Annotated in this window: 51 protein-coding genes, 2 tRNA genes and 1 other annotated feature (1 of these 54 running past the window's edge); of the genes, 34 read left to right on the forward strand and 19 right to left on the reverse strand. The window is 38.6% G+C overall.

All coding sequences use genetic code 11. The features are described 5' to 3' along the window. Positions 1–135: 135 nt before the first annotated feature. From HMPREF9096_RS03455 to rnd, 5 genes are read left to right on the forward strand one after another with little or no spacing between them, the layout of a single operon-like run. Positions 136–2,058, forward strand: coding sequence for an ATP-dependent DNA helicase (locus HMPREF9096_RS03455; protein ID WP_009766675.1), 1,923 nt, complete (start codon positions 136–138; stop codon positions 2,056–2,058). 12 nt (positions 2,059–2,070) lie between these two features. Beyond that, positions 2,071–2,781 carry a tRNA (adenosine(37)-N6)-threonylcarbamoyltransferase complex dimerization subunit type 1 TsaB gene (gene tsaB, locus HMPREF9096_RS03450; RefSeq protein ID WP_009766676.1) on the forward strand — a complete coding sequence of 237 codons (711 nt, stop codon included), beginning with the start codon at positions 2,071–2,073 and terminating at the stop codon, positions 2,779–2,781. Between the two features lie 24 nt (positions 2,782–2,805). Continuing rightward, positions 2,806–3,357: a Slp family lipoprotein gene (locus tag HMPREF9096_RS03445; protein WP_009766677.1), complete on the forward strand. Its 552-nt coding sequence runs from the start codon at positions 2,806–2,808 to the stop codon at positions 3,355–3,357. A gap of 42 nt (positions 3,358–3,399) precedes the next feature. Continuing rightward, complete coding sequence (gene fadD, locus HMPREF9096_RS03440; protein ID WP_009766678.1) at positions 3,400–5,088, forward strand: long-chain-fatty-acid--CoA ligase FadD; 1,689 nt, start codon at positions 3,400–3,402, stop codon at positions 5,086–5,088. Between the two features lie 55 nt (positions 5,089–5,143). Next, positions 5,144–6,292, forward strand: coding sequence for a ribonuclease D (gene rnd / locus HMPREF9096_RS03435; RefSeq protein ID WP_009766679.1), 1,149 nt, complete (start codon positions 5,144–5,146; stop codon positions 6,290–6,292). A gap of 43 nt (positions 6,293–6,335) precedes the next feature. Here rnd and ychF read toward each other — a convergent pair whose 3' ends face one another. Continuing rightward, entirely contained in the window at positions 6,336–7,427 is a 1,092-nt protein-coding gene (ychF, locus tag HMPREF9096_RS03430; RefSeq protein WP_009766680.1) for a redox-regulated ATPase YchF, read from the reverse strand. A 48-nt stretch (positions 7,428–7,475) separates the two neighbouring features. Continuing rightward, positions 7,476–8,060: an aminoacyl-tRNA hydrolase gene (gene pth, locus HMPREF9096_RS03425; RefSeq protein WP_009766681.1), complete on the reverse strand. Its 585-nt coding sequence runs from the start codon at positions 8,058–8,060 to the stop codon at positions 7,476–7,478. A 151-nt stretch (positions 8,061–8,211) separates the two neighbouring features. Here pth and HMPREF9096_RS09520 point away from each other — a divergent pair, with 151 nt between their 5' ends. Next, entirely contained in the window at positions 8,212–8,415 is a 204-nt protein-coding gene (locus HMPREF9096_RS09520; RefSeq protein ID WP_367379034.1) for a hypothetical protein, read from the forward strand. A 450-nt stretch (positions 8,416–8,865) separates the two neighbouring features. Here the strand turns inward: HMPREF9096_RS09520 and HMPREF9096_RS03420 are convergent, their stop codons facing one another. Further along, entirely contained in the window at positions 8,866–9,282 is a 417-nt protein-coding gene (locus HMPREF9096_RS03420; RefSeq protein ID WP_009766683.1) for an EamA family transporter, read from the reverse strand. 88 nt (positions 9,283–9,370) lie between these two features. Here HMPREF9096_RS03420 and HMPREF9096_RS03415 point away from each other — a divergent pair, with 88 nt between their 5' ends. The 5 genes from HMPREF9096_RS03415 (at position 9,371) to cpdA (ending at position 13,879) form a co-directional block, all read left to right on the forward strand. After that, positions 9,371–9,679, forward strand: coding sequence for an RnfH family protein (locus HMPREF9096_RS03415; protein WP_009766684.1), 309 nt, complete (start codon positions 9,371–9,373; stop codon positions 9,677–9,679). 2 nt (positions 9,680–9,681) lie between these two features. Beyond that, complete coding sequence (locus tag HMPREF9096_RS03410; protein WP_009766685.1) at positions 9,682–10,896, forward strand: cupin domain-containing protein; 1,215 nt, start codon at positions 9,682–9,684, stop codon at positions 10,894–10,896. A 1-nt stretch (position 10,897) separates the two neighbouring features. After that, a complete protein-coding gene (gene xseA / locus HMPREF9096_RS03405; protein ID WP_009766686.1) occupies positions 10,898–12,217 on the forward strand; it encodes an exodeoxyribonuclease VII large subunit in 1,320 nt (439 codons plus the stop codon). A gap of 195 nt (positions 12,218–12,412) precedes the next feature. Further along, the gene (gene nudF / locus HMPREF9096_RS03400; RefSeq protein ID WP_032803501.1) at positions 12,413–13,045 is read left to right on the forward strand and encodes an ADP-ribose diphosphatase; all 633 of its coding nucleotides are present in this window, start codon (positions 12,413–12,415) and stop codon (positions 13,043–13,045) included. Between the two features lie 9 nt (positions 13,046–13,054). Then, positions 13,055–13,879, forward strand: coding sequence for a 3',5'-cyclic-AMP phosphodiesterase (gene cpdA / locus HMPREF9096_RS03395; protein WP_009766688.1), 825 nt, complete (start codon positions 13,055–13,057; stop codon positions 13,877–13,879). 91 nt (positions 13,880–13,970) lie between these two features. On the opposite strand, the gene purM is transcribed toward cpdA, so the two are convergent. Beyond that, positions 13,971–15,008 carry a phosphoribosylformylglycinamidine cyclo-ligase gene (purM, locus tag HMPREF9096_RS03390; protein ID WP_009766689.1) on the reverse strand — a complete coding sequence of 346 codons (1,038 nt, stop codon included), beginning with the start codon at positions 15,006–15,008 and terminating at the stop codon, positions 13,971–13,973. Positions 15,009–15,147: 139 nt separating this feature from the next. Beyond that, entirely contained in the window at positions 15,148–15,435 is a 288-nt protein-coding gene (locus HMPREF9096_RS03385) for a YfcZ/YiiS family protein (protein ID WP_009766690.1), read from the reverse strand. Between the two features lie 207 nt (positions 15,436–15,642). On the opposite strand from HMPREF9096_RS03385, the gene HMPREF9096_RS03380 reads away from it, so the two are divergent. From HMPREF9096_RS03380 to mutH, 3 genes are all read left to right on the forward strand, one after another. After that, positions 15,643–17,022, forward strand: coding sequence for an outer membrane protein transport protein (locus tag HMPREF9096_RS03380; RefSeq protein ID WP_032803502.1), 1,380 nt, complete (start codon positions 15,643–15,645; stop codon positions 17,020–17,022). A gap of 74 nt (positions 17,023–17,096) precedes the next feature. After that, entirely contained in the window at positions 17,097–17,636 is a 540-nt protein-coding gene (locus HMPREF9096_RS03375) for a methylated-DNA--[protein]-cysteine S-methyltransferase (RefSeq protein WP_009766692.1), read from the forward strand. Further along, positions 17,633–18,304 carry a DNA mismatch repair endonuclease MutH gene (gene mutH, locus HMPREF9096_RS03370; protein ID WP_009766693.1) on the forward strand — a complete coding sequence of 224 codons (672 nt, stop codon included), beginning with the start codon at positions 17,633–17,635 and terminating at the stop codon, positions 18,302–18,304. Before HMPREF9096_RS03375 ends, mutH begins: the two co-directional genes overlap by 4 nt. A gap of 7 nt (positions 18,305–18,311) precedes the next feature. Here the strand turns inward: mutH and tilS are convergent, their stop codons facing one another. From tilS to znuC, 5 genes are all read right to left on the reverse strand, one after another. After that, a complete protein-coding gene (gene tilS / locus HMPREF9096_RS03365; RefSeq protein WP_009766694.1) occupies positions 18,312–19,604 on the reverse strand; it encodes a tRNA lysidine(34) synthetase TilS in 1,293 nt (430 codons plus the stop codon). Next, on the reverse strand, positions 19,604–20,470 hold the full coding sequence (gene pdxY / locus HMPREF9096_RS03360) for a pyridoxal kinase (protein ID WP_005630043.1): 867 nt from the start codon (positions 20,468–20,470) through the stop codon (positions 19,604–19,606). The genes tilS and pdxY overlap by 1 nt, the downstream gene beginning before the upstream one ends. A gap of 73 nt (positions 20,471–20,543) precedes the next feature. Beyond that, entirely contained in the window at positions 20,544–21,491 is a 948-nt protein-coding gene (gene accA, locus HMPREF9096_RS03355; RefSeq protein ID WP_009766695.1) for an acetyl-CoA carboxylase carboxyl transferase subunit alpha, read from the reverse strand. An 88-nt stretch (positions 21,492–21,579) separates the two neighbouring features. Next, positions 21,580–22,365, reverse strand: a complete 786-nt coding sequence (znuB, locus tag HMPREF9096_RS03350; protein ID WP_009766696.1) for a zinc ABC transporter permease subunit ZnuB — start codon at positions 22,363–22,365, stop codon at positions 21,580–21,582. Beyond that, entirely contained in the window at positions 22,365–23,171 is an 807-nt protein-coding gene (gene znuC / locus HMPREF9096_RS03345; protein WP_009766697.1) for a zinc ABC transporter ATP-binding protein ZnuC, read from the reverse strand. The genes znuB and znuC overlap by 1 nt, the downstream gene beginning before the upstream one ends. A gap of 177 nt (positions 23,172–23,348) precedes the next feature. Here znuC and mepM point away from each other — a divergent pair, with 177 nt between their 5' ends. Then, positions 23,349–24,818, forward strand: coding sequence for a murein DD-endopeptidase MepM (gene mepM, locus HMPREF9096_RS03340; RefSeq protein WP_009766698.1), 1,470 nt, complete (start codon positions 23,349–23,351; stop codon positions 24,816–24,818). A gap of 120 nt (positions 24,819–24,938) precedes the next feature. Continuing rightward, positions 24,939–25,895: a sigma-54-dependent transcriptional regulator gene (locus HMPREF9096_RS03335; RefSeq protein ID WP_009766699.1), complete on the forward strand. Its 957-nt coding sequence runs from the start codon at positions 24,939–24,941 to the stop codon at positions 25,893–25,895. Positions 25,896–25,906: 11 nt separating this feature from the next. Here HMPREF9096_RS03335 and hflX read toward each other — a convergent pair whose 3' ends face one another. The 3 genes from hflX to rluC all read right to left on the reverse strand — a co-directional run bounded on the left by hflX (position 25,907) and on the right by rluC (position 28,618). Beyond that, positions 25,907–27,268, reverse strand: coding sequence for a ribosome rescue GTPase HflX (gene hflX, locus HMPREF9096_RS03330; RefSeq protein ID WP_009766700.1), 1,362 nt, complete (start codon positions 27,266–27,268; stop codon positions 25,907–25,909). A gap of 14 nt (positions 27,269–27,282) precedes the next feature. Beyond that, positions 27,283–27,558: an RNA chaperone Hfq gene (gene hfq, locus HMPREF9096_RS03325; RefSeq protein WP_005641641.1), complete on the reverse strand. Its 276-nt coding sequence runs from the start codon at positions 27,556–27,558 to the stop codon at positions 27,283–27,285. Between the two features lie 91 nt (positions 27,559–27,649). Continuing rightward, on the reverse strand, positions 27,650–28,618 hold the full coding sequence (gene rluC / locus HMPREF9096_RS03320) for a 23S rRNA pseudouridine(955/2504/2580) synthase RluC (RefSeq protein WP_009766701.1): 969 nt from the start codon (positions 28,616–28,618) through the stop codon (positions 27,650–27,652). A gap of 411 nt (positions 28,619–29,029) precedes the next feature. Here rluC and rne point away from each other — a divergent pair, with 411 nt between their 5' ends. Continuing rightward, entirely contained in the window at positions 29,030–31,843 is a 2,814-nt protein-coding gene (gene rne / locus HMPREF9096_RS03315) for a ribonuclease E (RefSeq protein WP_009766702.1), read from the forward strand. Between the two features lie 152 nt (positions 31,844–31,995). After that, a tRNA-Ser gene (locus HMPREF9096_RS03310) sits at positions 31,996–32,085 on the forward strand. 52 nt (positions 32,086–32,137) lie between these two features. Here the strand turns inward: HMPREF9096_RS03310 and priC are convergent. The 5 genes from priC to cmoA all read right to left on the reverse strand — a co-directional run bounded on the left by priC (position 32,138) and on the right by cmoA (position 36,401). Further along, a complete protein-coding gene (priC, locus tag HMPREF9096_RS03305; protein WP_009766703.1) occupies positions 32,138–32,725 on the reverse strand; it encodes a primosomal replication protein PriC in 588 nt (195 codons plus the stop codon). 32 nt (positions 32,726–32,757) lie between these two features. Then, entirely contained in the window at positions 32,758–34,110 is a 1,353-nt protein-coding gene (locus HMPREF9096_RS03300; RefSeq protein ID WP_009766704.1) for a Na+/H+ antiporter family protein, read from the reverse strand. 106 nt (positions 34,111–34,216) lie between these two features. Continuing rightward, positions 34,217–34,338, reverse strand: a sequence feature (His leader region). Between the two features lie 94 nt (positions 34,339–34,432). Next, entirely contained in the window at positions 34,433–35,122 is a 690-nt protein-coding gene (rnt, locus tag HMPREF9096_RS03295) for a ribonuclease T (protein WP_009766705.1), read from the reverse strand. Between the two features lie 73 nt (positions 35,123–35,195). Continuing rightward, complete coding sequence (gloA, locus tag HMPREF9096_RS03290) at positions 35,196–35,603, reverse strand: lactoylglutathione lyase (protein ID WP_032803505.1); 408 nt, start codon at positions 35,601–35,603, stop codon at positions 35,196–35,198. Positions 35,604–35,678: 75 nt separating this feature from the next. Next, positions 35,679–36,401, reverse strand: coding sequence for a carboxy-S-adenosyl-L-methionine synthase CmoA (cmoA, locus tag HMPREF9096_RS03285; RefSeq protein WP_009766707.1), 723 nt, complete (start codon positions 36,399–36,401; stop codon positions 35,679–35,681). A gap of 197 nt (positions 36,402–36,598) precedes the next feature. On the opposite strand from cmoA, the gene aspS reads away from it, so the two are divergent. The 6 genes from aspS (at position 36,599) to ruvB (ending at position 41,924) form a co-directional block, all read left to right on the forward strand. Further along, complete coding sequence (gene aspS, locus HMPREF9096_RS03280) at positions 36,599–38,365, forward strand: aspartate--tRNA ligase (protein ID WP_009766708.1); 1,767 nt, start codon at positions 36,599–36,601, stop codon at positions 38,363–38,365. Positions 38,366–38,386: 21 nt separating this feature from the next. Then, complete coding sequence (gene nudB / locus HMPREF9096_RS03275; protein WP_032803508.1) at positions 38,387–38,860, forward strand: dihydroneopterin triphosphate diphosphatase; 474 nt, start codon at positions 38,387–38,389, stop codon at positions 38,858–38,860. Positions 38,861–38,872: 12 nt separating this feature from the next. Beyond that, positions 38,873–39,613: a YebC/PmpR family DNA-binding transcriptional regulator gene (locus HMPREF9096_RS03270; RefSeq protein WP_009766710.1), complete on the forward strand. Its 741-nt coding sequence runs from the start codon at positions 38,873–38,875 to the stop codon at positions 39,611–39,613. A gap of 46 nt (positions 39,614–39,659) precedes the next feature. Further along, on the forward strand, positions 39,660–40,232 hold the full coding sequence (gene ruvC / locus HMPREF9096_RS03265; RefSeq protein WP_005637406.1) for a crossover junction endodeoxyribonuclease RuvC: 573 nt from the start codon (positions 39,660–39,662) through the stop codon (positions 40,230–40,232). 62 nt (positions 40,233–40,294) lie between these two features. After that, positions 40,295–40,909 (forward strand): Holliday junction branch migration protein RuvA, encoded by a 615-nt coding sequence (gene ruvA, locus HMPREF9096_RS03260; protein WP_009766711.1) that lies wholly within the window; start codon positions 40,295–40,297, stop codon positions 40,907–40,909. A gap of 7 nt (positions 40,910–40,916) precedes the next feature. Next, a complete protein-coding gene (ruvB, locus tag HMPREF9096_RS03255; protein WP_009766712.1) occupies positions 40,917–41,924 on the forward strand; it encodes a Holliday junction branch migration DNA helicase RuvB in 1,008 nt (335 codons plus the stop codon). Between the two features lie 51 nt (positions 41,925–41,975). On the opposite strand, the gene HMPREF9096_RS03250 is transcribed toward ruvB, so the two are convergent. Further along, entirely contained in the window at positions 41,976–42,260 is a 285-nt protein-coding gene (locus HMPREF9096_RS03250; RefSeq protein WP_005637411.1) for a DUF5339 domain-containing protein, read from the reverse strand. Positions 42,261–42,712: 452 nt separating this feature from the next. On the opposite strand from HMPREF9096_RS03250, the gene HMPREF9096_RS03245 reads away from it, so the two are divergent. From HMPREF9096_RS03245 to HMPREF9096_RS0108805, 10 genes are all read left to right on the forward strand, one after another. Next, the gene (locus HMPREF9096_RS03245; protein WP_009766713.1) at positions 42,713–44,278 is read left to right on the forward strand and encodes a cytochrome ubiquinol oxidase subunit I; all 1,566 of its coding nucleotides are present in this window, start codon (positions 42,713–42,715) and stop codon (positions 44,276–44,278) included. A gap of 14 nt (positions 44,279–44,292) precedes the next feature. Next, positions 44,293–45,429, forward strand: coding sequence for a cytochrome d ubiquinol oxidase subunit II (gene cydB, locus HMPREF9096_RS03240; RefSeq protein ID WP_009766714.1), 1,137 nt, complete (start codon positions 44,293–44,295; stop codon positions 45,427–45,429). A gap of 110 nt (positions 45,430–45,539) precedes the next feature. Beyond that, positions 45,540–45,833: a cyd operon protein YbgE gene (ybgE, locus tag HMPREF9096_RS03235; protein ID WP_005641612.1), complete on the forward strand. Its 294-nt coding sequence runs from the start codon at positions 45,540–45,542 to the stop codon at positions 45,831–45,833. 78 nt (positions 45,834–45,911) lie between these two features. Next, the gene (gene ybgC, locus HMPREF9096_RS03230; RefSeq protein WP_009766715.1) at positions 45,912–46,322 is read left to right on the forward strand and encodes a tol-pal system-associated acyl-CoA thioesterase; all 411 of its coding nucleotides are present in this window, start codon (positions 45,912–45,914) and stop codon (positions 46,320–46,322) included. A 17-nt stretch (positions 46,323–46,339) separates the two neighbouring features. Beyond that, positions 46,340–47,026 carry a protein TolQ gene (gene tolQ, locus HMPREF9096_RS03225; RefSeq protein WP_005626973.1) on the forward strand — a complete coding sequence of 229 codons (687 nt, stop codon included), beginning with the start codon at positions 46,340–46,342 and terminating at the stop codon, positions 47,024–47,026. A gap of 64 nt (positions 47,027–47,090) precedes the next feature. Further along, positions 47,091–47,510 carry a colicin uptake protein TolR gene (gene tolR, locus HMPREF9096_RS03220; protein WP_005634116.1) on the forward strand — a complete coding sequence of 140 codons (420 nt, stop codon included), beginning with the start codon at positions 47,091–47,093 and terminating at the stop codon, positions 47,508–47,510. Between the two features lie 14 nt (positions 47,511–47,524). After that, a complete protein-coding gene (gene tolA, locus HMPREF9096_RS03215) occupies positions 47,525–48,712 on the forward strand; it encodes a cell envelope integrity protein TolA (RefSeq protein WP_009766716.1) in 1,188 nt (395 codons plus the stop codon). A gap of 41 nt (positions 48,713–48,753) precedes the next feature. After that, the gene (tolB, locus tag HMPREF9096_RS03210; protein ID WP_009766717.1) at positions 48,754–50,037 is read left to right on the forward strand and encodes a Tol-Pal system beta propeller repeat protein TolB; all 1,284 of its coding nucleotides are present in this window, start codon (positions 48,754–48,756) and stop codon (positions 50,035–50,037) included. Positions 50,038–50,062: 25 nt separating this feature from the next. Further along, a complete protein-coding gene (pal, locus tag HMPREF9096_RS03205; RefSeq protein WP_005626966.1) occupies positions 50,063–50,524 on the forward strand; it encodes a peptidoglycan-associated lipoprotein Pal in 462 nt (153 codons plus the stop codon). 154 nt (positions 50,525–50,678) lie between these two features. After that, positions 50,679–50,708: transfer RNA gene (locus tag HMPREF9096_RS0108805), tRNA-OTHER, on the forward strand (it continues 42 nt past the right edge of the window).

The following is a 50,708-nucleotide window of genomic DNA, read 5'->3' on the forward strand; positions in this document are numbered from 1 at the left end:
GGGGTTTTGTTTTTGTAATTTACTCTTTATTTAATGAAATAAGAGCCTAATTTTAGTTTTAATAAAACTGCTATCTTCATATACGATTTTTTATAAGTTTGTTAAACTAACAAAAATTTATGTTTTTCTAATTTAATGAATTATCAAGATCGGATTTCTAATATTTTCTCTGTTAATGGCGAATTAAGTCAGAGTATCAAAGGTTTTAGACCTCGAACTGAGCAGATTGAAATGGCGCATTCTGTTGGCGAGTCAATTCAAAATAAATCTTCCCTTGTTATTGAAGCTGGAACGGGTACAGGAAAGACCTTTGCATATCTGGCTCCTGCTCTAGTATTTGGTAAAAAAACAATTATTTCTACAGGATCTAAAAATCTTCAAGATCAGCTTTTTAATCGAGATCTTCCTGCTATTAAAAAAGCCCTTAATTTCACGGGAAAAATTGCTTTGCTAAAAGGTCGGGCAAACTATCTTTGTTTAGAGCGTTTAGATCAAGTGATTGCTCAAGGTGTGCTTGGAGATAAGTCTGTTTTAGTTGAACTAAGCAAAGTACGTAAATGGAATAATAGTACTAAGACAGGTGATTTTACAGAATGTATTGAGCTTGCAGAAGATAGCCCAATTATTCCACAACTGACGAGTACAGCAGAAAGCTGTTTAGGTACTGATTGCCCTAATTATTCAGAATGTTATGTAGCAAGTGCGCGTAAAAAAGCATTAAATGCTGATTTGGTTGTAGTTAATCATCACTTATTTTTTGCAGATATGGCTGTGAAAGAAAGTGGTTTTGGCGAACTCATTCCGAATGCAGAGGTGATTATTTTTGATGAAGCTCATCAGTTACCAGATATTGCGAGTCAATATTTTGGTCAATCTTTAACATCACGCCAGCTTTTTGATTTGTGTAAGGATATTAATATTGTCTATCGCACAGAACTCAAGGATATGCAGCAGCTTGGCACAACATCGGATACTTTACTGAAAGTTGTACAAGATTTTCGTTTATTATTGGGTAATGGGAGTAATGTCCGAGGAAATTGGCGTGAACTTTACACGCAAAGTGCGGTGAAAAAATCCTTTGAATTATTACAGGAGAAAATAGATTTTTTAGCTGAGGTAATTAAATTAGGGCTTGGTCGTTCCCAAACTTTAGATAGTATTTTTGAGCGTGTTGAATCCATTAAAATTCAGCTTAAGCGTTTATCTGAAACAAATATTGTGGGTTATTGTTATTGGTATGAAGGAAATGGTCGCCAGTTTGGTTTACATATTACGCCATTGACAGTAGCAGATAAATTTGGTGCTCAGCTCGAATCTAAAGAAGCAGCTTGGATATTCACATCCGCGACATTAGAAGTGGGGGGAACTTTTAATCATTTCTGTCAACGTTTAGGCATTCAAGATGCTACACAAAAAATTTTACCAAGTCCCTTTAATTATTCTGAACAATCTTTGCTTTGTGTGCCTCGATATTTGCCGAATACGAATCAGACGAATACATTAATCTCACTAGGAGAAATGTTATTGCCTGTGATCGAAGCAAATAAGGGGCGTTGCTTTGTTCTTTGTACCTCTTATTCAATGATGCGCGGTTTAGCAGAATACTTCCGTGAAAAAAGTAACCTTTCTATTCTATTACAAGGCGAAACCTCAAAAGGAAAATTACTCGAGCAATTTATAAAAGAAACGCATAGTGTTTTGGTGGCAACCTCTAGCTTTTGGGAAGGTATAGATGTGCGAGGCGATGCACTTTCTTTAGTCATTATCGATAAGCTTCCTTTTACTGCACCAGATGAGCCTTTGTTGAAAGCCCGTATTGAGGATTGCCGTTTACAAGGTGGCGATCCATTCAATGACATTCAAATTCCTGAAGCGGTGATTACGTTGAAACAAGGCGTAGGACGTTTAATTCGTGATGTTACAGATCGTGGTGTTGTGATTATTTGTGATAATCGATTAGTAATGCGCAATTATGGTGAAACATTTTTGAAAAGTTTACCTAACTCAAGTCGTACCCGTGATCTCAACAAAGTGATACAATTCTTACAAAATAAATAAACGAGAATAATAATGCAAAATTTAACTTTATTGGCGCTAGATACTTCAACTGAAGCTTGTTCTGTCGCTTTATTGTATCGTGGTGAGAAAACACATATTAATGAACTTGCTCAACGCACTCACACCAAACGAATTTTACCCATGATTGATGAAATTTTGGCAAATTCTGGTTTACGTTTAAACGAAGTTGATGCCCTTGCTTTTGGGCGTGGGCCTGGTAGTTTTACTGGCGTTCGTGTTGGTGCGGGGATTGCACAAGGTTTAGCGTTTGGTGCGGATTTGCCTGTCATTCCTATTTCAAATCTAACCGCAATGGCACAGGCGGCATTTGAATTACATCAAGCAGAAAATGTCGTTGCAGCGATTGATGCGAGAATGAACGAAGTTTATTTTTCTCAATTAGTGAGAGAAAAAGTGCGGTCTGATGTCGGAGAATTTTTTCAATGGCGAGAAATCATAACTGAACAAGTTTGTTCCCCAGAACAAGCAATTAAACAGCTTCGAGATGATAATGCATTTAGAGTCGGGACTGGTTGGGCAGCGTATTCTCAATTTACTGAAAAAAATCTAACAAGCTCAGATATAGCGTTGCCTAATGCATTATATATGCTAGAGCTCGCAAGAGTAGAATACTTGCAAAAACGTACAATTTCAGCTTTAGAGATTGAACCGATTTATTTGCGAAACGAGGTTACTTGGAAAAAATTACCAGGACGTGAATAAGTTTAAATAACAGGAGGATAGAAAATGAAAGGAAAAATCACCTTATTTTTTACCGCACTTTGCTTGGGATTGACAGGCTGTATGGCACCGCCGAAAGGGTTAGAAGAAGAGCGATTCTCTATTAATTCCTATCGAGATATTTCACCTCAAGATTTAACCTGTCATTGTAAAACTGTTCGACTTGGAGGGAAAATTGTTCAGGCGACTGTTTTACCAAATCGAACAAAAATTGAAGTGTTAAGTTTACCTGTATCATCAATTTCAGGTAAACCATTTGTTGAATTTCAATCAGATGGCCGCTTTATCGTGTATTTCAACGGCTTTGTGGACCCTGAAAATTTAAAAGAGCGTTATATTACTGTAGGTGGGCAATTAGTTGGAACAGAAAAAGGTAAGATAGAACAAGCTGATTATACTTATCCAGTTATTCAACCTGATAAATACCGTATTTGGACACTCAGTACTACTTATGATTATCCAACAGATGATTGGGATGAAGATGATGATTGGGGAGTTTTTAGATGGAGACATCGCCTTTGGTATGTTCAGCCTGAAATTCGCTATTATTTGAATTAAATGATAAAATCTTAAAGATTTTCCAACAAATTAGGATAAAAAATGGAAAAAATTTGGTTTCAAAATTATCCAGAAGGTTCTGAAAAATTTCTGGATACTTCAAAATATGAATCTATTTTGGATATGTTCGACAAAGCTGTGCGCGAACATCCAGATCGCCCCGCTTACATTAATATGGGGCAAGTACTTACTTTTCGTAAATTAGAAGAGCGCAGTAGAGCATTTGCCGCGTATTTGCAAAATGAATTTAAACTTCAGCGTGGTGATCGCGTGGCATTAATGATGCCAAATTTATTGCAATATCCTATCGCACTTTTTGGTATTTTACGGGCTGGCTTAATTGCAGTAAATGTCAATCCTCTTTACACACCGAGAGAATTAGAGCACCAGTTGCAAGATAGTGGTGCGGTAGCGATTGTCGTAGTATCAAATTTTGCTTCTACCTTGGAAAAAGTCGTTTTCAATACCAATGTCAAACACGTTATTCTTACCCGAATGGGTGATCAACTTTCATTTGGTAAACGTACTTTAGTCAATTTTGTCGTGAAATATGTGAAAAAACTCGTGCCAAAATATAAATTACCGCACGCAGTGACGTTCCGAGAAGTATTGAGTATTGGTAAATATCGACAATACGTTCGTCCTGAGATGGAACGCGAAGATTTAGCCTTTTTACAATATACTGGCGGCACAACAGGTGTAGCGAAAGGTGCAATGCTGACGCACGGAAATATTATAACCAATGTATTCCAAGCAAAATGGATTGCAGAGCCATTTATCGGCGATCATTCTCGCACTCGTTCAGCTATTTTAGCCTTGCCTCTTTATCACGTATTTGCCTTAACGGTAAACTGCTTATTATTTTTAGAGTTAGGTGTAACGGCGATCTTAATCACCAATCCGAGAGATATTGAGGGATTTGTGAAAGAGTTGAAAAAATATCGTTTTGAAGCGATCACTGGTGTAAACACCTTATTTAATGCGTTGTTAAATAATGAAAATTTCAAAGAAGTTGATTTTTCAGCTTTAAAACTTTCTGTAGGTGGCGGTATGGCTATTCAACAGTCTGTAGCAACACGTTGGCATGAATTGACGGGCTGTAACATCATTGAAGGTTATGGAATGACGGAATGTTCGCCATTAATCGCTGCTTGTCCGATTAATGTTGTGAAACATAATGGCACTATTGGTGTGCCGGTGCCAAATACTGATATAAAAATCATTAAAGATGATGGTTCAGATGCAAAAATTGGCGAACCTGGTGAATTATGGGTGAAAGGTGAACAAGTAATGCGAGGTTATTGGCAACGACCAGAAGCAACTAGCGAAGTTTTAAAAGATGGTTGGATGGCAACTGGCGATATTGTCATTATGGATGAATCATATAGCTTACGCATTGTAGATCGTAAAAAAGATATGATTTTGGTTTCTGGCTTTAATGTCTATCCAAATGAAATTGAAGATGTCGTTATGCTGAATTACAAAGTGGCTGAGGCTGTGGCAATTGGTGTTCCTCATGAAGTTTCTGGTGAAACGATTAAAGTATTTGTAGTGAAAAAAGATGATACTTTAACCCGAGATGAACTTCGAAACCACTGTCGCCAATATCTCACAGGATACAAAGTGCCAAAAGAAATTGAGTTCCGAGACGAACTACCAAAAACCAATGTAGGTAAGATTTTACGTCGGGTTTTACGCGATGAAGAGATCGCAAAACGTTCAAAACATTAATGTCAAAATGGGATAGCAATATCCCATTTTTGTTCTTTTTAAATAAAAAATCACTATGATAAAAGAATGTCAAAATCTACCGCACTTTACAGTCATTACGGATAATACTGTGCTATTGGAAATTTGTAATTTGGCTCAGATGAAAAGTGCGGTTGCCCTAGATACAGAATTTATGCGTGTTTCCACTTATTTTCCTAAGTTGGGATTAATCCAACTTTATGATGGCGAACGCGTTTCTTTAATTGATCCTTTAGCGATTACGGATTTTTCGCCTTTTGTTGCACTATTAGCCAATCCTAAGGTATTAAAAATCTTACATTCTTGTAGTGAGGATTTATTGGTTTTCTTACAAGAATTTGATCAGCTTCCACGTCCAATAATTGATACACAAATTATGGCGCGATTTCTTGGGCTTGGCACATCAGCAGGCTTGGCAAAATTAGCACAACAATACTTAAATATAGAAATCGATAAAGGCGCAACTCGTACCAATTGGATTAAACGTCCTCTTTCTGATATTCAACTTCAGTATGCCGCAGGTGATGTTTGGTATTTGTTGCCACTTTATCATATTCTTGAAAAAGAGTTAGCGAAAACACCCTGGGAACAAGCCGTAATCGATGATTGTGAATTGGCTCTTGCTAAAACGCATAAATTACAAGTACGAGATTCAGAAAAAGCTTATTTAGACATTCCAAATGCTTGGAAATTAAATCCATTAGAATTGTCTCGTTTAAGAATTTTGGCGCAGTGGCGACAAAACGTCGGAATAGAACGTGATTTAGCACTTTCTTATATTGTGAAATCAGATAATCTTTGGAAAGTGGCAAAGAATAATCCACGTAATACATCTGAAATGTTGGAAATGGGATTAAGTGAAAATGAAGTGCGTGTACGTGGTAAGAAGATTTTGCAATTACTTGCTCAAGCAAGACGTGTTTCTTCTAATGACTATCCAAAACCTATTGAACGTATTTCTGAAGATCCTCGTTATAAAAAAACAATTCGATTGTTGCAAGAAAAAGTGAATAGCTTAACACCAGAAGGTTTAACCCCTGAAATTGTTGCAAGTAAACGCACTTTGGAAGAATTGATTAAATGGGTTTGGAAATATGATTGTTCTCAAGATAAACTACCAGAGTTGCTGATTGGATGGCGCAAACCTATTGGTGAAAAGTTAGTTGATCTCATTAAGTCAACATAACAAATAACCGCACTTTAAAAGTGCGGTTATTTTTTGTGTATTTTTATACATTAAATCGGAAGTGCATTACATCGCCATCTTGTACGATGTAATCTTTGCCTTCTAAACGCCATTTACCTGCTTCTTTTGCACCGTTTTCACCGTTGAATTGGATAAAGTCTTCATAAGCGATAACTTCTGCTCGGATAAAGCCTTTTTCAAAGTCGGTGTGGATTACTGCTGCTGCTTTTGGTGCGGTTGCGCCGACTGAAACTGTCCAAGCTCGTACTTCTTTTACGCCAGCAGTGAAATAAGTTTGAAGATTTAAAAGTGCGTAACCCGCACGAATTACTCGGTTCAATCCTGGTTCTTCAATGCCTAAATCTTGTAAAAATTCGACTTTTTCTTCATCATCAAGTTCCGCAATTTCAGATTCAATTGCCGCACATACAGGAACAACTACCGCCCCTTCTTTTGCTGCAATTTCACGAACGCGATCTAAATATGGGTTATTTTCAAAGCCATCTTCATTCACGTTGGCGATATACATTGTTGGTTTTAAAGTTAAGAAGTTGTAACTCTTGATTGCTTGCAATTCTTCTTTATCTAACCCTACAGAACGAATCATCCCCGCATTTTCAAGTACAGGAAGAATTTTTTCCATAACGGAAAGTTCAAATTTAGCCTCTTTGTCGTCACCTTTGGCACGTTTTTGCAAACGTTGGATCGCGCGTTCGCAGCTGTCTAAGTCTGCTAAGGCTAATTCGGTATTGATGGTATCAATGTCATCTTGTGGGTCAATTTTCCCAGCAACGTGCACGATATCGTCATTTTCAAAGCAACGAACGACGTGACCGATCGCATCGGTTTCACGAATATTAGCGAGGAATTTGTTACCTAAGCCTTCACCTTTACTTGCTCCCGCAACTAAGCCTGCGATGTCCACGAATTCCATCGTGGTCGGTAATACGCGTTCAGGCTTAACGATTTCTGCCAATGCATCTAAACGCGGATCTGGCATTGGTACGACACCAGTATTTGGCTCGATAGTACAGAATGGATAGTTTGCGGCTTCAATACCAGCTTTAGTGAGCGCGTTAAAAAGAGTAGATTTGCCGACATTTGGCAATCCCACAATACCACATTTGAATCCCATAATTTTTCCCTTATTTTGAGTAAAACGGTTGTAAAACTAACCGCACTTTTAAATTTTAAAACTGTTTAAACGGTTGGTCGCTTTGACCATTCCATCTTTGAAAACCATTTCTACACAATCAGTCGCTTCATCTAGCACTTTTTCAAGTGCATCGCGATCTGCCAGTGAGGGTTTATTTAAGACATAACCTGCTACTAAATCACGATGGCCCGGATGACCAATGCCAATACGTAAACGATAGAAATTATTGTTATTGCCTAGTTGAGCCACAATATCTTTTAATCCATTATGTCCACCGTGCCCGCCGCCTTGTTTGAGTTTCGCAGTGCCTGGTGGTAAATCTAATTCATCATGAATCACTAAAATTTCTTCAGGTTTAATACGGTAAAAACTTGCCAATGCCCCAACCGCTTTACCGCTTAAATTCATAAAAGTTGTCGGTACTAAAAGGCGTACTTCTTTTCCATTCACTAAAGTGCGGGCAGTTTTTCCGAAGAATTTACTTTCTGGATTTAGTGAAACGTTAAAATGGCGCGCCAAGCGTTCAATAAGCCATTCGCCCGCATTGTGGCGTGTATCGGTATATTTATCGCCAGGATTGCCTAAACCAACAATGAGTTTTATTTCTGACATTTTTATTTGATGATGTAAAAAATGGTGCGTATTGTAGCGAAAAAGCCTTAAAGTCTCAATCTACATCAGTTATTCTAATAAAGCATTTACTTTTCTTTTTGCTCTAGAATAGTTCGAGCTTTATTTAAAATCACGATCTATTGATGACTCTATTAATTATAATGAACTAGCTAATTTAACGGAAAATTTTGTTTCAGGTGATATAAAATTTCTCTGTGATGAAGCTTCAAGAAAGGCTCTAAAAAATAATAGTAAAATATCTCAGTCTATTTTAATTGAAACGACTTCTAATACATCACCTTCATTAGCCTTAGATGAACTAAAAGAATATCAGAAAGTAAAAGAGAAGTTTTGAAATAAAAATTCTAAGAACAAACCTATAAAGAATACTATAGGTTTCTTTTAATACATTAGTGTGTAAAGAATAATGTTTACACGCCTACTTAAACTAATCTACTAATAATAAATTTTTAAGTAATATCCCAACTCTAATTCTGTAGTAATCATCACTTAATTGGTTTTTAGCTGTTTCACCGAAAAGAATTGTCCAAACCGAGTTCACGTTCTACATCCTCAAGTGAATACATTTTTTCCTTTCCGGATCGAACACGTTCAATAACGGCATTTGCCATATCTTCCAAATCCTCCATATAAGCTTCAAGTGCTGCTTTACATAATAGGATTTTGCTCAGCCGATTTGTAATGAAGATGATCAAGACGATGATGAAGTTCGTTAGATTATCTTATTGTAAGCGTCATAATATATCCTTAAAATATTTAAAATGTACTTAATGTAATACAAGTATTATAACGCTAAAACTAATACACCCGATAAAATCAAAATACTGCCTGCGACTAATTTCAAGCTCAACGGCTCGTCTAAGATAACCACGCCTAAAATAATCGCAATGACCACGCTTAATTTATCAATTGGGGCGACCCAAGATGCTGGGGCAAGTTGGATGGCTCGATAGTAACAAAGCCAAGAAAGCCCAGTGGCGATGCCTGATAAAACTAAAAAAGCGAAAGGTTTGGCGGCGATATGTTGTGGTAGTTGCCATTCGTTGCGGGCGGAAATAATACCGGCGGTGATCAGTAAAATTACGATGGTGCGAATAAAAGTAGCGAGATTGCTATTCATCCCGTCCACACCAAGTTTGCCTAAAATCGCCGTTAAGCCTGCAAAAAATGCCGAGCCAACGGCAAAGAATACCCAATTCATTTTGTTTCCTTATTTATCGTTAAAACTGACCGCACTTTTTCGCTATATCCGTTATAATAGCCCAAAATTTTTTGATGAAGAAATAAAGATGAGCCAGATTAACATTGAAATCGCTTATGCTTTTCCGGAACGTTATTATTTGAAATCTTTTCAAGTTGATGAGGGAATCACCGTGCAAACTGCGATTATGCAATCAGGGATTTTAAGCCAATTTCCAGAGATTGATTTGAGCACAAATAAAATTGGGATTTTCAGTCGTCCAATAAAATTGACTGATGTATTAAAAGAGGGCGATCGTATTGAAATTTATCGTCCATTACTTGCTGATCCGAAAGAAATTCGCCGTAAACGTGCAGCAGAGCAAGCTGCAGCCAAAGACAAAGAAAAAGGAGCTTAAAAATGACCGCACTTTCATCTGTTGATTTTTGTTTACCTGAACATATCACACCAGAAATTTTTCTACGTGATTATTGGCAGAAAAAGCCACTTGTGATTCGTAACGGTTTACCTGAAATCGTTGGGCAGTTTGAGCCACAAGATATTATTGAGCTCGCGCAAAATGAAGATGTTACCGCTCGTTTAGTGAAGACATTTTCTGATGATGATTGGAAAGTTTTTTTTAGCCCTTTGAGCGACAAGGATTTTCAAAAACTGCCAGAAAAATGGTCGGTGTTAGTTCAAAATTTAGAGCAATGGTCGCCTGAATTAGGACAGCTTTGGAACAAATTTGGCTTTATTCCTCAGTGGCAACGTGACGACATTATGGTGTCTTACGCGCCGAAAGGTGGCTCTGTTGGTAAGCATTATGATGAGTATGATGTATTCTTGGTGCAAGGATATGGCCATCGTCGTTGGCAATTAGGTAAATGGTGTGATCCAAGTACCGAATTTAAACCTAATCAACCAATCCGAATTTTTGATGATATGGGCGAATTGGTGATTGATGAAGTAATGAATCCGGGCGATATTCTCTATATTCCAGCTCGTATGGCGCATTATGGTGTGGCTGAAGATGATTGTTTAACCTTTTCTTTTGGCTTGCGTTATCCAAATTTAAGCAATTTGATTGATGGGATAAGTAAAGGTTTTTGTCATCAAGATCCTGATTTAAATTTAAGTGAATTTGATTTACCGCTACGTTTAAGCCAATCAGAACAACGTACAGGTAAACTTGCGGATGAAAATATTCAAGCAATGAAGCAGCTTTTATTAGATAAATTGGCTCATTCAGAAGCTTTTGATGCATTGTTTAAGCAAGCCGTAGCAAGTGCGGTGAGTTCTCGTCGTTACGAGTTATTAGTCTCTGATGAAATGTGCGCTCCTGATGAAGTTCGATCAATTTTAGAAGATGAGGGGGCATTCCTTTCTCAAGACAACAATTGTAAATTGCTTTACACCGAAAATCCGCTGCGAATTTATGCTAATGGCGAGTGGTTAGATGAGCTTAATGTGATTGAGACCGAAGTGTTGAAACGCTTATCTGATGGTGAAAGTTTGGATTGGGCATTTCTATCTAATTTAGTGAATGAAACCGAAGATCCTGAAACCTCAATGGATTTACTGTTGGATTCCATTTGTAACTGGGTTGATGATGGTTGGGCGTTAATTGAATAATATGTCAGACAATATTTATTCCGTCTCTCAACTGAATTCTGCTGCGCGCCAGATGCTCGAAGGGAATTTTTCTCAAATTTGGTTAACAGGTGAAATTTCCAATTTTACGCAACCCGTGTCTGGGCATTGGTATTTAACGCTGAAAGATGAAAATGCACAGGTGCGTTGTGCGATGTTTCGCATGAAAAATTTGCGTGTAGCTTTTCGTCCGCAAAATGGGATGCAAGTGCTTGTGCGTGCCAATGTGAGTTTATATGAGCCTCGTGGTGATTATCAGCTTATTATTGATTCCATGCATCCAGCTGGTGAAGGTTTATTACAACAGCAATTTGAAGCATTAAAAATGAAGTTGGCTGCGGAAGGATTGTTTGCTCAAAATCTTAAGAAAAATCTACCGCACTTTAGTAAAGCGGTTGGGATTATTACGTCTTCTACAGGTGCAGCATTGCAAGATATTTTGCATATTTTGGCACGTCGTGATCCAAGCTTAAAAGTCGTCATTTATCCCACTGCGGTTCAAGGCAAAGAGGCGACCGCAGAAATTGTGCAAATGATTGAACTTGCCAATGCACGACAAGAGGTGGATGTATTAATTGTGGGGCGTGGTGGTGGTTCATTAGAAGATCTTTGGTGTTTTAATGAAGAAGAAGTGGCTCGTGCGATTTTTCGTTCAACCTTACCCATTATCAGTGCGGTGGGGCATGAAACAGATGTGACGATTACTGATTTTGTTGCTGATCTTCGTGCTCCGACCCCTTCCGCTGCGGCTGAGTTAGTTAGTCGTAATCAAGATGAATTATTGCAACAACTTCGCCATCAACAGCAACGTTTAGATATGGCATTTGATCGTTTATTTACGCGGAAAAGCCAGCGTTTGAAACAGCTAATCTTACGATTGCAAAATCAGCATCCGCAGAATCAGTTACGCGCTCAACAAGCGAAAAATGAACAGCTTACGCATCGTTTGCAACTTGCTATGTTGCGTCAGTTTGAAAATACACAACAAAAATTCACCGCACTTTCTTCTCGTTTGAAACAAAATCCATTGCCATATCGAGTGCAACGTAACCAACAATGCTTAGAGCAGTTGCAAGTGCGGTTAAATTTTTGTGTAAATCGCCAAGTGACGGAACGTCAAAATAAATTGGCAACGTTATGTGGAAAATTGGATGGCTTAAGCCCGTTGAAGGTATTGGCAAGAGGTTATTCCATTGCAGAGAACCAGCAAGGTAAAGCCATTGTTAGCGTGAAAGATGTAAAGCAAAGGGAATTAATTACAACTCAAGTAGCTGATGGAAAAATTGTGAGTAAAGTTTTGTAGGATGCCTATTTCATAAAATGGAGTGAAATACTGTTTCACTTACTTCTAAAAAAGAATGCTGTGGTTGTTGAATAAATAATCATGGCATTTTATTTTTTTGTGACTCACTTCAAACTTTCAACAAAAAGTGGAAACCTTCTATTTTTTTTGTAGTCTTTTAAGCGTATGATTTCGCGCGCAGTTTTGGAGAAAAAGATGTCAGAAATTCAACACTTTAGCCAACAAGATATAGAAATATTGGGTGAACAAACTTTGTATGAAGGTTTTTTCACACTCAAACGAATTCAATTTAAACATAAGCTTTTTGCCGGTGGCGAAAGCGGTGTGGTAACGCGTGAATTACTTATTAAAGGTGCGGCCTCTGCTGTCATCGCTTATGATCCAAAAGAAGATTCGGTGATTTTAGTTGAACAAGTTCGTATTGGCGCGGCTTATCATCCTGAAGCTCATCGTTCGCCTTGGTTACTCGAACTAATTGCGGGGATGGTGGAAAAAGGTGAAAAGCCAGAAGAGGTTGCTTTGCGTGAGAGTGAAGAAGAAGCTGGGATTCAAGTAAAAAATTTAACTCATTGCTTAAGTGTGTGGGATAGCCCAGGTGGAACAGTGGAGCGAATTCATTTATTTGCCGGTGAGGTTGATAGTTCACAAGCAAAAGGTATTCACGGTTTGGCTGAAGAAAATGAAGACATTCGAGTACACGTAGTAAAACGTGAACAGGCGTATCAATGGATGTGCGAGGGGAAAATTGATAATGGCATTGCAGTGATCGGGCTGCAGTGGCTTCAATTAAATTATGCTCGGTTACAACAGAGTTGGAAGTGTAGTTAGAGGGCATTAATGAAAAATACGTTTGTTTATCAGGCGGAAAAGCCTGTTATTAAGTTATTACAAATTACGGATCCCCATTTATTTAAAGATGAAAGTGCGGAATTATTGGGGGTAAATACACAAGCAAGTTTTGCTCAAGTATTAAAGGAAATTCAGCAAGAAAATAACGAATTTGATGTGATTCTTGCTACAGGCGATCTTGTGCAGGATAGTAGTGATGAAGGTTACACTCGTTTTGTAGAAATGATGAAACCTTTCAATAAACCTGTGTTTTGGATTCCTGGAAATCACGATTTTCAGCCTAAAATGGCGGAATTCTTAAATCAGTCGCCAATGGATGGGGCAAAACATCTTCTACTAGGCGAGCATTGGCAAGTCTTATTGTTGGATAGCCAAGTTTATGGTGTGCCGCATGGGCAGCTAAGCCAGCATCAACTCGATTTATTAAAAGAAACCTTAGAAAAAAATCCTGAACGTTATACGTTGGTTGTATTGCATCACCATTTATTACCAACTAATTCCGCATGGCTTGATCAACATAACCTTCGTAATTCTCACGAATTGGCAGAAGTGCTTGCGCCTTTTACCAATGTGAAGGCTATTTTGTATGGGCATATTCATCAAGAAGTAAATAGTGAATGGAATGGTTATCAAGTGATGGCAACGCCAGCAACTTGTATTCAATTTAAACCTGATTGCCAGTATTTTTCCCTTGATACGTTACAGCCTGGTTGGCGTGAAATTGAGCTACATTCAGATGGTTCAATTCGTACCGAAGTAAAGCGCATTCAGCAAGCGGAATTTTTGCCGAATATGCAAGAAGAAGGGTATTAATGAAACTAAAGTGCGGTGAACATTCACCACATTTTTTTCCAGTTAGAAATGGTACGCATCAGTAAATGTGTACCATTTTTTTATGATTTTATTACGCAATCACAACTTGTTCTGCATCGTCTTCAGCATGTTCAATATGCCCGATTAACCATGCATTCTCACCCGCTTGTTTTAAGATCGCTAATGCAGTGTCCACTTGCTCCTGAGGAAGTGCAATTACCATGCCTACACCACAATTGAAGGTTCGGTACATTTCATATGTATCGATATTGCCTTTTTCTTGTAACCAATTAAACACGGAAGGCCATTTCCAGCTTTTTTCATCAATTATTGCTTTGGTGTTTTTAGGCAATACGCGTGGAATGTTTTCCCAGAAACCGCCGCCTGTTAAATGCGCAATCGCATGCACATCGGCTTGTTTAATAAGAGCTAACACGGATTTAACATAGATTTTTGTTGGTGCAAGTACATGTTCGCTTAATGGTTTATTATCAAGTAGTTCTGTTGCAGGATTAACGCCCGCGACATCAATCACTTTACGAACTAAAGAATAACCGTTTGAATGTGGTCCACTGGAACCCAATGCAATTAACGCATCGCCATTTTTTACACGGCTACCATCAATAATTTCAGATTTCTCTACAACGCCTACACAGAATCCGGCTAAATCATAATCGCCAACATGATACATGCCTGGCATTTCTGCTGTTTCGCCACCCACTAATGCACAACCCGATTGCACACAACCATCAGCAATCCCTTTTACAACGTCAGCAGCTACATCAACATCTAGTTTTCCTGTTGCATAATAATCTAAGAAAAACAGTGGTTCAGCACCTTGAACGACTAAATCATTGACACACATAGCGACTAAATCAATGCCAATAGTGTCGTGTTTTTTTAAATCAATGGCTAAGCGTAATTTCGTGCCGACGCCATCGGTGCCAGATACTAAAACAGGCTCTTTATATTTGCTTGGTATTGCACATAAGGCGCCAAATCCACCTAATCCTCCGATCACTTCCGCACGAGTGGTACGTTTCACTTCAGGTTTAATTCGTTCAACCAATGCATTGCCAGCATTAATGTCAACTCCAGCATCTTTATAGCTTAATGATTGTTTGCTCACAGTGTTTTCCTATGTCGATAAGTATTGAAAAATAAATCGCCCTTCATTTTAACAGTTTAAGCAAACGTTTGCGATTTAAATTTTGAGATAAAAAAAGACCGCACTTTAGAAAAAAGTGCGGTCGAGTTTCAGATTGTTTTTAACGATTTGCGAGTTCAAAGATCATCGCTTCTGCTTGGCAACTAAAAGTGAAAGAGGCATTTAGTTGAACACCATTTTCAACTGATACGATTTCGCTTTTAATTTCGCAAGGATCACTTTCTGTATCGCGTGCTTTCTTTATTAATCGTTCAAGCGCTGTATTGGCATCTGCTTCAGTGCTATAAAATTGATGTACTTCTACGCTACAGTCAGAGCCATCAATAATCGTGCCTACATCAACACAGCTACAAGTTAAGGATTCTTCTGCTTTACATTTTACGGTCATTTTCTTTTCCTTATATGAATATTTTTGCGCATTTTATCATTTTTCTGTTTGTCCATAAATGACAAAAATTGAACAAAATAGCCCATTAAATGTAAAAAGTTCTCGCTAACTGGTCGGAACTCTAATAAAAACAAGGAAATGAATTTGCACTCAATAGATTCGGGTTTTAGAATCGCCCAGATTTTTATTTATAACAAAGGTTTTCAAATGAAAAAATTTAATCAATCTGTATTAGCAACTGCGATGTTATTAGCAGCTAGTGGGGCAAATGCTGCAGCGTTCCAATTGGCGGAAGTATCGACTTCAGGTCTTGGTATGGCTTATGCGGGTAATGCAGCAGTAGCAGATAATGCATCTGTAGTGGCTACCAACCCTGCGTTAATGACTGAGTTTAAAAAAACAGAGTTTTCTGTTGGTGGTATTTTAGTTGATGCAGATGTTGATGTTGCTGGATCTATTGGTGGCGTACCTGCTAATCATAAAAATGTGATTCCAAATGCAATCGTTCCAAACATGTATGCTGTTGTTCCTGTCACAGAGCGTTTCGTATTAGGTGGCGGATTAAACGTAAATTATGGCTTGAAATCTGAGTATGGCAATCAATATGCTGCTGGTGTTTATGGCGGTAGAACAGAATTGACAGCATTAAACTTTAATTTAAGTGGGGCATATGATCTTGGTTATGGATTTAGTGCGGGTTTCGGTTTAAATACGATTCACTCAGATGCAGTGGTTGAACGTCATCTAGGCATTGGTGGTAAAGCGATTGCTCGTCAGTTACAGGCTAAAGCGACTCAAGCAGCTAATGCAGGACAGGCGGCTCAGGCTGCTCACTTAAATGCTGTTGCGGGTCAATTAGCAAATATGCCATCAAATACATCTGTGTCAAAAATTAAAGGTGATAAATGGAGCCTTGGTTGGAATGCAGGGTTAACTTATAAATTAAATGAAAACCATCGCTGGGGCTTAGCATATCATTCTGCTGTAAATGTTAAGTTTAAAGGTGAATATTCAAATCAATTCCCTGTTGCTTATAATGCATTACTAATGCGTTTAGCTGCTTCAGGTGTTTCTTTACCGATTAGTCAAGCGACTGGCGGGGAAAATGTGCCAGGAAGTTTAACTTTAAATTTACCAGCTTATTGGGAATTCTCTGGTTTCCATAAAATCACGGATAAATTAGCTGTTCAATATAGTTATAAATATACTGAATGGAAACGCTTAAAAAGCTTAACAGCATATGGTAATAGTGGTAATACCTTATTCCATAAGGATGAGAAATTTAGTAATGCATCACGCTATGCTCTAGGTTTTTCTTATAATGCAAATGACGCATTGACATTGAGAGCAGGCGTTGCATACGATAAGAGTGCAAGCGTAAATCATCCATCTATTTCAATTCCAGATACAGATCGTATGTGGTATAGTTTAGGTGCAACTTATCGCTTTACACCAAACTTATCGGCTGATTTCGGATATTCACATTTACGTGGTAAGAAAAATAGCTTTAAAGAAGGCTTATCTGGTCAATTTAAAGTGACTTCTAAAGCGAATCTTTACGGTTTAAATATTAACTACCGTTTCTAATTTAGAAAAAATCAAGGATAATAAAGCACACTTCCACACGAAGTGTGCTTTTCTTTTATAAAACAAGGCGAAAAATGACCGCACTTTATTACACTTATTATCCTTCACCCGTCGGGCGACTTTTGATTTTATCTGATGGTGAAAGCATTACACATATTGATTTTGAAAAAGAGCAATATGCGCCCAATCCAAAATGGCTCAAGCAAGATGAATTGCCAGTTTTTCAAAAAGTGCGGTTGGCTTTTGAACGATATTTTAATGGGGAAGTTGAGCGTTTTTCTGACATTCCCTTAAAACCTGAAGGAACTGTGTTTCAACAAGCCATTTGGCAAGCCTTGCGCGAAATTGCTTATGGAGAACTTTCAAGTTATGGCGAGCTGGCGTTACGTATTAATAATCCTAAAGCTGTTCGTGCAGTGGGTGGAGCGGTAGGGAGTAATCCGATTAGCATTATTATTCCTTGTCACCGCATTTTAGGTAAAGATCGTACTTTAACTGGTTTTGGTGGTGGCTTAGAGGCAAAACGTTTTTTATTACAGTTAGAAAAAATTCCTTATATTGATAAAGGCACTGAAAACACGAAGCCTCGCTTTTTTAAGAAATATCACGAATGATTCCACAAACTCTTGAACAATTACTTTCCCAAGCGCAATCTATTGCAGGCTTAACTTTTGGGGAGTTAGCTGATGAACTGCATATTCCTATCCCTCCAGATTTAAAACGTGATAAAGGCTGGGTGGGGATGTTATTAGAGCGCGCTTTAGGCGCAACGGCAGGGAGTAAAGCTGAACAGGATTTTTCTCATTTAGGTGTTGAGCTTAAAACGTTACCGATTAATGCTGAGGGTTATCCTCTTGAAACCACTTTTGTGAGCCTTGCCCCATTGGTACAAAATTCAGGGGTTAAATGGGAAAATTCCCACGTTCGTCATAAACTTTCTTGTGTACTTTGGATGCCTATTGAAGGCAGCCGTCATATTCCATTACGTGAACGCCATATCGGCGCGCCAATTTTATGGAAGCCAACCGCTGAGCAAGAACGTCAATTAAAACAAGATTGGGAAGAATTGATGGATTTAATTGTACTTGGCAAATTGGATCAAATTACCGCTAGAATTGGCGAAGTTATGCAACTTCGCCCTAAGGGTGCAAATAGTCGATCTGTGACAAAAGGGATAGGAAAAAATGGCGAAATTATAGATACCTTGCCTTTAGGTTTTTATCTAAGAAAAGAATTCACCGCTCAAATTTTGAAAGCATTTTTAGATGTAAAGCCGCTTTAACTTGATTTTAAGACACGTCAAAAACACGGAAAAAACCGACCGCACTTTTTAGCTTGTTGCCATAAAAAATTAAAGGGATCCGATTTCGTTCCCAAGGTGGTACGCTTAATTCTTGCCAGATTCTTTTTATATCTTCTCTTGGGCGTTTCGGATGATGTTTAACTTTACCTGAATAGCCAAAGCGAATGGAAATAGGCAAGTTCGTTTTTTCCAGCGTAACAGAGTAATCCTGCCAGTAGAAAATCAGATTGTGTTCATTTTCTTGAACTGTGATATTACCTAAATCATCAGGTAAACTTAACGTGCTTTGTTTTAATTTTAGGCAGCATTTGGTTAGATCAGAAAACCGTTTAGTTAAATATAAACAGTCCTGATAACGTCGAATGACTTTATTTACAAGCTGAAATTGAGGGATTGCCTCTTCTTTTGCAAAAACGACATCATTAACAAGCTGTGTAAGCTGGCGTTTACTTGGCATTTCCAGTTGGTTTTCCGCAAGCCACATACGCAAAAGTGCGCTCTGTTTTGCAGGTGAATATTGGCGGAACAGACACAGTTTAAATTGGCTTTTAATTTGACAATGTTCTGCAAAGGCTTCACTCAATAAATCATTAATTAACTGTTGTTGCTCAAAACAATGTTGTGCAGAACGTTGTACGGCTAAATCAAAATGAGCCCAGCGTTCACGTAATTCTGGCAAAATTTCATTGCGCAAGAAATTACGATCGTATCGATTATCCTCATTACTTTCATCTGTAATCCAGTTAAGTTTTTCTTTTTGCGCATAATCCTCTAACTGTGGGCGAGTAAAGTCTAACAAAGGGCGTAAAATTGGCATTCCGAATAATACACTTTGCTGTTGCATGGCGCCTAAGCCTTGTAGTCCACTACCACGTTTTAGGGCTAAGAAAAACGTTTCTGTTTGATCGTTTAGATGATGTGCCGTAACCAGCATTTCTTGTGTTTGAAGATGTTTTTTTATGGCTTGATAGCGTGCTTCACGCGCCCCAGCCTCAATGCCATTGGTTTTATCTACTTGTACTCGCTCGATAATCAACGGAATTTGAAATTGATCGCATAAGTTTTGGCAATGTTTAGCCCAACTCTCTGCGTTTGGGCTTAATCCGTGATGAATGTGGATTGCTCGTACTGATAAAGGCGGTAAGTGCGGTTGTTTTTGACAAAGTTTTGCAAATAAAGAAAGAAGTACAGTAGAATCCAAACCACCACTCAAGGCAACAAGAAATCCTTGAGCGGTGGTTTGTTTGAGTTGTTTTTCAATGTCTGAAAGTAAGTCCATTAGGCAACTTTTTCAGCTTTATAATTGCTGCTTGGATTAAGGATTTCAAAACGTGCGGCAATCGTTTGTAATTCGTAAGAACCTAGTTCAAAGGTGGTTTTCATTACGCCCGCTACTTCATTATTCATAGCTTCAAAAGCTTCAACATCAGATTTGCCATTGAGTAAATTTGCTAAGAATGTACCCGCAATTAAATCGCCCACACCCACTGGTTCAAAGTTGAATTGATAAAGCGGACGGCTTAAATGCCAAACACCCTCTGGGGTTGCCATAATAATTTCAAATGTATCAGGATCGTTGATTTTACCCGCACTACCTAAATGTTTAACGAGGACTTTCTTCACGCCTTTTGCAATTAACGCATTCACCGCTTTTAACACATCATCAAAGGTATTAATTGGGAATTCGGTGAGCTGACGCAATTCATGTAAGTTTGGAGTCATAATGTCTGCCACTGGAATCGCTTTTTCAATGAGTGCTTCGCGAACACCATTGGCAACTACGCAGATTTTTTTCGGATGTGGCATCACTGGGTCACATAAATAAAGCGCATTTGGATTACGCAGTTTGATTTGTTCTAAGGCAAAAAGAATTTGATCGACTTGTTCTGCAGATCCTAAGTAACCTGATAGTAAGGCGTCACATTCTTGTAGTTTTTCAATGTTATCGAGTCCGGTTACAATTTCTCGGATTTGTTCTTGTGGGATTACCATGCCCGTCCATTTTCCGTATTGCGTGTGATTGGAAAATTGAACGGTATTTAATGCCCACACATCTACACCTAACAACTGCATTGGAAAAGTCGCGGATTTGTTACCCGCAAAACCATAGACCACGTGGGATTGGATTGAAAGTACGTTTTTCATTGTGTTTGCTCCTTTGTTGTTATATTTAGATCAAAAAAGAGCGGCAAAAATCACCGCTCTTTTAGAATGTCAGTTAGCAATAACCGTAAGACATTAAACGTTCATAACGTCTATTTAATAATTCTTCTTTGCTTAGTCCATCGAGCTCTGCTAAATCTTCTTTTAAACGAAGTTTTAAGTTTTCTGAAATTTTCGCATAATTGCGATGTGCGCCGCCTAAAGGTTCTTGCACAATGCTATCGATGAGATTTAATTCTTTCAAACGGCTTGCGGTTAAACCCATTACTTCTGCTGCTGTTGATGCTTTTTCTGCGCTTTTCCAAAGAATAGAAGCACAGCCTTCTGGAGAAATAACAGAATAGGTCGAATACTGTAACATATTAATTTTATCGCCCACGCCAATAGCTAATGCACCACCCGAACCGCCTTCACCGATAACAGTACAAATAACTGGAACGGTAAGCTGTGCCATTTCGCGTAAGTTGCGAGCGATAGCTTCCGCTTGACCACGTTCTTCAGCGCCGATACCCGGATAAGCTCCCGGGGTATCAATAAATGTGATAATTGGCAATTTAAAACGTTCAGCCATTTCCATTAAACGTAAAGCTTTACGATAGCCTTCAGGTGCCGGCATACCAAAATTGCGTTGTACTTTTTCTTTTACGGAACGACCTTTTTGATGACCAATCACCATCACTGGGCGACCATCTAAACGTGCAAGACCACCAACGATCGCTTTATCATTAGCAAAGGCGCGATCGCCTGCAAGTTCTTCAAATTCAGTAAAAATATGTTCGATATAATCTAATGTATAAGGGCGGTTTGGATGACGCGCCATACGTGAAACTTGCCAAGCATCGAGGTTAGCAAAGGTTTTTTTAGTGAGTTCGTTACTTTTCTTTTGTAAGCGTTTGATTTCATCAGTTAAATCAACTTTATCATCCGATGCTGCGCGTAATGCTTCAATTTTTGCTTCTAATTCAGCAATCGGCAATTCAAAATCTAAATATTCTTGGCTCATTTTCTTATCCTAAAAAGACCGTAAAAATTGACCGCACTTTATCAAGAATTAAACTGTGGCGCAAATGGTTTTCACTGGTTGGGCAAGCTTATAATCGCTCTTTTTTGAAGAGTGATAAGACAAATAAAAACGCTGAACAAATGACAACGGAAGGTCCAGCTGCGGTATCATAAAAGGCTGATAATATTAGCCCAGCTATAATCGATAACATACTGACTACAATTGCCCAGCCCACCATAGATTCTGGCGTTCTCGCAAAACGACGAGCGGTTGCCGCAGGGATTATTAATAACGATGTGATTATTAATGCACCGACAAATTTCATGCTCAAGGCAATAGTTAACGCTGTTAATATCATCAAAATAAAACGCATTTTTTTGATATTAATGCCTTCAACTTGCGCGAGTTCTGGCGATACGGTGGTGGAAAGTAAGGATTGCCAAAAGTAAATTAATGTTGAAAGCACAATTATCACGCCAATACTAATATAAATTAAATCGGTATAATTAATTGCGAGCAAATCCCCAAATAAGTAACTCATCAAATCTACTCGTACATTTTGTAGTAATCCTACTGTCACCACCCCGAGAGATAAACAGCTATGGGCGATAATGCCGAGCAAGGTATCAATAGAAAATTGCGTGTTACTTTCTAACCACACCATTGCGATAGCAAGAATTAAGGTGAGCACAACAATCGCAATGTAAGGATTGATTTGTAAGAAAATACCTAACGCGACGCCTAGCAACGCAGAATGAGAAAGAGTGTCGCCAAAATAAGCCATTTTCCGCCACACTACAAATACGCCAAGTGGTGCGGTAATAAGTGAGAGCAAAATGCCTGTTAAAAGGGCAGGAAATAAAATTTCAAACATTATTTATCCTTATTTTGACAATGCACTGCTGATGAATTACAACCGCATACATCACCGTGTAAGGTGTGGTGATGATTATGATGATGGGTATAAAATCCAACATTTTGTGCGAGTTGATTTCCCCATAAACGCATAAATGTTGGATCATTTGAGAGAACATCGGGTGTACCTGCACAGCAAATATGTTGGTTAATACACAATACTTCTTTACTATCCGCCATCACAATATGTAAATCGTGTGATACCATCAACACGGCACAATTTAATTTTTGTTGGGTTTGATGAATGAGTTGATAAAGCTCTGCTTGCCCAGTAATGTCTACGCCTTGAGTTGGTTCGTCTAGCACAAGTAAATTTGGTTTATTTAAAATTGCACGCGCCAATAATACGCGTTGCATTTCACCGCCAGAAAGTTTTTGCATATTACTTTTGCGTAAATGTGAAATTGAAAGTTGCTCAAGTGCGGTGGATATTTCTTGTGTTTTAAGGCCTTTTTTTAGCGAAAGGAATCGCTCAACCGTAATAGGCAAACTATGATCCAAATGGATTTTTTGTGGAACATAGCCAATGCGAACATTTTTACTGTAAATGACTTCTCCAGAAGTAGGCGTTTGTAGTTTTAATAAGGTTTTTAATAACGTTGATTTACCACCACCATTTGGCCCAACAATAGTGATAATAGAATTCGGATAAATATTTAAATTAATATTTTGTAGTGCAGTTTTTTGTGCGAAAACCACATTGATATTTTTTAATTGAATGAGCGGTTGTGGGTTTTGCTCGTTGCGAATGGATGTGATATTCATAAAATCGCCGTGTTTTCAACAATGGTTGGGGAAAATAACGCATTTTTATAGAATTCTCAAGATTTTCTACCCAATGTCGAATATTTAAGCGTTTGAATAATGCTTTTCCTGTAGAAATGAATTTTCTTTATAATATGTAGTCTGAATGCTGAAAACTTTTTTATTTTAGGAATCCTTGTGCAACACGTAAAATTAGCTAGAGATAGAAGAAAAAAACGCTCTCGTATTAAAGAGGGAGTGTTTTTTATTGCTATTTTACTGATTTTCTCAGGGATTTTACTTACCCTAAAAGATAATTCAGAACATCATGATTCACCGGAACAAGTTATTCCAGCGGTGGTAGATAATGTTGAATATCAATCATTAAATATCTCAAATAAACAAGAAGAAAAAACAGCACACACTTCAGTTGAGCATCAGGCAACTGAGCATCTTAATGATGAAAATGCAACATCTTATGATGATGAATTACAGGCTAAAGATGATGAAGTTGATGAAGTGAAGCCTTCAACAGATGAACTGGATAATTTGCCGCAAAATGCACAAGATGCATTAAGTGGCTTATTAGATGCTGCCGATCAAGCAATTCGTATTACCGATCAATTTAGCCATACTGTGACGCGTGGCGATAGCCTAAAAGACGTATTGGAACTTTCTGGTTTGGAAGATGATACCGCACAGCGTTTAATTGCTGTGGACGGGGAATTGGCAAATTTGAAAGCGGGTCAACAGTTCTATTGGATTTTAGATAAAAATGATGAACTAGAATATTTAAATTGGCTTGTATCTGAAAAAGAAGAACGCATTTATGAACGTGTTGAAGGTGGTAAGTTTAAACGTCAAGTTGTTGAAAAAACAAGTGTTTGGCGAAAAGAAGTATTAAAAGGTGAAATTAACGGAACGTTTGCAACTAGTTTAAAAGCTCAGGGATTGGATAATCGTCAAATCAACCAATTAACCACCGCACTTCAATGGCAAGTGAGCATTCAGAGGTTGAAAAAGGGGACTAAATTTGCAATTTTAGTTTCTCGTGAGTATTTAGGCGAGAAACTCACTGGTCAAGGTAATGTTGAGGCGTTACATATTTCGTCTGAAGGTAAGAGTTATTATGCCGTTCAGGCTGCCAATGGTCGTTACTACAGCCAACAAGGGGAAACCTTAGGTAAAGGTTTTGCTCGTTATCCATTGCAACGACAAGCACGCGTTTCTTCACCATTTAATCCAAATCGTCGTCATCCAGTAACTGGGCGTGTACGACCGCATAAAGGTGTGGATTTCTCTGTTTCTCAAGGTACATCGATTATCGCACCAGCAGATGGAGTAGTTGAAAAAGTGGCATATCAGGCTGGAGGTGCTGGACGTTATATTATTATGCGTCATGGTCGTGAGTACGAGACTGTTTATATGCATTTGAGCAAATCCTTAGTAAAAGCAGGGCAAACAGTTAAAAAAGGCGAGCGAATTGCGCTTTCCGGTAATACCGGAATTTCAACAGGGCCACATTTACACTATGAATTCCATATTAATGGACGGGCGGTCAATCCATTGACGGTTAAATTGCCTGGCACAAGTAGTGGAATGGGAACTGCCGAACGGAAACAATTCCTTGTTCGCGCACGTGAAGCAGAGCGAATGTTAAAATTATAGTCATATAAAGTGCGGTCAAAATAGACCGCATTTTTATTTTTTAATGTGTAAAATAATATTTACACTTTTCTGTAAAAAAACTATCATAACCACATATTATTTCTCTCATATTTCCGATATATGACAACCTTCAAATTTGATCCTCAAAAACCTTTCGATTGTTTTATTGTGCAAAGTGAATCCATGAGAAGTGCGGTTGAAAACGCAAAACGTTTTGCTATGTTTGATGCGCCTTTGTTAATTCAAGGTGAAACTGGGACTGGAAAAGATTTGTTGGCGAAAGCCTGTCATTATCAGAGTTTGCGTCGTGATAAAAAATTTATCGCAGTAAACTGTGCGGGTTTGCCTGATGAAGATGCGGAAAGTGAAATGTTTGGTAGAAAAGTCGGAGACAGTGAAACCATAGGTTTTTTTGAATACGCGAATGAGGGAACTGTATTACTAGATGGCATTGCCGAACTTTCATTGAGCTTGCAGGCTAAATTATTGCGTTTTTTAACGGATGGATCCTTCCGTCGAGTAGGTGAAGAGAAGGAACATCATGCAAACGTACGAGTGATTTGCACATCACAGGTTCCGCTTCATTTTCTTGTTGAGCAAGGCAAAGTTCGTGCTGATTTATTTCATCGCTTAAATGTTCTCACTATTAATGTGCCACCATTACGCGAACGCATGGCTGATATTGAGCCACTGGCACAAGGTTTTTTACAGGAAATCAGTGAAGAATTAAAAATTGCAAAACCAACTTTCGATAAAGATTTTCTTCTTTATTTGCAGAAATATGATTGGAAAGGGAATGTTCGTGAGCTTTATAACACCCTTTATCGTGCCTGCTCTCTGGTACAAGATAATCATTTAACTATCGAAAGTTTAAATCTTGCGCCGCCACAAAGTGTGGTGATTTCTTTGGATGAATTTGAAAATAAAACCTTAGATGAAATCATTGGTTCTTATGAGTCGCAAGTCCTAAAATTATTTTATGCAGAATATCCAAGCACGAGAAAATTGGCTCAACGTTTAGGCGTTTCGCATACTGCGATTGCGAATAAATTGAAACAATATGGGATTGGAAAATAATTTTCTATAAATTAGGTATTATCAGAGTGTATTTTAATATCCGCTAATCTAGAAAATTGCTTACATAACTTTAACCACATAATCTTATCAATCTGTATATCTAAGAAGAATTCGCCTTGTTCAGAAATTTGTTCATGGCGTACACAATCAAGTTGATAAAAAGCATGGCGAAGTTTGCCTTCGTGTGGTTGTAAAATTAAAGAAAGAGAAAGTATCTCGTTTTTTAACCGCACTTTAACGGCTTCAAACAATAAATGAATACCCAGCTCATCTTGCGCAGAGAGATAGACTGCAACAGGCTGATTTTCATCATTGTATTCGATATGCGGCGCAACATTTTCCAACAAATCAATTTTGTTATATACCAATAGAACAGGCACTTGTCCTGCACCAATTTCTTCTAGCACATCATTGACTGCATCGATATTTTCTTGTTTTCGCGAGTCAGCGGCATCAATGATATGGAGTAATAGGCTTGCTTCAACCGTTTCTTGTAAAGTCGATTTAAAGGCTGAAACAAGATCATGCGGAAGCTGTCGAACAAATCCTACTGTATCCGCTAAAATTGTCGTGCCTACATCTTGAATCTGTAATTTTCGTAAAGTTGGATCTAATGTCGCAAAAAGCTGATCTGCGGCATAAACCTCTGCATTGGTTAAGCGGTTAAATAAGGTTGATTTCCCTGCATTGGTATAGCCAACAAGTGAAATTGTCGGGATATCTGCTTTTTGGCGTGTTTGGCGATTTTGATTGCGCTGTTTTTCCACTTTTGCCAATCGATTTTGTAATTGAGAAATGCGCACTTTAATCAAGCGACGATCGGTTTCTAACTGAGTTTCACCTGGCCCACGTAATCCTACCGCTCCTTTTTGTTGATCTAAGCCTGTTTTTCGACGAACTAATCGAGTAGATAAGTGTTTTAGTTGAGCGAGTTCAACCTGTAATTTTCCCTCATGAGAGCGTGCTCGTTGGGCAAAAATATCTAAAATGACGCCGGTGCGATCGACCACTCGACAATGACATAAACTTTCTAGATTACGTGTTTGTGCTGGGGTTAATTGATGGTTAAAAAGTACAACATCAGCATTATTTGATTGCACTGTATCTGCAATTTCTTGAGCTTTTCCCTCACCTACAAAATATTTAGCTTGAGGAGTGCTACGACTGGTGGTGATTGTATCCAATACATCTACATTGGCAGAATCAGCGAGCAGTAAGAACTCTTGTAGATCATCAGTGTTTTTATCTTGCGCAAAGAAAACGTGAACCACGATGGCGGTGTCACGAGTATTTTCAGATTGTTGAGATGAAGAAAGTGCGGTTGAAATTTCCTGAGAATTTTCAACCGCACTTAATAAATATTGATTATCCATTGATGGAGCTGTGATTATTCTGCTTGAGTTTCCACGCTTTCAACGGCTTCAGGTGTTGCTACATGATGGCTGCTATTGTGATGAGAAACAGAGCGCGCAGGCACAACGGTTGAAATTGCGTGTTTATATACCATTTGGTTTACAGTGTTTTTTAATAAAATCACGAATTGATCGAATGATTCAATTTGACCTTGAAGTTTGATTCCGTTTACAAGGTAGATTGATACAGGAATGCGTTCGCGACGAAGCGCATTTAAATAAGGATCTTGTAAAGATTGTCCTTTTGCCATTTTGCTATCCTTTGTTGTCGTTATTATGAAATTTTGGTGATAGAAACGAGTTGTCTCCGCACGCAAGTGTAGCAATAAACACAAATGTTGTCTATTTGCTTTCCCGTAACTTTTGCAAAATTGCTTTCATTTTATGATCCAGTGGTGCATTGAAACGTAGTGTTTCGCCATTTTTAGGGTGCTCAAACCGAATTGAAAAGGCATGTAAGAACAAACGATTCAATCCCAATTCGCTCATTTGTTTATCAAAATCTTTATCGCCGTATTTATCATCTAATGCAATAGGATGTCCTGCATATTGTGTATGTACACGAATTTGATGTGTACGCCCTGTGACTGGTGAAGCCTTCACGAGCGTAGCATTTGTATAGCGTTCTTCAATGCTAAATCGGGTTTCAGATGGTTTACCTTGCTCGCTGACACGCACAATGCGCTCCCCGCTGGATAATTCATTTTTCAAAAGCGGTGCTTGAACAACTTTTACATGGGATTGCCATTGCCCACGTACTAACGCTAAATAATCTTTTTGAACAGTTTTTATGCGAAGTTGTTCATGTAAATTGCGCAATGCTGAACGTTTTTTAGCAATTAATAAAATGCCTGATGTATCGCGATCCAAACGATGAACTAGTTCTAAAAAGCGTGCTTCTGGACGCAGTGCTCGTAAGGCTTCAATCACACCAAAATTTAAGCCGCTCCCACCATGCACTGCGATTCCAGAAGGTTTATTTAAAACAATCAAACAATCATCTTCAAACAAAATTTGATTTTCAAGTGCGGCGACTTTATTGAGATTTTTTGAAATCGACGCATCGTTTTTTTCAGTCACACGCACTGGCGGAACGCGAATAATATCACCTGTTTGCAGTTTATATTCTGGCTTAATCCGGCCTTTATTTACCCGCACTTCACCTTTACGCACAATGCGATAAATTAAACTTTTAGGTACCCCTTTGAGTTTTGCTAATAAATAATTATCGATACGTTGGCCGCTTTCATCTTCACTAATTGTCAGCATTTTTACTGATGAATTAATGATTTTTTCGTTTTGTTCAGTCATCTTTTTTCCTTTTGAAAATTGGCGCGAATCATATCACAAAGGCGCTATTAACGTAACTCTATGAACGTAATATTAACCTTGCTAATTAATCGTTTTCTATGGATAATAGAGTGTCTTTTTACGCCTAAGAATTTGCGTAAAAAAGGATAAGTTTTGTTGGTGAAAACTCAATGCGGCAATCGGCATAAGACATTGATAATCAACATTTTTCTTGAAATGAATTAGCCGCTTGCAACGCGTGTGGAATATCGCGTTGTTTTATAAAGCAAACGTTTATGCTTAATAACGTTATCAATGCACCCAGCAACATACAGTCGTGAGATTGACTGGCGCGAGAAACACGAGGTCGATAACGAAGCAAAGTGCGATTTATTTTGAGGTCTTTTTAAATATTTAATAAGAGAATTGACAATGAAAAGAATGTTAATCAATGCGACTCAAAAAGAAGAGTTGCGTGTAGCGCTAGTTGACGGACAGCGCTTATTTGACCTGGATATTGAAAGCCCAGGACATGAGCAAAAAAAAGCGAATATCTACAAAGGGAAAATTACTCGCGTTGAGCCAAGCTTAGAAGCGGCTTTTGTAGATTATGGTGCAGAACGTCATGGTTTTTTACCATTAAAAGAAATTGCTCGTGAATATTTCCCCGATGATTATGTTTTCCAAGGTCGTCCGAATATTCGCGATATCTTGAGTGAAGGCCAAGAAGTTATCGTTCAAGTTAATAAAGAAGAACGCGGAAATAAAGGGGCAGCCTTAACCACTTTCGTTTCTCTTGCTGGCAGTTATTTGGTCATTATGCCAAATAATCCGCGTGCGGGGGGAATCTCTCGTCGTATCGAAGGGGATGATCGCACTGAATTAAAAGAGGCATTAAGTTCATTAGATGTGCCTGAAGGCGTAGGCTTGATTGTTCGTACCGCTGGTGTGGGCAAATCTCCAGAAGAGTTGCAGTGGGACTTAAAAGTTTTACTTCACCATTGGGAAGCAATTAAACAAGCATCTCAAAATCGTCCAGCGCCTTTCTTGATTCACCAAGAAAGTGATGTGATTGTACGTGCTATTCGTGATTATTTGCGCCGTGATATAGGCGAGATCCTTATTGATAGCCCTAAAGTGTTTGAGAAAGCAAAAGAGCATATCAAACTTGTTCGCCCAGATTTCATCAATCGCGTGAAACTTTATCAAGGCGAAGTGCCTCTTTTCAGCCACTATCAGATCGAATCTCAAATCGAGTCAGCATTCCAACGTGAAGTGCGTTTACCTTCTGGCGGTTCAATCGTTATTGATGTAACTGAAGCCTTAACTGCTATTGATATTAACTCCGCGCGTTCTACCCGTGGTGGCGATATTGAAGAAACTGCATTGAATACTAACCTTGAAGCGGCAGATGAAATTGCTCGCCAATTACGCTTGCGTGACTTAGGTGGTTTAGTGGTTATCGATTTCATTGATATGACGCCAGTTCGTCACCAACGTGAAGTGGAAAATCGTATTCGTGATGCCGTTCGCCAAGATCGTGCTCGTATTCAAATTAGCCGCATTTCTCGTTTTGGTTTGTTAGAAATGTCGCGTCAGCGTTTAAGTCCTTCATTAGGTGAGTCTTCACATCACATTTGTCCTCGTTGTCAAGGAACAGGTAAAGTGCGTGATAACGAGTCTCTTTCCTTGTCTATCTTGCGTTTAATCGAGGAAGAAGCGTTAAAAGAAAACACCAAGCAAGTGCATACGATTGTGCCTGTACAAATTGCTTCTTATCTTCTTAACGAAAAACGTAAAGCAATTAGCAATATTGAAAAACGTCACAATGTAGATGTTATTGTTGCGCCAAATGAAGCAATGGAAACACCTCACTTTAGCGTTTTCCGTTTACGCGATGGCGAAGAAGTGAATGAATTAAGCTATAACTTAGCGAAAATTCACTGTGAGAAAGATGAAAGCACTGAGGAATCTCTTGTTTCTCGTAATGTGGAAACAACTGTTGTTGCTGAACAACCCGCAGTTGAAAGTGCGGCAGTGGCGCTTTCTATTTCTGAAGCTGCTCCGACTCCAGTTGAGCGTAAATCGAATGAACCGTCTTTGTTAGCGAAAATTATCGCGAAGATTAAAGGCTTGTTTGCTTCTGAATCCGAAGAAAATAAACCAAAAAATAACCGCACTTCGCGCAATTCTAATCGTAATCAACGTCGTCCACAGGATCGCCGTACTTCTCGTCGTCCACGTTCTGAAAATAACGAAACGGAAAGAACCGAAGAACAAGTCCGTAATATCCGCGAGCGTAATCAACGCCGTCCTCGCCGTAACTTAGTGGAAGAAAGTATCGCTGAAAGTGCGGTAAATTCTACACCGGTTTTTGAGGCTCAAGATGAAAAAACTGAGCAAGTGACTCAACGTCGTCAACGTCGTGATTTACGTAAACGAGTGCGCGTTGAAGATAATGAGATGGCTGTTGAAAATAACGAAAGCATTGTTGAACAAATGTCAGAAGTGGAGGTTGTTGAAGTTCAGACCGTTCAAGATGATGAAAAACCAGTTCGTCAACACCAAGAACGTTCTGAACGTCAAGAGCGTCAACGTCGCACTCCACGTCATTTACGAGCAGCGAATAATCAACGTCGTCGCCGTAATCAAGAGCCAAAATCGCCAATGCCATTATTTGCTGCAGTTGCTTCACCTGAATTGGCAAGTGGAAAAGCTTGGGTGGACTATTCAACAGTGAATGTTCAGAAAGAAAATAATTTCTTATCTGTGGATGAATTGCTTGAGCAAGAGAAAACTAAAAAAGGTTTTATCACGCCAGCAATGGGGATTGTGGTTGAAGAAAAATCTCTTGAAGTAAAACCAGCATTAGATTTTATTACTCAGCCAGCCAACGAATCTGTACAGAAAAAAGTACAAGAATCTCTAGAGCGTTTAAATTCTCATAAACCTCAAGAAACAGTTGAGGCTATTGAGTCAACGATTACCGTAAATGATCCTGAAATTGTAAATGAACCAGCCTTTGTTCGTACTTATGAGTTTAATGGGCGTTTAGGTACTATTTCTTCAGTTGCTCATACAAAAGCAGAGATGACTTTGGCGAAAGCGAGTGATGAAATGCCTCAGCCATTCCCAATTATTGAATGGCAAGATTCTCGCTATTATTTTTACGGTAAAGGGGCAGCAGGACATCATAGTGCGATTAGCCATGTATATTCTGAGCCTACCCGAGCAAAATCAGAGTAATCTAAAATAACAAATTAGAATTGGCGCGATGTTTATTACGTCAATTCTTTTTATTTTTGGGTTGCAGTAAAAATAGTCACTTGATAAAAATGAGGTGATTTCTGCTTGACGGTCTTTCTCAAAAAACGTATTATGCGTGCGCATTAAATCAAGGAGGAATGGTCGAGTGGTTGAAGGCACCGGTCTTGAAAACCGGCGAGGGTTTACGCCCTCCTAGGGTTCGAATCCCTATTCCTCCGCCATCAACTTTTTAAAGTTAACTAATTAGAGAGAATTAGTTTTTTTTATTTCCAATCATTTGTTTTCCGTGTTTTCACGGTTTTCCATTTCTTCTTTAAACACCAAATATTCTTCTAAAAGATCTATTGCATCTTGGCATTTCTGTTGACGTTTTTTATAACCTTCTGCAAGTTGAGCATAACGTATTTTTTCATCATTATTTTTTTCTGCCTGCGCCAAATCTTTATGTTGTTGATAAAGCTTATTCAAGCGTTCTAATGCTTCATAGTATTTTCCCAACCGTTCTCTTGGCGGTAATTTATGAATGTTATGTTGAGATTTTTGAATAGGTTGTTTAGTTGTTGTTTGGGATTCAGTTAGATGAGTATTCTTGCGAGCTAAAGCTTCCGAAAGAACGGAGCATTGAGCGAGTAAACGCTCTGCCAGAAAATTATAGTGATTAAGATCGTTAGATTCTAATGTCTTTATTCTATCTAGCGTTTGATTGATTTCCTTTAGATAAAAGGAAACATTCTGTCCATGTTCACTGAACAAAGTGCGGTCAAATTTGGCGAAGATTTTTTCTTCTCGTTTTGATAAATGAGCTTGATAAAGTTGCTGAACTTTTTGATCTAAGATCTGGATAAGTTGTTGAATGGTCATAAAAAATCCCCCAAGTCGGGGGATTATAATCGTTAAAGGTACATTGCTGCAATCCAGCCAAAAGCTAATAATGGAATATTGTAGTGTAGGAAGGTGGGTACAACAGAGTCCCAAATGTGATCGTGTTTGCCATCCATATTTAAACCTGATGTTGGACCTAAGGTGGAGTCAGAGGCAGGGGAGCCTGCGTCTCCTAAGGCAGCCGCAACACCAACGATTGAAACGGTGGCTAATGGTGAGAAACCAAAAGATAAACAAAGTGGCACGTAGATAGATGCAATGATTGGCACCGTTGAGAATGACGACCCAATTCCCATTGTAATCAACAATCCGACAAGTAACATTAAGAATGCAGCCAAACCTTTACTTTGAATCGTGCCATTACTTAAGCTTTGAACTAAATCTGTTACTCCCGTTGTTGCATTAATTACATTAGCAAAACCAGATGCCGCAATCATAACAAATCCAATCATTGCCATTAAACGTAAACCTTGTTGGAAAATATCGTTACTTTCTTTCAATTTGAAAATGCCAAATATTGCGAAAATGACTATCCCAACTAAACCACCAATGATGGTTGAACTTGTCACTAATTGTGTTGCGAAGGTCGCTACAATGGCGATTAAACTTGCAGTGATTTGTTTTGGTTTTATGTTTGCGATGTGCGCTTCAATTTCTTTTGTGGTTGGCTCTTGAATAGTAACATCATATTCTCTTGGTTTGCGATAAGTGATGAATATTGCGGTGAGCAATCCTAAAATCATGCCAATTACGGGCAATAACATCGCGAGGGATACTTGAGCTACATTTGTTTGTAAACCAAGGGCTACACCTGCTTGATTGATATTTTTTACCAAAATACTTTCGATAAAGATTTTACCAAAGCCTACCGGAAGTAACATATAAGTTGCGGTTAAGCCGAATGTAAGGACGCAGGTTACAGCGCGACGGTCTATTTTTAGACGATTAAAAATAGAAAGTAACGGTGGAACGACAATTGGAATAAAAGCAATGTGTACAGGAAGTAGGTTCTGTGAAGAAATGGCGAATAATACCAATACACCAAAAATTAAATATTTAAACCAAGTTAAATTGCTGGAGCTTGGTGTTTTATTCATTTTAGTGATGATCTTATAGGCAATTAAATCTGTAATACCTGATTTAGAAATAGCAATCGCGAACGCACCAAGCATCGCATAGTTCATTGCGACTTCTGCACCGCCACCTAAACCTCCAGTGAAGGTTTCAATTGTTTTGCTTAAACCTAGACCGCCACAGAGTCCAGCAGTGAGTGCAGCAATAACTAACGCAATAATCACGTTAATACGTAGCAAACTTAGTGCTAGTAAAACGATAATCGAAATAACAACGGGATTTGTTAACATTGTATTTTTCCTTGTGAATTAAATGGTGAATACTTTACTTTAAAATTTTTGATTGTCGAATAAATAATGATGATGTCGTTGCATTGATGACTCCTGTGCTGTAATAAAACAAAACCCCTCGAAAGTTGCCTTCCGAGGGGTAAGATTTTTATTATCCTGTCAGCTCGGAAGAAATCTTCCAAGCACACCAAAAACCTGAAAGATTATTCAGTTGAATGGTGATGATGGTGACGACGGATAATGTTCATTTTTTATCTCCAAATAAGAATTGCTTTTAAACTACTGGAAAAATAAAACGATTGCAACCACTTTTTTATTTTTCTTAAAGTGCGGTCTCTTTTTCAGTTGTTTTTTCCTGTTCTAGTTCAGAAGCAATATGTGGGAAACCACCTAAATCTTTTAAATGATTGACCATATAACAGAATAGTTCTGCTGTACGTTCGGTGTCGTATAGCGCAGAGTGCGCTTGTTTCCCATCAAACGGGATTTTAGCTGCAAGACATGCTTTAACGAGAACAGTCTGACCAAACATCAAGCCTGCTAAACTTGCGGTGTCAAACATTCCAAAAGGATGGAAGGGATTACGCTTTACGCCAGTACGTTCAGCGGCAGCCATCACAAAACTTTGGTCAAAAGCAGCATTGTGCGCCACAATGATAGAACGTTGGCAATCTGCATCTTTTTGTCCTCGACGTACCATTTGAAATAACCCCGTGATTGCATAGAGTTCAGACACTGCGCCACGTAGTGGATTGTGAATATCAATGCCATTAAATTTCAAGGATTCTAGATTAATATTTGCCCCTTCAAAAGGCTCAATATGAAAATGGCACTTCTGATCAGGATGCAAATAACCATGTTCATCCATTTTTAATGTGATTGCGGCTAGTTCGAGTAACGCATCTTTTTTTGCATCAAAACCTGCAGTTTCAACATCAATAATGACGGGGAAATAGCCACGAAAGCGATTTTTTAATTGGTTGTGATAAGGGATTTCTTGAGGATCGGACATAATCTATCTCTTAAAAATAAAATAACGTAGGAATCCCTACGTTATTAAAAATACAATAAAAATTGACCGCACTTTAGTTGCCTAAACCAGATTTAGTACTTTTGTTTTCGATAAATTCAATTTTATAACCATCAGGATCTTCAACAAAAGCAATGACGGTTGAGCCACCTTTAACTGGCCCTGCTTCGCGAGTAATGTTACCGCCACTTGCGCGAACTGCTTCACAAGTCGCATAAATATCATCTACACCGATAGCGATATGTCCATATGCCGTACCGTGTTCATATTTATCTACGCCCCAGTTGTATGTTAATTCAATTTCTGCCGCACTTTCGCCATTTTCGTAGCCTAAAAAAGCCAGCGTATATTTGAATTCTGGGTTTTCACTGGTGCGTAATAAGCGCATACCTAAAACATCTTGATAAAATTTGATTGAACGATCTAAATCGCCCACGCGTAACATAGTGTGTAAAATTCGCATTGGTTTAATCCTTTTGTGATAAAAAGTGCGGGCATTATGCCACAAAAAAGTTGAATTAAATAAATTTGTTATGAATTATTTAACCGCAATCATTGAGCCAAAATTAAAGCATTGGAACCAAAGTTCTACTTGTGAAAATCCTACATTTTTTAACCGCACTTTGTGTGTCTCGATAGAATCTGTACGCATCACATTTTCAAGTGCGGTACGTTTCTGACTCACTTCAAGTTCGCTATAACCATTAGCACGTTTGAATTGGTGGTGGAGATCAATCAGTAGCTCATTTACCTTTTCATCTTCAAAACGGAATTTTTCTGATAACACGAGCACGCCATTTGGATTTAAACCTTCATAGATTTTGGTAAGCAATGCGATACGATCTTCAGGCGGTAAAAATTGTAAGGTAAAGTTGAGAATGACCATTGAGGCATTTTTAATCTCAACGTGACGAATATCGTCACTGAGAATTTCTACAGGTACCTCACTATGATATGCCGCAATATGTTGGCGACAACGTTCAACCATAGGTTGAGAATTATCGATACCAATAATTTTTACGTTTGGTTGATGAATATTTCGACGTGCTGAAAGTGTGGCAGCGCCTCGTGAGCAACCAAGATCATAAACATGACTATCAGCAGTCACGAAACGTTCTGCCAGCATACCAATTGCAGTGATAATGTTGGAATATCCCGGTACGGAGCGTTGTATCATATCTGGAAAGACTTCAGCAACGTTTTCATCAAAGGTAAAATCGCCGAGTTTTTCAATGGGAGCGGAAAAAATAGTATCTTTCATGGTTTACATTGTGTGGAGTATGTGTGTTTTTCACTTTTCCACACTCTACGAATTAGAAAATATTTAAAAAGTGCGGTCATTTTAAGGAAAGTTTTCAAGGGGTCAAATAAATTTCCGTTTAAGATTTAAAAGATGCGCCTTTTTCCGTATAATTCTGCGGTATTTTTCCATTTTTATAGAGAGTTAAGGAATTGAATATGATGCGTACACATTATTGCGGAGCATTAAACCGTAACAATATCGGACAAGATGTAACATTAAGCGGTTGGGTTCACCGCCGTCGTGATTTAGGTGGATTGATTTTTATCGATATGCGCGATCGTGATGGCATTGTGCAAGTTTGTTTTGATCCGAAATATCAAGATGCATTGACAGCGGCTGCGGGTTTACGTAACGAATTCTGTATCCAAATTAAAGGCGAAGTGATTGCGCGTCCTGAAAACCAAATCAATAAAAATATGGCAACAGGCGAAGTGGAAGTGTTAGCGAAGGAATTGCGTGTTTACAATGCTTCTGATGTGTTACCTCTAGACTTTAACCAAAACAATACTGAAGAACAACGTTTAAAATATCGTTATTTAGATTTACGTCGTCCAGAAATGGCACAACGTTTGAAAACTCGTGCAAAAATCACCAGCTTTGTGCGTCGTTTTATGGATGACAATGGTTTTCTTGATATTGAAACCCCAATGCTAACTAAAGCGACACCCGAGGGTGCACGTGACTATTTAGTGCCAAGCCGCGTGCATAAAGGCAAATTCTATGCATTGCCTCAATCACCACAGCTTTTCAAACAGCTTCTAATGATGTCTGGTTTTGATCGTTATTATCAAATTGTGAAATGTTTCCGTGATGAAGACTTACGTGCAGATCGTCAGCCTGAATTTACTCAAATCGATGTGGAAACTTCTTTCTTAACTGCGCCAGAAGTACGTGAGATCATGGAACGCATGGTACACGGTTTATGGCAAAATATCATTGGTGTGGATTTAGGTAAATTCCCACAAATGACCTGGCAAGAAGCGATGACTCGTTTTGGTTCTGATAAGCCAGATTTGCGTAACCCATTAGAAATGGTAGATGTAGCAGATATCGTAAAAGATGTTGATTTTAAAGTATTTAATGAGCCCGCAAACAATCCAAACGGCCGTGTTGCAGTGATTCGTGTACCAAATGGTGCAGAAATTACTCGTAAACAAATTGATGAATATACACAATTTGTAGGTATTTATGGTGCGAAAGGTTTAGCGTGGGCGAAAGTAAACGATATCAATGCTGGTCTTGAAGGCGTACAAAGCCCGATCGCGAAATTCTTAAATGAAGATGTATGGAAAGCGTTAGCAGAGCGTGTGAAAGCTCAAACTGGCGATATCTTATTCTTCGGTGCAGACAAATGGCAAACCACTACGGATGCAATGGGTGCATTACGTTTGAAATTAGGTCGTGATCTTGGCTTAACTCGTTTAGATGAGTGGCAACCACTTTGGGTGATCGATTTCCCAATGTTTGAACGTGATGAAGAGGGTAATCTTGCTGCAATGCACCACCCATTCACTTCACCAAAAGATTTCAGCCCAGAGCAATTAGAAGCAGATCCAACAAGTGCGGTAGCAAATGCTTACGATATGGTGATCAACGGCTATGAAGTAGGTGGTGGTTCTGTCCGTATTTTCGATCCGAAAATGCAGCAAACCGTATTCCGCATTCTTGGTATCAATGAGCAAGAACAACGCGAGAAATTCGGCTTCTTGTTAGATGCATTAAAATTCGGTACACCGCCACATGCTGGTTTAGCATTCGGTTTAGACCGTTTAACCATGCTTTTAACAGGCACGGAAAATATCCGTGATGTAATTGCTTTCCCTAAAACTACAGCGGCAGCGTGCTTGATGACAGAAGCACCAAGTTTTGCGAATCCGCAGGCGTTGGAAGAGTTGGCAATTTCTGTCGTTAAAGCAGAATAAGTTTGAAATATTAGGAATGAAGTGCGGTCAGATTTGGCCGCATTTTTAATGATGCAATATAAAAATAACCAATCTGTTCTCGTTGTAATTTACGCTAAAGATACAAACCGAGTTTTAATGCTCCAACGCCAAGATGATCCTGATTTTTGGCAGTCTGTTACTGGTACCATTGAAAGTGGTGAAACACCAAAAAAAACAGCAATTCGTGAGCTTTGGGAAGAAGTGCGGTTAGAAATTTCAGAAAATTCCACCGCACTTTTTGATTGCAAAGAGAGCATAGAATTTGAAATTTTTCCACATTTCCGATATAAATACGCACCGAATGTGACGCATTGCCGTGAACATTGGTTTTTATTGGCAATGGAGCAAGAATTCAAACCAATATTAAGTGAGCATTTGGCGTATCAATGGGTTTTCCCTGAACAAGCAATCCAAATGACAAAATCTTCCAATAATGCGGAAGCAATTAGAAAATATATTCTTAAAGATAAATAGAAGGAAAACAACATGGCAGGCCATAGTAAGTGGGCTAATATTAAACACCGCAAAGCAGCACAAGATGCACAACGCGGTAAAATTTTTACTAAATTAATTCGTGAACTTGTTACCGCAGCTAAAATTGGTGGTGGCGATGTGGGTGCTAACCCGCGTTTACGTGCAGCAGTAGATAAAGCACTTAGCAACAATATGACGCGCGATACTATCAACCGCGCTATTGATCGTGGTGTAGGTGGTGGCGATGACACCAATATGGAAACCAAAATCTATGAAGGTTATGGTCCAGGCGGTACAGCGGTTATGGTGGAATGTTTAAGTGATAATGCAAACCGTACGATCTCACAAGTGCGCCCAAGTTTTACTAAATGTGGTGGTAACTTGGGAACAGAAGGTTCTGTTGGTTATTTATTTAGCAAAAAAGGTTTAATTTTAATTGAACAAGCAGATGAAGATGCATTAACTGAAGCGGCTATCGAAGCAGGAGCTGACGATATTCAACCACAAGATGATGGTTCATTTGAAATCTATACTGCTTGGGAAGATTTAGGTTCAGTTCGTGATGGCATTGAGGCTGCTGGCTTTAAAGTACAAGAAGCTGAAGTAACGATGATTCCATCAACAACCGTTGATCTTGATATTGAAACTGCACCAAAATTACTTCGTTTAATTGATATGTTGGAAGATTGTGATGACGTACAAAACGTATATCACAATGGCGAAATCAGTGACGAAGTGGCATCTCAACTTTAATAATGTAATAAATGGGTAATTTAATTACCCATTTTTTATAGAAATTATGAGCATTATTTTAGGTATTGATCCAGGCTCTCGCGTAACTGGTTACGGTGTGATTCGTCAAACAGGAAGACATTTAGAATATCTCGGCAGTGGCGCAATTCGTACTCAAGTTGAAGATTTACCAACCCGTTTGAAACGCATTTATGCTGGAGTAACTGAAATCATCACGCAATTTCAACCTGATATGTTTGCGATTGAGCAAGTGTTTATGGCGAAGAATGCGGATTCAGCTTTGAAACTCGGTCAGGCTCGCGGTACGGCGATTGTTGCGGCAGTAAATCATGATTTACCTGTTTTTGAATATGCCGCTCGTTTAGTAAAACAAACGGTTGTAGGCATTGGTTCCGCTGATAAAGTGCAAGTGCAAGAAATGGTGACTCGTATTTTGAAGTTGTCAGACAAACCTCAAGCCGATGCCGCGGATGCCTTGGCTATCGCAATTACACATGCGCATTCTATTCAACATTCTTTACATATTGCCAATTCTGTGAAAATGACAGAAACGCAAGAAAAAATGACCGCACTTTTAAAGGCCAGATATAGCCGAGGACGCTTTAGATTAAAAATTTAACTGGATGTTCGTCCAGTTTTATTTTATTCTATGCGTTAAGTTTTTTATTATTCGGAAGAATTATGATCGGTCGCTTACAAGGCATTCTTTTAGAAAAACAACCTCCAGAAATTTTACTTAATGTGCAAGGCGTAGGCTATGAATTGCTTTTGCCTATGACTAGTTTCTATGATTTACCAGAAATTGGTCAAGAAGCTACTTTATTCACCCATCTTGTTGTTCGTGAAGATGCTCACTTACTCTTTGGATTTGCCCAAAAAACAGACCGCACTTTATTTCGTGAATTAATTAAAACAAATGGGGTGGGGCCTAAATTAGCCTTAGCGATTTTATCCGCCATGTCTGTCGAACAATTTGCTTATTCGATAGAGAGAGAAGAGCTCTCTAAACTCACCAAAATTCCTGGTGTTGGCAAAAAAACAGCTGAACGTTTGTTAGTTGAGCTCAAAGGTAAATTTAAAGGCGTAAAACAAAGCGATTTCTTTGTCGAAAGTACTCATATTCCGTCAGCACCATTTATTGAATCTCACTCAGAAAATTCATCTGATGAAGCTATTTCAGCCTTGATTGCTTTAGGTTATAAACCTTCAGAGGCAGAAAAAATGGTGAAACGAGTTGCTAAGCCAGAATTAACCAGTGAACAAGTTATCCGCGAAGCGTTAAAAGCCGCACTGTAGGTGAGACATGATTGAAGCAGATAGAATTATTAGCGGGCAAGCTAAGCTTGATGAAGATGTTATTGACCGTGCTATTCGTCCTAAATTATTAGCGGATTATGTTGGTCAGCCGCAAGTACGCGAGCAGATGGATATTTTCATTAAGGCAGCCAAACTACGTCAAGATGCCTTGGATCATTTATTGATTTTTGGTCCTCCAGGTTTGGGAAAAACAACTCTTGCTAATATTGTGGCAAATGAAATGGGCGTGAATATTCGTACGACATCAGGACCTGTATTAGAAAAAGCGGGGGATTTAGCCGCAATGCTTACTAATCTTGAACCTCATGATGTGTTATTTATTGATGAAATTCATCGACTTTCCCCTGCTATTGAAGAAGTCCTTTATCCAGCAATGGAAGACTATCAATTGGATATTATGATTGGTGAAGGGCCTGCTGCTCGTTCTATTAAATTAGATTTGCCACCTTTTACTTTGGTTGGCGCGACGACTAGAGCGGGTTCTTTGACTTCGCCATTGCGTGATCGCTTTGGTATTGTGCAACGTTTGGAATTCTATTCTGTAGAAGATTTAACATCTATTGTTGCAAGAAGTGCGGGGTGTTTGAATCTTGAATTAGAACAGCAAGCCGCTTTCGAGGTGGCTCGTCGTTCACGAGGCACGCCTCGAATAGCAAACCGTTTATTACGACGTGTGCGTGATTATGCAGATGTGCGTAATGGGGGAGTAATTTCAGTAGATGTGGCAAAACAAGCGCTTTCAATGCTAGATGTAGACGATGCCGGATTTGATTATTTAGATAGAAAATTATTGTCTGCAGTTATTGAACGTTTTGACGGCGGACCAGTAGGGCTGGATAATCTTGCTGCTGCAATCGGTGAAGAACGCGATACCATTGAAGATGTTTTAGAGCCTTATTTGATTCAACAGGGGTTTTTACAAAGAACGCCACGTGGCCGTATTGCAACATCACAAACTTATCGCCATTTCGGTCTGCAGAAATTATCAGACTAGATAAATTTAACCACTAAAAAAGCCTTATTGAACTCAATAAGGCTTTTTTAATTACTCACTATAACTTTTCAAATTACTTAATTTTGCTAAACCCACTTCACAACTTTTTAACTGAGTCGCCAATTCCATTTGAAGAATCTGTTGTTTGCTTTGGTTTAACTTATTTTTAATTTTTCCTACCTGTGTATGAGTGCCAGGTTGTTTTTCTGCTTGCGTGATCAAATTCTCTGTTTCTTTAAATAGTTGTTCACATTGTTGTGGCAGAATATTTGATGCAAAAGTAGAGGTTGATACAGCAGAGAAAAGTGCGGTTAAAATAAGGAATGTTTTTTTCATTTTAAGTCCTTGTTTCTCTTTATTATGAAATCTAAAAATTAAACTAGGCGGGAAAATAGCAAAATATACTTAGTATGTCTAGCTTTTGAAGTCATTTATTGTTGTAAATTGTGATAAGGATCACGTGTAACATATATTTTTGTACAAAAAATAGCAAAATTGATTTATATCAATTAAATTATTTTTAATAAATAATAGGTATTTTATGTCTTATGTCAAAAATGTGATCTAGATATCGTTTTTACTGTTTTTTATCCTTATGTTTAGTAGTAGAATACCCGCAAATTTGGCTTATCTCTATAATAATTGGTGTTTTTTAACCATTTGAGAATGATTATGTAGATAAACCAATTTAAACTTAGCTAATTGGAGTTGAGTGATTAGGGATTATTTAAGGCTTTGCCTTTTTAATCATTGTTGGAACTAATGTTGTTTATACAGAGGAGTTGAGAATGTTGGACGTTGTTGACCTTTCTCGCTTGCAGTTTGCTTTAACTGCGTTGTATCACTTCATTTTCGTGCCGCTGACATTAGGTTTGTCATTCGTCCTTGTGATTATGGAAACCATTTATGTGGCGACAGGCAAAGAAGTTTATAAAGATATGACAAGATTCTGGGGTAAGTTATTTGGTATTAACTTCGCCCTTGGGGTGACCACAGGTATCATTATGGAATTCCAATTCGGTACTAACTGGTCTTATTATTCTCATTATGTAGGTGATATTTTTGGTGCGCCATTAGCAATTGAAGCGTTACTAGCCTTTTTCTTAGAATCAACTTTTGTGGGGTTATTCTTCTTTGGTTGGGATCGTTTAACTAAAGGTAAACACTTACTTGCTACATATTGTGTAGCTTTCGGTTCGAACTTATCTGCAATGTGGATTTTAGTTGCTAATGGTTGGATGCAGTCTCCAGCTGGCTCAGAATTTAATTTTGAGACAGTACGTATGGAAATGACGAGCTTCTTAGACCTTTGGCTAAATCCAGTTGCCCAAAGTAAATTCTTGCACACGTTAACAGCAGGTTATTCGACTGGTGCAATGTTTGTATTAGGTATTAGTGCATTCTATTTATTAAAAGGTCGTGATATTGGTTTTGCCAAACGCTCATTCTCTGTTGCTGCAACCTTTGGTTTTATTGCGGCATCAGCGGTGTTAATTATGGGGGATGAATCAGGTTACGACATAGGTAAAGCACAACCAGTGAAATTGGCTGCAATGGAAGCCGAGTTTGAAACTCATCCTGCGCCAGCGCCATTTCATCCAGTTGCAATTCCAAATACTGCAGAAATGAAAAATGATTTTGCGATTGAGATCCCATATTTGGGTGGTTTAATTGCAACGCGTTCTTTAGATACTGAAATTGTTGGTTTGAAAGATATTCAAGCGAAAAATGAAGGTCGTGTTCGTAACGGTATGGTAGCTTACGATTTATTCACGCAATTAAAAGCAGAGAAAAAATCAGCAGGCCACGTAAATCCAGAAACTAAAGCAAAATTTGATGAAGTAAAAGGTGATTTAGGTTTTGGTTTATTATTAAAACGTTACACAGATAAAGTTGTAGATGCAACAGATGAACAAATTAAACAAGCTGCTCGCGATACTATTCCAAACGTAGGTCCTAACTTCTGGGCATTCCGTGGGATGTTAGCAGCCGGTGGTTTAATTATTTTACTGACCTTCGGCGCATTTGTTCAAAATTTACGTAACAAAGTCACTTCTTCTCGCTTATTGCTTAAAGCATTGCTTTGGTGTATCCCATTGCCAATCTTAGCAATTGAATTTGGTTGGTTCTTAGCTGAGTCTGGTCGTCAACCTTGGGCAATCTATGAAGTTTTACCTGTTGGGGTATCAGCGTCTCAGTTAAGTACTGGCGATTTATGGTTCTCTATTGGTTTAATTTGTGCGCTTTATCTTGCGTTCATTATTGTTGAGATGTATTTGATGTTTAAATATGCGCGTTTGGGTCCAAGTGCGTTAAAAACCGGCAAATACTACTTTGAACAATCATCTAAATAAGCAGGAGATGAATTATGATTGATTATGAATTTCTACGTTTTATTTGGTGGGTGTTAGTTATTGTATTGTTGATCGGTTTTTCTGTTACCGACGGATTTGATATGGGCGTGACCGCACTTTTACCTGTAACAGGCAAAAAAGAAGTGGAGCGCCGTATTATGATCAACTCTATTGCCCCCCATTGGGATGGTAACCAAGTTTGGTTATTAACTGCAGGCGGCGCAGTATTTGCGGCATGGCCAATTGTATATGCCGTTTCATTCTCAGGTTTCTACATCGCTTTAGTATTGGTTTTAGCTGCGTTATTCTTGCGCCCATTGGGTTTTGAATATCGTGCAAAGATTGATAACCCAACTTGGCGTTCTGTTTGGGATTGGGGACTATTCGCAGGTGGTTTTGTACCATCATTAGTATTTGGGGTGGCTTTTGGTAATTTATTACAAGGCGTTCCATTCCATTTCAACGAATTGACTCAAGTAACTTATACCGGTTCATTCTTTGAATTATTAAATCCATTTGCATTATTGTGTGGTGTTATTAGCTTATCAATGCTTGTGACTCACGGTGCGAACTGGTTACAAATGAAAACAACCGAAGAATTGCGTGATCGCGCTCGTTCAGTGAGCCAAATCGGTGCTATTGTGACTTTAATTGCATTCGTATTAGCTGGAGCATGGTTATACTTTAAAGAGGGTTATGTAGTAACGAGTGTTGTGGATCACTATGCGCCATCTTCTCCAATGAATAAAGAAGTTGCTGTTGAAACTGGTGCGTGGTTTAGAAATTTCAATGAAATGCCAATTCTTTGGATTTTCCCTGCATTAGCCGTAGTTGCTGCGCTATTAAATGCGGCATTTTCTAAAGCTAATCGTTGTGGTTTTGCATTCTTTTTCTCTGCATTAACAATGGCTGGTGTGATTATTACTGCTGCTGTATCTATGTTCCCATTTGTGATGCCTTCAAGCTCACACCCTGAACAGAGTTTGTTAATGTGGGATGCAACTTCAAGTGAATTAACATTAACGTTAATGTTGATTTTTGCACTTATCTTTGTGGCTATTTCTTTGGTTTATACCATTTGGTCTTATTCGAAGATGTTTGGTCGCTTAGATGAGAATTTCATTGATGAAAATAAACACTCATTATACTAAGGAGATTAATATGTTATATGTAATTTGGGTAGTGGGTGTGTTATTAGCTATATTTGCCAGTGCAAAATTAACCATTGGCAAAGAAAAAGCAGGAAAATTTGACGAGTAATATGATTCATTCACTCTATCAATTAATTAATAAGGGTTCGTTTCGAACCCTTTCATTTATTTTAGCGCTAGGACTAACAGCTGTATTTTTCTTTAATATTGATAATTTTTCAACGTTGTTACGAAATGATTCTCCTTGGTGGATTTTGATGATCTTTTGGGGATTGATTACGGTTTGGATTCATGGAATCGGATTTGAAATTAAAAGCGTAATTTGGAAACTAATTTTCTTACCTTATATCGCTTATATCATTATATTGATTAGTGCTGTAGAGCATTTTTATTTACGAGGATGATTTTTTTCTTTGGCATATTGCTTATCTAAAAAACAGGTTCTAAAATATCCGACCTATTGCGGTGGGCAAAGCTTAATAATGTCAGGAAAAACCTTCTATCTTCCCGTTCGAGTATATTATGAAGATACTGATGCTGGTGGCGTTGTGTATCATGCTCGTTATTTGCATTTTTTTGAGCGGGCTAGAACAGAATATTTGCGAGCGTTAAATTTTACGCAGCAAACTTTATTACAAGAACAACAACTCGCGTTTGTTGTCAAATCGCTCGCTATTGATTATTGCGTTGCGGCAAAATTGGATGATTTACTCACGGTAGAAACAGATGTCATAGAGATAAAAGGCGCAACAATCCTTTTTGAGCAACGACTTATGCGTGATACGGTGATGTTATCAAAGGCTACAGTCAAGGTAGCCAGTGTTCATCTTGGCAATATGAAACCTGTGGCGCTTCCTAAAGAAGTAAAAGCTGCGTTTTACAACCTAAAATAAACTTTTCGGAGTATGCAATGACTGCAGAATTGAATTTTTTAGATCTTTTTCTAAAAGCAAGTATTGTTGTTCAACTTGTAATTGTGATTTTGATTTCATTCTCAATTATTTCTTGGGCGATTATTATCCAACGTAGCCGAGTTTTAACGGCTGCTTTAAAAGAAGCGAATACTTTTGAAGACCGTTTCTGGTCTGGTGAAGATTTGAATAAGCTATATGAAGGATTATCAAATCGTCGTGATATTTTAACGGGTAGTGAACAAATTTTCTTTGTTGGTTTCAAAGAGTTTTCTCGCTTGAAACAAGTGAATCCTGATGCGCCTGAGGCGATTATTAAAGGAACCACGCGAGCAATGAATCTTACAATGAATCGTGAAGTTGAAAGCCTTGAAAGTCGAGTACCATTTTTGGCTACAGTAGCTTCTGTTAGCCCTTATATTGGTTTATTCGGAACTGTTTGGGGTATCATGCACGCTTTTATGGCATTAAGTGGCGCCAAACAAGCAACTTTACAAATGGTTGCTCCTGGTATCGCTGAGGCATTGATTGCTACTGCAATCGGTTTGTTTGCTGCGATTCCGGCTGTAATGGCTTATAACCGTTTAAGTTTACGCGTGAATGCTATCGAACAGAATTATGGTAACTTTATTGATGAATTTACGACGATTTTACATCGCCAAGCTTTCGGCAAAGCACCACACTAAAATATAGAAAAAATACACCGCACTCTTTCGTTAAGTGCGGTGAAAAATAAGAGAGATTTGAATTATGGCTCGTCGTCAGCGTAAAGATATTAAATCTGAAATTAATATTGTCCCGTTTTTGGATGTATTGTTAGTGCTTGTGTTGATCTTTATGGCAACAGCACCAATTATTAGCCAAAGCGTACAAGTGGAATTGCCGGATTCAGTGCAAAGTCAAAATGTATCTAATGAAGATAAAGTGCCGGTAATTCTTGAAGTTTCAGGGATTGGACAATATGCGATTTCTATTGGCGGAGAACGTCAAGAAGGGTTAACGGAAGAAATGGTGACACAGTTATCTCGACAAGAATTTGATAAAGATAATAACACACTATTTTTAGTGGGTGGGGCTAAGGAAGTTCCCTATGAAGAAGTGATTAAAGCACTTAATCTACTCCACCTTGCTGGAATTAAATCTGTTGGTTTAATGACAAACCCAATTTAACTAAGTAGGTAACCGTGCAAAATAATCGACAAAAAAAAGGCGCAAATGCATTTGTTATTTCTATAGTGATGCACCTTGTTTTGTTTGGATTGTTGATTGTCAGCTCTTTCTACCATACAGTTGAAATTATGGGTGGTGGAGAAGGTGATGGTGATGCTATGGGGGCGGTAATGGTCGATACTGGCTCTGCAGCGCAAGAATGGGGTAGAATTCAACAACAGAAAAAAGGGCAAGCGGATAAACAGAAACGTCCAGAACCCGTTGTTGAAGAAAAACCGCCACAACCTAATCAAGAAGAGATTAAGCGTCAACAGGAAGTTCAACGACAAGAAGAGTTAAAACGTCAGCAAGAACAGCAACGTCAGCAAGAAATAAAAAAACAACAAGAGCAAGCTCGTCAAGAAGCGTTGGAAAAACAGAAACAAGCTGAAGAGGCAAAAGCAAAACAAGCTGCTGAAGCTGCAAAATTAAAAGCAGATGCAGAAGCTAAACGTTTAGCTGCAGCAGCAAAACAAGCTGAAGAAGAGGCGAAAGCTAAAGCCGCAGAACTTGCAGCACAAAAAGCAAAACAAGAGGCAGAAGCCAAGGAAAAAGCTGAAGCCGCAGCTAAAGCAAAAGCTGAGGCTAAAGCGAAAGCTGAAGCAGATGCAAAAGCTAAGGCCGCTGCTGATGCTAAGGCAAAAGCTGAAGCCGATGCAAAAGCTAAAGTCGCAGCTGATGCTAAAGCAAAAGCTGATGCAGAGGCGAAAGCTAAGGCTGCTGCAGATGCTAAAGCTAAAGCGGATGCAGCAAAACGAAAAGCGGACCAAGCCAGTTTAGATGATTTCTTAAATGGCGGAGATATTGGTGGCGGTAGTGCATCTAAAGGCGGAAATGCGAATAAAGGTGGAACTCAAGGTAGCGGTGCTGCGCTTGGTTCTGGCGATGGTGGCAAAGTAGGAGATCAATACGCTGGAGTGATTAAGAAAGAGATTCAACGTCGTTTCTTAAAAGATCCAAGTTTTGCAGGAAAAGTTTGTCGTATTAAAATTCAATTGAGTCGAGATGGAACAATCTTGGGATATCAAAAAATTTCAGGTCCTGATGATATTTGTACAGCAGCATTAAGTGCAGTGGCTAGAACGAAAAAAGTTCCAGCAGCGCCATCGGATGCTATCTATGAGAAATATAAATCGCCAATTATTGACTTTGATATTCGATAATTCTTTAGAAAAATTTATTGTTAAATTTTAAAGGTAACAAAATGAAATTATTAAAACGTTTAGTGAGCGTATTAGCGATTGTACTTGCTGTTGCAAGCAATGTATTCGCAGATGATGAAGTTCGCATTGTAATTGATGAAGGGGTTGATGGTGCACGTCCTATAGCTGTTGTGCCGTTTGCCGGATCTGCACCAGAAGATATTAGCAAAATTGTTGCTGATGATTTACGTAACAGTGGTAAATTTAATCCTATTGCAGTGTCTCAGATGCCTCAACGTCCAACTTCAGCAGCAGAGGTAAATCCTGAAGCTTGGTCTAATATTGGAATTGATGCAATTGTGGTCGGACAAGTTGTTCCATCTGGTAATGGTTATAGTATTACTTATCAATTAATTGATACCGTTGGTGCATCAGGTACGCCAGGGGCGGTATTAATGCAAAATAGCTATACAGTGACAAATAAATGGTTACGCTATGGTGCCCATACTGTTAGTGATGAAGTTTTTGAAAAATTAACTGCGATCCGTGGTGCATTCAGAACTCGTATCGCTTATGTTGTGCAAAAAAATGGCGGTTCACAACCCTATGAAGTTCGTGTTGCAGACTACGATGGCTATAATCAATTTATCGTAAATCGCAGCTCTCAACCAATTATGTCACCAGCTTGGTCTCCAGATGGTCAACGTTTAGCGTATGTATCTTTTGAAAATAAAAAGTCACAACTTGTTGTACAAGATTTAAATTCTGGTGCTCGTAAAGTGGTGGCTTCTTTCCCTGGACATAATGGTGCTCCTGCATTCTCTCCGGATGGTTCACGTTTAGCCTTCGCCTCTTCACAGGATGGCTCATTAAATATTTATGTGATGAGTTCTCACGGCGGCGCTCCGACTCAATTAACTCGTGGTGCAGGTAATAATACAGAACCATCTTGGTCTCCAGACGGTAGCTCAATTTTATTTACATCCGATAGAAGTGGTTCACCACAAGTTTATCGTATGAGTGCAAACGGTGGTGGTGCAACACCGGTTGGTGGTCGCGGTAGTGCACAAATTAGCGCTGATGGCAAAACCCTTGTGATGATTAATGGAAACAATAATGTTGTTAAACAAGATCTCACATCTGGTGCATCAGAAGTACTTAGTACCTCTTTCTTAGGCGAAAGTCCAAGTCTTTCACCAAATGGAATTATGATTATTTATAGCTCTACACAAGGCTTAGGAAAGGTGCTACAATTAGTTTCTGCAGATGGTCGCTTCAAAGCGAGCCTTCCAGGAAGTAATGGCCAAGTGAAATTTCCTGCTTGGTCGCCATACTTAACTAAATAAAGAAAACTCATTGAGGAGAAATCTAATGAACAAATTTGTTAAATCATTATTAGTTGCAGGTTCTGTAGCTGCATTAGCTGCTTGTAGTTCATCTAACAACGATGCAGCAGGCAATGGTGCAGGCCAAACTTTTGGCGGTTACTCTGTTTCTGATCTTCAACAACGTTACAACACCGTATATTTCGGTTTTGACAAATACAACATCGAAGGTGAATACGTTCAAATCTTAGATGCACACGCAGCATATTTAAATGCAACTCCAGCTGCTAAAGTATTAGTAGAAGGTAACACTGACGAACGCGGTACACCAGAATACAACATTGCGTTAGGTCAACGTCGTGCAGATGCAGTTAAAGGTTATTTAGCTGGTAAAGGTGTTGATGCTGGTAAATTAGGCACAGTATCTTACGGTGAAGAAAAACCTGCAGTATTAGGCCACGATGAAGCTGCATATTCTAAAAACCGTCGTGCAGTGTTAGCGTACTAATTCTTAGTATTTCTAATACTTGAAAAACAGGATCCATTTTTTATTGGATCCTGTTTTGTTTTCATCGTTTGTAATTTAACCAATTAGCTTGAAAGAATGAATTTATTCTTTTGATTCTAAAATAAATGCGCTATCATTAATTCATCAACACAGTGGGTCGTTAGCTCAGTCGGTAGAGCAGCGG

Origin of the sequence: Haemophilus sp. oral taxon 851 str. F0397 (genome assembly GCF_000242295.1) — a bacterium.
Classification (GTDB): Bacteria; Pseudomonadota; Gammaproteobacteria; order Enterobacterales; family Pasteurellaceae; genus Haemophilus.

Bases quoted from the DNA above. Each gene is read 5' to 3' on its own strand.
- HMPREF9096_RS03455 (WP_009766675.1), top strand. From the start codon at position 136: ATGAATTATCAAGATCGGATTTCTAATATTTTCTCTGTTAATGGCGAA.
- tsaB (WP_009766676.1), top strand. From the start codon at position 2,071: ATGCAAAATTTAACTTTATTGGCGCTAGATACTTCAACTGAAGCTTGT.
- HMPREF9096_RS03445 (WP_009766677.1), top strand. From the start codon at position 2,806: ATGAAAGGAAAAATCACCTTATTTTTTACCGCACTTTGCTTGGGATTG.
- fadD (WP_009766678.1), top strand. From the start codon at position 3,400: ATGGAAAAAATTTGGTTTCAAAATTATCCAGAAGGTTCTGAAAAATTT.
- rnd (WP_009766679.1), top strand. From the start codon at position 5,144: ATGATAAAAGAATGTCAAAATCTACCGCACTTTACAGTCATTACGGAT.
- ychF (WP_009766680.1), bottom strand. From the start codon at position 7,427: ATGGGATTCAAATGTGGTATTGTGGGATTGCCAAATGTCGGCAAATCT.
- pth (WP_009766681.1), bottom strand. From the start codon at position 8,060: ATGTCAGAAATAAAACTCATTGTTGGTTTAGGCAATCCTGGCGATAAA.
- HMPREF9096_RS03420 (WP_009766683.1), bottom strand. From the start codon at position 9,282: ATGAATTGGGTATTCTTTGCCGTTGGCTCGGCATTTTTTGCAGGCTTA.
- HMPREF9096_RS03415 (WP_009766684.1), top strand. From the start codon at position 9,371: ATGAGCCAGATTAACATTGAAATCGCTTATGCTTTTCCGGAACGTTAT.
- HMPREF9096_RS03410 (WP_009766685.1), top strand. From the start codon at position 9,682: ATGACCGCACTTTCATCTGTTGATTTTTGTTTACCTGAACATATCACA.
- xseA (WP_009766686.1), top strand. From the start codon at position 10,898: ATGTCAGACAATATTTATTCCGTCTCTCAACTGAATTCTGCTGCGCGC.
- nudF (WP_032803501.1), top strand. From the start codon at position 12,413: ATGTCAGAAATTCAACACTTTAGCCAACAAGATATAGAAATATTGGGT.
- cpdA (WP_009766688.1), top strand. From the start codon at position 13,055: ATGAAAAATACGTTTGTTTATCAGGCGGAAAAGCCTGTTATTAAGTTA.
- HMPREF9096_RS03385 (WP_009766690.1), bottom strand. From the start codon at position 15,435: ATGACCGTAAAATGTAAAGCAGAAGAATCCTTAACTTGTAGCTGTGTT.
- HMPREF9096_RS03380 (WP_032803502.1), top strand. From the start codon at position 15,643: ATGAAAAAATTTAATCAATCTGTATTAGCAACTGCGATGTTATTAGCA.
- HMPREF9096_RS03375 (WP_009766692.1), top strand. From the start codon at position 17,097: ATGACCGCACTTTATTACACTTATTATCCTTCACCCGTCGGGCGACTT.
- mutH (WP_009766693.1), top strand. From the start codon at position 17,633: ATGATTCCACAAACTCTTGAACAATTACTTTCCCAAGCGCAATCTATT.
- tilS (WP_009766694.1), bottom strand. From the start codon at position 19,604: ATGGACTTACTTTCAGACATTGAAAAACAACTCAAACAAACCACCGCT.
- pdxY (WP_005630043.1), bottom strand. From the start codon at position 20,470: ATGAAAAACGTACTTTCAATCCAATCCCACGTGGTCTATGGTTTTGCG.
- accA (WP_009766695.1), bottom strand. From the start codon at position 21,491: ATGAGCCAAGAATATTTAGATTTTGAATTGCCGATTGCTGAATTAGAA.
- znuB (WP_009766696.1), bottom strand. From the start codon at position 22,365: ATGTTTGAAATTTTATTTCCTGCCCTTTTAACAGGCATTTTGCTCTCA.
- znuC (WP_009766697.1), bottom strand. From the start codon at position 23,171: ATGAATATCACATCCATTCGCAACGAGCAAAACCCACAACCGCTCATT.
- HMPREF9096_RS03335 (WP_009766699.1), top strand. From the start codon at position 24,939: ATGACAACCTTCAAATTTGATCCTCAAAAACCTTTCGATTGTTTTATT.
- hflX (WP_009766700.1), bottom strand. From the start codon at position 27,268: ATGGATAATCAATATTTATTAAGTGCGGTTGAAAATTCTCAGGAAATT.
- hfq (WP_005641641.1), bottom strand. From the start codon at position 27,558: ATGGCAAAAGGACAATCTTTACAAGATCCTTATTTAAATGCGCTTCGT.
- rluC (WP_009766701.1), bottom strand. From the start codon at position 28,618: ATGACTGAACAAAACGAAAAAATCATTAATTCATCAGTAAAAATGCTG.
- rne (WP_009766702.1), top strand. From the start codon at position 29,030: ATGAAAAGAATGTTAATCAATGCGACTCAAAAAGAAGAGTTGCGTGTA.
- priC (WP_009766703.1), bottom strand. From the start codon at position 32,725: ATGACCATTCAACAACTTATCCAGATCTTAGATCAAAAAGTTCAGCAA.
- HMPREF9096_RS03300 (WP_009766704.1), bottom strand. From the start codon at position 34,110: ATGTTAACAAATCCCGTTGTTATTTCGATTATCGTTTTACTAGCACTA.
- rnt (WP_009766705.1), bottom strand. From the start codon at position 35,122: ATGTCCGATCCTCAAGAAATCCCTTATCACAACCAATTAAAAAATCGC.
- gloA (WP_032803505.1), bottom strand. From the start codon at position 35,603: ATGCGAATTTTACACACTATGTTACGCGTGGGCGATTTAGATCGTTCA.
- cmoA (WP_009766707.1), bottom strand. From the start codon at position 36,401: ATGAAAGATACTATTTTTTCCGCTCCCATTGAAAAACTCGGCGATTTT.
- aspS (WP_009766708.1), top strand. From the start codon at position 36,599: ATGATGCGTACACATTATTGCGGAGCATTAAACCGTAACAATATCGGA.
- HMPREF9096_RS03270 (WP_009766710.1), top strand. From the start codon at position 38,873: ATGGCAGGCCATAGTAAGTGGGCTAATATTAAACACCGCAAAGCAGCA.
- ruvC (WP_005637406.1), top strand. From the start codon at position 39,660: ATGAGCATTATTTTAGGTATTGATCCAGGCTCTCGCGTAACTGGTTAC.
- ruvA (WP_009766711.1), top strand. From the start codon at position 40,295: ATGATCGGTCGCTTACAAGGCATTCTTTTAGAAAAACAACCTCCAGAA.
- ruvB (WP_009766712.1), top strand. From the start codon at position 40,917: ATGATTGAAGCAGATAGAATTATTAGCGGGCAAGCTAAGCTTGATGAA.
- HMPREF9096_RS03250 (WP_005637411.1), bottom strand. From the start codon at position 42,260: ATGAAAAAAACATTCCTTATTTTAACCGCACTTTTCTCTGCTGTATCA.
- HMPREF9096_RS03245 (WP_009766713.1), top strand. From the start codon at position 42,713: ATGTTGGACGTTGTTGACCTTTCTCGCTTGCAGTTTGCTTTAACTGCG.
- cydB (WP_009766714.1), top strand. From the start codon at position 44,293: ATGATTGATTATGAATTTCTACGTTTTATTTGGTGGGTGTTAGTTATT.
- ybgE (WP_005641612.1), top strand. From the start codon at position 45,540: ATGATTCATTCACTCTATCAATTAATTAATAAGGGTTCGTTTCGAACC.
- ybgC (WP_009766715.1), top strand. From the start codon at position 45,912: ATGTCAGGAAAAACCTTCTATCTTCCCGTTCGAGTATATTATGAAGAT.
- tolQ (WP_005626973.1), top strand. From the start codon at position 46,340: ATGACTGCAGAATTGAATTTTTTAGATCTTTTTCTAAAAGCAAGTATT.
- tolR (WP_005634116.1), top strand. From the start codon at position 47,091: ATGGCTCGTCGTCAGCGTAAAGATATTAAATCTGAAATTAATATTGTC.
- tolB (WP_009766717.1), top strand. From the start codon at position 48,754: ATGAAATTATTAAAACGTTTAGTGAGCGTATTAGCGATTGTACTTGCT.
- pal (WP_005626966.1), top strand. From the start codon at position 50,063: ATGAACAAATTTGTTAAATCATTATTAGTTGCAGGTTCTGTAGCTGCA.